Origin of the sequence: Polyangium sp. 6x1 (assembly GCF_029946515.1) — a bacterium.
In the GTDB taxonomy this organism is placed as follows: Bacteria; Myxococcota_A; Polyangia; order Polyangiales; family Polyangiaceae; genus Polyangium.
In genome coordinates, this window is the sequence record NZ_JARZHH010000038.1 from 57,672 (window position 1) to 107,655 (window position 49,984).

At 70.1% G+C, this 49,984-nt stretch carries 33 protein-coding genes (1 of these 33 running past the window's edge); 13 read left to right on the forward strand and 20 right to left on the reverse strand.

Going from position 1 to position 49,984, the window contains the following annotated elements; genetic code table 11:
- From QHF85_RS30265 to QHF85_RS30295, 7 genes are all read right to left on the reverse strand, one after another.
- Window positions 1–916: the 5' end (the start) of a serine/threonine-protein kinase gene (locus tag QHF85_RS30265; RefSeq protein ID WP_281330834.1), read on the reverse strand. 1,796 nt of this gene lie to the left of the window's left edge; 916 of the gene's 2,712 nt are visible here — the first part of the coding sequence; its start codon is at window positions 914–916; its stop codon lies off the left edge, out of view.
- 52 nt (window positions 917–968) lie between these two features.
- Complete coding sequence (locus QHF85_RS30270) at window positions 969–1,766, reverse strand: SAM-dependent methyltransferase (RefSeq protein WP_281330835.1); 798 nt, start codon at window positions 1,764–1,766, stop codon at window positions 969–971.
- A gap of 22 nt (window positions 1,767–1,788) precedes the next feature.
- Window positions 1,789–4,728, reverse strand: a complete 2,940-nt coding sequence (locus QHF85_RS30275; protein ID WP_281330836.1) for a serine/threonine-protein kinase — start codon at window positions 4,726–4,728, stop codon at window positions 1,789–1,791.
- 173 nt (window positions 4,729–4,901) lie between these two features.
- Entirely contained in the window at window positions 4,902–5,126 is a 225-nt protein-coding gene (locus QHF85_RS30280; protein ID WP_281330837.1) for a hypothetical protein, read from the reverse strand.
- 178 nt (window positions 5,127–5,304) lie between these two features.
- Window positions 5,305–7,056 carry a methylmalonyl-CoA mutase family protein gene (locus tag QHF85_RS30285; protein ID WP_281330838.1) on the reverse strand — a complete coding sequence of 584 codons (1,752 nt, stop codon included), beginning with the start codon at window positions 7,054–7,056 and terminating at the stop codon, window positions 5,305–5,307.
- Window positions 7,057–7,121: 65 nt separating this feature from the next.
- Window positions 7,122–7,616 carry a hypothetical protein gene (locus QHF85_RS30290; protein WP_281330839.1) on the reverse strand — a complete coding sequence of 165 codons (495 nt, stop codon included), beginning with the start codon at window positions 7,614–7,616 and terminating at the stop codon, window positions 7,122–7,124.
- 14 nt (window positions 7,617–7,630) lie between these two features.
- Window positions 7,631–9,523, reverse strand: a complete 1,893-nt coding sequence (locus tag QHF85_RS30295) for an OmpA family protein (RefSeq protein ID WP_281330840.1) — start codon at window positions 9,521–9,523, stop codon at window positions 7,631–7,633.
- Between the two features lie 152 nt (window positions 9,524–9,675).
- On the opposite strand from QHF85_RS30295, the gene QHF85_RS30300 reads away from it, so the two are divergent.
- The 3 genes from QHF85_RS30300 to QHF85_RS30310 all read left to right on the forward strand — a co-directional run bounded on the left by QHF85_RS30300 (window position 9,676) and on the right by QHF85_RS30310 (window position 14,126).
- Window positions 9,676–11,088, forward strand: coding sequence for a hypothetical protein (locus QHF85_RS30300; RefSeq protein ID WP_281330841.1), 1,413 nt, complete (start codon window positions 9,676–9,678; stop codon window positions 11,086–11,088).
- 207 nt (window positions 11,089–11,295) lie between these two features.
- On the forward strand, window positions 11,296–12,885 hold the full coding sequence (locus tag QHF85_RS30305) for a zinc-ribbon domain-containing protein (protein WP_281330842.1): 1,590 nt from the start codon (window positions 11,296–11,298) through the stop codon (window positions 12,883–12,885).
- Between the two features lie 47 nt (window positions 12,886–12,932).
- On the forward strand, window positions 12,933–14,126 hold the full coding sequence (locus QHF85_RS30310; RefSeq protein WP_281330843.1) for a DUF4384 domain-containing protein: 1,194 nt from the start codon (window positions 12,933–12,935) through the stop codon (window positions 14,124–14,126).
- On the opposite strand, the gene QHF85_RS30315 is transcribed toward QHF85_RS30310, so the two are convergent.
- From QHF85_RS30315 to QHF85_RS30335, 5 genes are read right to left on the reverse strand one after another with little or no spacing between them, the layout of a single operon-like run.
- A complete protein-coding gene (locus QHF85_RS30315) occupies window positions 14,116–17,496 on the reverse strand; it encodes an AAA family ATPase (protein ID WP_281330844.1) in 3,381 nt (1,126 codons plus the stop codon). The genes QHF85_RS30310 and QHF85_RS30315 overlap by 11 nt on opposite strands.
- A 52-nt stretch (window positions 17,497–17,548) precedes the next feature.
- Window positions 17,549–18,706: a UDP-N-acetylmuramate dehydrogenase gene (locus QHF85_RS30320; protein ID WP_281330845.1), complete on the reverse strand. Its 1,158-nt coding sequence runs from the start codon at window positions 18,704–18,706 to the stop codon at window positions 17,549–17,551.
- Window position 18,707: 1 nt separating this feature from the next.
- The gene (locus tag QHF85_RS30325; RefSeq protein ID WP_281330846.1) at window positions 18,708–22,502 is read right to left on the reverse strand and encodes a hypothetical protein; all 3,795 of its coding nucleotides are present in this window, start codon (window positions 22,500–22,502) and stop codon (window positions 18,708–18,710) included.
- A 53-nt stretch (window positions 22,503–22,555) separates the two neighbouring features.
- Window positions 22,556–22,870 (reverse strand): DUF962 domain-containing protein, encoded by a 315-nt coding sequence (locus QHF85_RS30330; protein WP_136970144.1) that lies wholly within the window; start codon window positions 22,868–22,870, stop codon window positions 22,556–22,558.
- 16 nt (window positions 22,871–22,886) lie between these two features.
- Window positions 22,887–24,509, reverse strand: a complete 1,623-nt coding sequence (locus QHF85_RS30335; protein ID WP_281330847.1) for a hypothetical protein — start codon at window positions 24,507–24,509, stop codon at window positions 22,887–22,889.
- 138 nt (window positions 24,510–24,647) lie between these two features.
- Between QHF85_RS30335 and QHF85_RS30340 the strand changes: the two genes are divergently transcribed.
- Complete coding sequence (locus QHF85_RS30340; protein ID WP_281330848.1) at window positions 24,648–25,745, forward strand: YCF48-related protein; 1,098 nt, start codon at window positions 24,648–24,650, stop codon at window positions 25,743–25,745.
- A 21-nt stretch (window positions 25,746–25,766) separates the two neighbouring features.
- Here the strand turns inward: QHF85_RS30340 and QHF85_RS30345 are convergent, their stop codons facing one another.
- From QHF85_RS30345 to QHF85_RS30365, 5 genes are all read right to left on the reverse strand, one after another.
- Window positions 25,767–26,456 carry a Uma2 family endonuclease gene (locus QHF85_RS30345; RefSeq protein WP_281330849.1) on the reverse strand — a complete coding sequence of 230 codons (690 nt, stop codon included), beginning with the start codon at window positions 26,454–26,456 and terminating at the stop codon, window positions 25,767–25,769.
- A gap of 76 nt (window positions 26,457–26,532) precedes the next feature.
- Entirely contained in the window at window positions 26,533–27,294 is a 762-nt protein-coding gene (locus tag QHF85_RS30350) for a hypothetical protein (RefSeq protein WP_281330850.1), read from the reverse strand.
- Between the two features lie 368 nt (window positions 27,295–27,662).
- On the reverse strand, window positions 27,663–30,374 hold the full coding sequence (locus QHF85_RS30355) for an ATP-binding protein (RefSeq protein WP_281330851.1): 2,712 nt from the start codon (window positions 30,372–30,374) through the stop codon (window positions 27,663–27,665).
- 259 nt (window positions 30,375–30,633) lie between these two features.
- Window positions 30,634–33,246, reverse strand: coding sequence for a CehA/McbA family metallohydrolase (locus QHF85_RS30360; protein WP_281330852.1), 2,613 nt, complete (start codon window positions 33,244–33,246; stop codon window positions 30,634–30,636).
- A gap of 212 nt (window positions 33,247–33,458) precedes the next feature.
- A complete protein-coding gene (locus tag QHF85_RS30365) occupies window positions 33,459–37,574 on the reverse strand; it encodes a transglutaminase domain-containing protein (RefSeq protein ID WP_281330853.1) in 4,116 nt (1,371 codons plus the stop codon).
- Window positions 37,575–37,668: 94 nt separating this feature from the next.
- On the opposite strand from QHF85_RS30365, the gene QHF85_RS30370 reads away from it, so the two are divergent.
- The 3 genes from QHF85_RS30370 to QHF85_RS30380 all read left to right on the forward strand — a co-directional run bounded on the left by QHF85_RS30370 (window position 37,669) and on the right by QHF85_RS30380 (window position 40,701).
- The gene (locus QHF85_RS30370) at window positions 37,669–38,154 is read left to right on the forward strand and encodes a hypothetical protein (protein WP_281330854.1); all 486 of its coding nucleotides are present in this window, start codon (window positions 37,669–37,671) and stop codon (window positions 38,152–38,154) included.
- 179 nt (window positions 38,155–38,333) lie between these two features.
- Window positions 38,334–38,756, forward strand: a complete 423-nt coding sequence (locus QHF85_RS30375; RefSeq protein WP_281330855.1) for a hemerythrin domain-containing protein — start codon at window positions 38,334–38,336, stop codon at window positions 38,754–38,756.
- A 52-nt stretch (window positions 38,757–38,808) separates the two neighbouring features.
- Window positions 38,809–40,701, forward strand: a complete 1,893-nt coding sequence (locus tag QHF85_RS30380) for a serine/threonine protein kinase (protein ID WP_281330856.1) — start codon at window positions 38,809–38,811, stop codon at window positions 40,699–40,701.
- A gap of 87 nt (window positions 40,702–40,788) precedes the next feature.
- Here QHF85_RS30380 and dnaK read toward each other — a convergent pair whose 3' ends face one another.
- The gene (gene dnaK, locus QHF85_RS30385; RefSeq protein WP_281330857.1) at window positions 40,789–42,693 is read right to left on the reverse strand and encodes a molecular chaperone DnaK; all 1,905 of its coding nucleotides are present in this window, start codon (window positions 42,691–42,693) and stop codon (window positions 40,789–40,791) included.
- A gap of 330 nt (window positions 42,694–43,023) precedes the next feature.
- Between dnaK and rpmE the strand changes: the two genes are divergently transcribed.
- The 6 genes from rpmE (at window position 43,024) to QHF85_RS30415 (ending at window position 47,024) form a co-directional block, all read left to right on the forward strand.
- Window positions 43,024–43,236 (forward strand): 50S ribosomal protein L31, encoded by a 213-nt coding sequence (rpmE, locus tag QHF85_RS30390; protein WP_281330858.1) that lies wholly within the window; start codon window positions 43,024–43,026, stop codon window positions 43,234–43,236.
- Window positions 43,237–43,338: 102 nt separating this feature from the next.
- A complete protein-coding gene (locus QHF85_RS30395; RefSeq protein WP_281330859.1) occupies window positions 43,339–44,457 on the forward strand; it encodes a DUF1385 domain-containing protein in 1,119 nt (372 codons plus the stop codon).
- 16 nt (window positions 44,458–44,473) lie between these two features.
- Window positions 44,474–45,565, forward strand: a complete 1,092-nt coding sequence (prfA, locus tag QHF85_RS30400; protein ID WP_281330860.1) for a peptide chain release factor 1 — start codon at window positions 44,474–44,476, stop codon at window positions 45,563–45,565.
- Window positions 45,562–46,155 carry a hypothetical protein gene (locus tag QHF85_RS30405; protein WP_281330861.1) on the forward strand — a complete coding sequence of 198 codons (594 nt, stop codon included), beginning with the start codon at window positions 45,562–45,564 and terminating at the stop codon, window positions 46,153–46,155. Before prfA ends, QHF85_RS30405 begins: the two co-directional genes overlap by 4 nt.
- 30 nt (window positions 46,156–46,185) lie before the next feature.
- The gene (locus QHF85_RS30410) at window positions 46,186–46,524 is read left to right on the forward strand and encodes a histidine triad nucleotide-binding protein (RefSeq protein WP_281330862.1); all 339 of its coding nucleotides are present in this window, start codon (window positions 46,186–46,188) and stop codon (window positions 46,522–46,524) included.
- Window positions 46,525–46,541: 17 nt separating this feature from the next.
- Window positions 46,542–47,024: a dirigent protein gene (locus QHF85_RS30415; protein WP_281330863.1), complete on the forward strand. Its 483-nt coding sequence runs from the start codon at window positions 46,542–46,544 to the stop codon at window positions 47,022–47,024.
- Window positions 47,025–47,037: 13 nt separating this feature from the next.
- Here QHF85_RS30415 and QHF85_RS30420 read toward each other — a convergent pair whose 3' ends face one another.
- Complete coding sequence (locus QHF85_RS30420) at window positions 47,038–49,074, reverse strand: FAD-binding protein (RefSeq protein ID WP_281330864.1); 2,037 nt, start codon at window positions 49,072–49,074, stop codon at window positions 47,038–47,040.
- On the reverse strand, window positions 49,071–49,984 hold a 914-nt coding region (locus QHF85_RS30425; protein WP_281330865.1), incomplete at its 5' end, for a class I SAM-dependent methyltransferase. The genes QHF85_RS30420 and QHF85_RS30425, both read right to left, overlap by 4 nt.

The following is a 49,984-nucleotide window of genomic DNA, read 5'->3' on the forward strand; positions in this document are numbered from 1 at the left end:
GCGGCGCCTCTGCGGAGGGACGCGCGGCGCTGCTGCCGGGCACGTCCCCTTTTCGCAGGAGCCTCGCGAGCGGCGTGGCGAAGGGCGCGAGCGCCGCGACGATGTCGTCCATCGAGGCGTGGCGATCGGCAGGCTCCTTGGCGAGCGCGCGGAAGACGACGGCCTCGACCTCGGGAGGCACGTCGTTCATCGGCGGCGGGTCGTCGCTCAGGATCGAGGCGATGAGGCTCACGGGTCCGCGATCCAGGCGGAACGGGAGCTTGCCCGTGAAGAGCTCGTACGCGGTGACGCCCCAGGCGAATTGATCGACCCGCGCGTCGATGGGCTCGCCCTTCACCTGCTCGGGCGCCATGTACGCGGGGGTGCCGACGAACGAGCCGTCCCCGGTGCGCGTGGCGAAATCGTCGTGCCCGTCGCCGAGCTGCTCGTCGCAGCGCCGTGCGATGCCGAAATCGAGGACCTTGATGGCGCCGTCCTCGCGGATCATCACGTTCTCGGGCTTGACGTCGCGGTGCACGAGGCCGGCGCGGTGCGCGACCGAGAGGACCTGCGCCACCGCGGAGAGCAAGGCGATCTTTTCGCCGAGCGGCGCGTCCACGTGCACGAGGTCGCGCAGGAGCTTGCCCTGCACGAGCTCCATCGCGATGAAAGGCGTGCCCTCGTGCTCGCCGACGTCGTAGACCGCGACGATGCCGGGATCATTCAAGGCCGCGGCGATCCGCGCCTCGCGGAGCATGCGGCGCACCTGCTTGCCCCAGCTCTCGCTCGCGCCCTGGGCGTCGCGGCGCAGCACCTTGAGCGCGACGCTGCGGCCGAGGCGCGTGTCCTCGACGCGGTAGACCTCGCCCATCCCGCCTTCGCCGAGGAGCGCTTCGACGATGTACCGATCGAACCTTTCTCCAGGCAAAAGGGGCATGGCGATGAGGGTAGCGCGAAGGTGGGTTACCAGGAAGGAGGCGAGCCGCGATTCAGCGCGCCATGGCCGCGAGGTCGATGCCGAGCCGCGCGCACGTCTCCTCGTCGAGCACGCCTATGCCGACCGGCGGCACGTAGAGCGTGGTCGCGGGCGTGAACGTGGCGTCGGCGAGATGGGCGAGCGGGATGCGCTCGATGCGCGGGGTGCAATTGATGAAGACGGCGGCCTCGTAGAGCGTGACCTCGTGGTCCACGGGGTAATGCTGGAGCAAACGCTCGACGAGCACGTGAATCCACTGGCCGCGGTTGCCGTCGGGGCGATACGTCGCGTCGCCGAACATGCCGACCTGCCAGAGGATCAAGGCCGACGTGTTGTCGACGGGCTTCTTGTACAGGACGAACCGCGTGGCCTCGTGGCTCTGGCAGCCCGGCGTCGCGGGGTCGACGTTGAGGTCCGCGAAGAGGCAATCCTCGGCGGAGATGGCCGGGAGCATCGTCGCCTCGTAGCCCTCGGCGCGCGCCCTGCGGATCGCCTCGTGCGTGGGGAACGCGAAGACGCCGGGGTGGCCGTACGCGGCGCAGCACGCGCGGTGGCCCTCGCGCACGGCGCCGAGGATCCGCTCGACCATCGCGTCGTACGCCTCCCTGCGCGAGCGGCCGAGCCGATAGAACCGGCCGAGCGACTCGGCGGCGGGGTGAATCTGCTTGATGACCTGCTCCCCGACGATGTCGGCGATCAGGTAAAACACCTTGGTGGAGGTCTTGAGCCTGGCAATGGTATCGCCCGTGAGCTGACCGACGGTCCGGATACCGGTCCCCACGACCACGAGCGAACCCTTTTCCTTGATCATCCTGCCCGACGCCTCCCGTGTTTCATTGGGCGCATTTCAATGCTTTCGCACGCGCCGCGGCGCTCTGGGCCGTGACCGAGCCTTTCACGCGCCCCCACCGGTCGAGGACGACTCGATATGCGGCGCACGCCCCCTCCTTGTCATTTCGCTCCTCGCGCACGACGCCGAGGCGGTAGGCCGCGACGGTGTGGAGCATGGGCTCGTCGAGCGCCGTGCAGGAGCGAAACGCGACGTCGAGGTGCGGCAGGGAGCGATCGAATTGACCGGCGAGGAAATGGATGCCGCCGAGGAGCATCTCCACCCGCGGCGCCATCAGGGCATAAAAAACCGAATCCTGGAGCGGCGGCTGCGTCGCGAGCGCGTCTTTCGCCTCGGCCTCCGTCCGCGCGGGCATGGCATACCCGACGAACCAGACGGACGCCTGCTTCATCTCGCCCGTGTCCTCGGAAAAACTCTTCGCCCACGCGTCGCGCGCCCCGGCGAACTGCGCGGCGTCGAGCGCGCCGCTCCGCCGCTTGGCGTCGAGGAAGGGGATCGTCGGATCCCACCAGGCCATCCGGACGACCGGCTGCGTCCACGCCGAGCGCTGCGTGAGGAATCGATCCGCGATCCCGGCGGCCCGTTTGTCCTGCCCCATCTCCTCGTAGAGCTGGACGAGCGCGAGCGCCGGGACGATGTGCTTCTCCTCCAGCGACTCGCCCGCGATGTCTTTTTCGAGCTCGCGCGCGACCCGCTCGGCCGCCTCGAAATCGCCGGAGATGATCGCGTGATGAATGCGCAGCCGACCGGCCTCTTCGATGCGCCCCTGCGCCTGGTACTTCTTCGCCGCCTGCTCGACGGCGGTGCTCACCGCGGGCCCCGATTGCTTGCCGGCGTAGAGGGCCACGGCGAGCTCGCCCTGGGCGATCGCCGAATTGGGGTCCTTCGTGATCCAGCGCCGCACGTCGGCCTCGATGAGGTCGCACTGGCCGAGGTACTTGCGCGCGCGGACCCGCTCGCGCAGGCAATCCACCGCCGCCGGCACGAGGTCGACGCAACGGTCGAGCGCCGCCAGCGCTTCCTGCTCCCGGCCGACCCGGAACAGCGAAAAGGACTGGACCTGATAACAGTCGGCGTACTTGGGATCGAGCTCGAGGCAACGGTCGGCCAAAGCGAGCAGCTTCGAGGGCTCCGCGCGTGGCGCCAGGGCCATTTGCAGGTCGACGAACTCCGCGTCGCCGGGATACCGCCGCGAGGCCGCCTCCATTCGCTTGATCGCCTCGTCCACGTCCGGCGGATCCCGCTGCAGGAGGGGCTCGAGCGCGTCGAGCAGCACCTCGTCGCGCTCCGTCATCGTGCTGCGGAGCTGCATGGCGCGCTGAAACGCCATTCGCGTGCTGGCCGTGTCCGAGCGGAATCGATCGATCAGCGCCAGGCGCAAATAGGCAGCCCCGAATCCGCCGTCGACCTTCGCGGCGCGCTCGAAGGCGCCACGCGCGATCTCCCAGGACGCGTCCCGCAAGGCCTGCAAGCCCTCGCGAAATGCCGCGATCGCCTCGGGGTTCGACGAACCCGAAATGGGCAGCTCCGTGATCGGCGTGGGCGCGGGCGCGGGCGCGCTCGTCGGGGGCACCGGCGGGGTCGCGACTTTCTTCCGGTACCAGAAGGTCCCCCAGACCGCCGCGGCCACGACCCAGATCGCGCCGAGGCCGAGCACGGACCCGCGCGACCACCGACGCCCTTGCTTCGGCGGGGGCGCCGGCGCCAGGGCCGGCGATTCGAGCGTGGTCATCGCGGCCGTCGTCGTTTTTCCCGCATGGCCGGCCATCTCCACGCGCACGACCGGCGTCGCGGGCGGCGGCGTGATGCGCGCACTTTTGTCGAGGTCCGGCGAGCGCATCGTATGCGTGGCCGGCGCGGCGCGCGGGGGCGGCGGGGGGGACTCCGACTTCGTCGCGATCGCGACGCTCGCCATCGTGCTCCGGATCGGCAAGACGCGCGCGTTCGGCGCCACGTCCTCGGGCGCCAGGGTCTCCGGCTCCGTCGAGTCGGACCCGGGGATCAAAGCATCGTGCAGGCCACCCGCGTTCTCGGCCGCGACGTAGGGCGCGAGCGCGTCGACCACGAGGTCCATCGAGGAGAAGCGATCGACTTTGCGCTTCGCGATCGTGCGCTTGAGGACGCGCTCGATCACCGCGGGCACGAGGCCTTCGAGCGACGGGGGCTCCTCGTGCAGGATGGCCGAGAGCAGCTTGATGCCTTCGAGGTTCGCGCCGAAGGGCACGCGGCCCGTGATGAGCTCGTAGGCGAGCACGCCCCAGCCGAATTGATCGGTCCGCGCGTCGACGGGATCGCCCGTGAGCTGCTCGGGCGCCATGTACGCCGGGGTGCCGACCATGACACCTTCGCTCGTGACCGTATCGGCGCCGCGCAGCGACCCGACCTTGCCGAGCTCCGCGCCGCGCTGCGTGGAGGCGGCCTCGTCGGCGTCGAGGTGCACGCGCCGCGCGATGCCGAAGTCGAGGACCTTGATGGCGCCGTCCTCACGCAGCATCACGTTTTCGGGCTTCACGTCGCGGTGGACGAGGCCGGCGCGGTGGGCGGCGGAGAGGGCGCGGGCCACGTCGAGAAGCCACCCGAGGCGCGTGGAGATCGAGGCGCCGCCGCCGATCAAGCGCCGGAGCGACAGGCCCTCGATGAGCTCCATCGCGAGGTAAGGCAGGCCCTCGGCCTCGCCGATGTCGTAGATGGCGACGGTGTTCGGGTGGTTCAACGCAGCGGCGGCGCGGGCCTCGCGCAGCATGCGGACGAGGGCGCGTTGCCAGCCCTCGGGATCGGCCGCGGCATCTTTGCGCAGCACCTTCAGCGCAACACGACGCTGCAGGCGGACGTCGCGCGCCTGATACACCTCGCCCATGCCCCCCTCGCCGAGGAGCGCTTCGATCACATACCGGTCGAAGGTGTCGCCCGGGCGCAGGCGCATGGCGTCATGCTACCGCGGTGCGAGCGCGTTCGCTAAGAACATGCTACGCGGCAAATTTTAGACAGGCAGCAGCCCGCGCAGGCTCACCCGCGGGTCGACGACCCCCCCTCCTTGGTATGCGAAGGCCCGTCGTCCCCGCGCGGCGCGTCACGCCACGCGAGGACGAGCCATCATCACTGGATGAGCATCGGGCAGTTCCACGGCGCCGAGGCGGGCCCGCCCCGCTCGGTGCACAACCAATCCGACATCAACGCGGCGTCACCGCTATGAACCACCAGGCGCTCTTCTTCGCCGAGGTTCACCTTCTTCATCAGCGCGTCGGGATCCTCGAGGAACGCAGCCAGACGGGACGGATCGAGGGCCATATCGGCCAAAAACCGACCAAGAGAAGCTTCCATGGGGGCTCCTACGTGTCGTGCGGCTCTGAATCGACGATGACTCCATCGCCCAATTCGAGTGGGACGACAGGCCGGCAGTGCTTTCAGTTTACGTAGGAATGCTCGCGCCAAGCAAGCATTTTCTATGTGGCGGGATCTTGCTGGGTTGGCGCAGGGCGCGCCGCGCCCCCGGGGCGGATCAGAACTCGGCGGGATCGGAGTGCGTGCCCATCACCTCGCGCAGGACGTCGCAGATTTCCTGCTCGGTGCAGTAGGCCTTCGCCGCGGCAATGATCGGAGGCATGAGGTTCGACGTGCCCCGCGCGGCCTCGCGCACGGCCGCGAGCGCCTCGCGCACGGCCGAAGCGTCGCGGTTCGCCTTCACCTTGGCGAGGTTCTCGCATTGCGTGCGCTGCACCGCCTCGTCGATCCGGAGGAGCGGGATGTTCTTCTCCTCCGACGCGACGTACTTGTTCACGCCGACGACCACGCGCTGTTCGTCCTCGATCTCGCGCTGGAAGCGATAGGCCGAGGCCGCGATCTCGCGCTGCGGATAGCCCTTCTCCACGGCCGCGACCATGCCGCCCATCTCGTCGATGCGGCGGATGTAGTCGAGCGCCTCGGCCTCGAGCTTGTCGGTCATCCATTCCACGTGATAGCTGCCGCCGAGCGGGTCGATCGTGTTCGCGACGCCGCTTTCCTCCGCGATGATCTGCTGCGTGCGGAGCGCGATCGTGACCGACTCCTCCGTGGGCAGCGCGTACGTCTCGTCGAGCGAGTTCGTGTGCAGCGATTGCGTGCCCCCGAGGACGGCCGCGAGCGCCTGCAGCGCGACGCGCACGACGTTGTTGTACGGCTGCTGCGCCGTGAGCGAGACGCCGGCCGTCTGCGCGTGCGTGCGGAGCTTCAAGCTCTCGGCCTTGCGCGCGCCGTACCGCTCGCGCATGAAGCGCGCCCACATGCGCCGCGCCGCGCGGAACTTCGCGATCTCCTCGAAGAAGTCGTTATGGACGTCGAAGAAGAAGGAGAGGCGCGGGGCGAAGTCGTCGACGTCGAGTCCACGCGCGATGCCGCTCTCCACGTACGCGAGGCCGTCCGCGATCGTGAAGGCGAGCTCCTGGGCGGCCGTCGCCCCGGCTTCGCGGATGTGGTAGCCGCTGATCGAGACCGTGTTCCAGCGCGGGACCTCGCGCGCGCAGAACTCGATCATGTCCGTCACGATGCGCATCGCCGGCCGCGGCCCGACGACCCACGCGTGCTGCGCGATGAACTCCTTCAGGCAGTCGTTCTGCACCGTGCCGCCGATCTTGTCGCGCGGGATGCCCCGTTTGTCGGCGAGCGCGATGTAGAAGGCGAGCAGCACGACGGCCGGCCCGTTGATGGTCATCGAGGTCGTGACCTTGTCGAGCGGGATCCCGTCGAAGAGGACCTCCATGTCGCGCAGCGTGTCGACCGCGACGCCGCACATGCCGACCTCGCCGAGCGAGCGGGGCGAGTCGGAGTCGTATCCCATCAAGGTCGGGAAATCGAAGGCGGTCGACAGGCCCGTCTGGCCCTCGGCGAGCAGATATTTGAAGCGCTGGTTCGTCTGCTCGGGCGTGCCGAAGCCGGCGAACATGCGCATCGTCCAGAGCTTGCCGCGATACATCGTCGGCTGGACGCCGCGCGTGAACGGGTACTCGCCCGGCAGGCCGAGGTCGGCCTTGTAGTGGATGCGTTTGTCGACCGGCGTGGCGACGTCGAGGACCTCGAGGCCGCTCCAGGTGGTGAACTTTTGCAGGCGCGGGCGCACCTTGCGTTCGGCCTCTGCGACGGGGCCGATGCGCCAAGCCGCGACCGCCGTGCGGAGCGCGCGCAAGCCCTCGTCGTCGAGCCCCAGGCTCTCCCCACCGCCGCCGTTCGTGAAGCGCCGCTCGTCGGAGTCGAGCGTGCGTGCGTCGTCGTGTGCCATCGATCGCGAACCTCGCGGGCGCAAATGTAGCGCGCGAAAGCCCGGCTTGTCTTCTTCCTGCGGCGCTACATGCAGCCGGTCGGCTTGAACACGTCGGAGGCGACGGTCGTGGCGCCGACGTCGAGGCTATCCTGGATGGTCGTCGCGATCCGGATGCCCGCGGGCAGGCAAAGCGCGTCCTGCGTCTCCTGCGGGATCGTCTTGTCCCAGTGGTCGAAGAGAAGGTCGATCGTGACCTCGCTGTCCGGCTGCACCGTGACGGGGAACTCTTTGTTGGAGATGAGCGACAGGCCCGACACGACGGACTGCTGGTTCGGCGCGTCGGTGATCGCGACAGCGCCGATCTGCACGGTGCTCGGCCCACTCGCGCGTGGTCCGAGCGCGAGCGTGAGCTTGAACGAGCCGGTCACCGTGCCACCGAGCACGCCGGGCTCGACGTCGGCGGTCGGCGCCTCGATGCGCGGCTCCACGAAGACGACGTCCTCGTTCTCGCCGATGCAGCCCACGAGGATCGAGGAGAGCGCGAGGACGAGGGCAGGAAGGACGCGGGGGTTCATCATGACGAGACGATAAATCAGGGCGCCGGCGAGGAGATGCCCTTCGATCGCGCCTTCTCGCAGCCGAGCTCGACGCCCGTGGGCCCCGCGTCGGTGCGGACGATCTTGAACTCGACGCGGCGGTTTTTCTCCCAGGCGACGGCGTTGCTCGCCGGGTCGACCGGGCAGTACGGGCCGTAGCCCAGGGCGCGCAGGCGGCTCGCGTCGACGCCGCGCTCGATGAGCGCCTTCACGACGGACTCGGCGCGCGCCTGCGTGAGCTTCACGTTGGCGAACTCGGCGCCGCGCACGTCGGCGTGTCCTTGCACTTCGAGGAGCTTCAAGCTCGGGTTGCCCTTCAGCGTGGCGGCGACCGCGTCCACGATCGGGAACGACTGCGCGAGGATCTCGGCGCTGCCCGTCTTGAAGAGGATCTTGTCCAGGATGAGGACGTTGTTGTCCTGCACGATGACGCTGCCCTTGTCGGGGCAGCCGTCCTCGTCGTCCTTGCCGTTGTACGTCTCCGGTTCGTCCGGGCACTTGTCGGTCGCGTCGGGCTTGCCGTCGGCGTCGTTGTCCTCCTCGGGGCAGCCGTCGTCGTCCTTGAAGTTGTCCTTGTCCTCCGGCGTGTTGATGCACTTGTCGCGCACGTCGGGGATGCCGTCCTCGTCGTTGTCGTCTTCGGGGCAGCCGTCCGTGTCCTGGAAGCCGTCCTTGTCCTCGGGTTTGTCCGGGCATTGGTCCTCGGCGTCGAGGATCCCGTCGCCGTCGCGATCGCCGCTCCGGACCTGGATGGGCTCGTCGACCGGATCGTCCTCGGGGCAGCCGTCGGTGTCCTCGTCGCCGTCGCGGTCCTCGGGTTCGTCCGGGCACTGGTCGACGTCGTCGGGGATGCCGTCCTTGTCGCGGTCCTCTTCGAACGGCTCGAAGACGAACGCGAGCATGCCGCGCTGCGAGGCGGACTGAAAGCCGGGCAGGTAGCCGACGCCGCCCGCGAGCGAGAGGTACGAGTTTTTCTGGATGAAGACCTTGAAGCCGCCGAGGACCTCGGCGCTCAGGCGTTGCTTCGCGTCGGAATTGCCGCCGAGGAGGTAGCTCGCGTAGGTCTCGGCCGTGATGTCGAACTTGTCGCCGATGCGGACGCTCGCCGCGAAGCCGCCGGTGCCGAGGTTTCCGTACTGGAAGACGCCCGATTTGAGCTGCGCGAGCCCGTCCTTCCCGAGGCCGAACGTGGCGTTCTCCCCGGTGTGGCCGCGGTAGCCGCCGTTCAGGCCGAGGCGCACGACGTTCGTCTTGCCGAACTGCTTCTCGACGATGAGCTGGGGCCAGTAGAAGAAGCCGGGATCGGCGGCGAAGTTGCTTTGCCCGCCGATGCCGAGGCCGCCTTGCACGAGCAGGGCGAGGCCGATGGGGCCGTCGGGCGAGAGGAGGCGGAGCTTTCCGTGGACCGCGATGTGGCCGAGGGCCTGCGCGGTGAGGCCGTCGTCGTCGTAGTTGCCGGCGGCGCCCGGGCCGATGTCGGTGACGCTCGTGCCGTAGTTGAGGACGACGGGCGCCGAGAGGCCGAGGACGAGCCGATCGGCGATGCCGTAGTTGAAGCTCAGCGTGCCCTGCAAGGCGTGGTCGACGAGGTAGTCGGCGCCGTGGCCGGGCGCGAGCGCGAGGAGGTTCCGGCCGTAGTCGAGGACGAGGCCGAAGCTGATGGCCCCACCGGGCAGGACACTCGCGCCGTTGACCGCGAAGAAGCCGCGCGAATCGACCGCGGGCCGGAAGAGGTGCAGGTCGGCGCCCTCGCCGTTCGACGCCGGGATGCGATCGGTGCCGGTGGTCTGCGCGAGCGCGGGCGCGGCGGGTGCGAGGAGCGCGGAGAGCGCCACGAGCGTCGCGACAGGGCGGCGACGCAGGCCGGAGAGCAAGCCAAGGGTCGTCATGAGTCGGACCTCGTCAGGCGAATCGTGGAGCCGCGATTTCGCGGAAACCTGAAAAACTCGTATCACCGGCCCAAAACAACTGCAAAAGGATCGCAAGGATCTCGCAGACCTCTCCGTCCACGTTCTCCGTCGATCTGCTACGGTGCTCGGCCGTGCGCTGCCCTCGCTTCTTCGCACGTCGATCGCTCGCAGCCGTCGCGGGCGCGATGACGATGGCCTGCACGGCGAGCGCGAGCGCCCAAGGCAAACCCACCCTGAGCGGGTCGTGGTCGGCGAGCGGCGTGTCGGAGAGCTGGTCGTTCGACAACTGGGTCGATGCGTGCGGGCCGAAGCCACGCGGCCAGGGCGGAGGCGGCGGGTCGGTGCAGATCCGCGAGCAAGGCGGAGAGCTGTCGATCGTGGGCGCGGGGCGCGCCTGGAGCACGGCCGAGTGCTGGGAGCAGGGGCCAGGGCTCGGACGCGTGAGCCACTCGCAGTCGGGCGGCGGGCGGTTCTGGCGGACGCGGTGCAGCGCCTCGAACGAGAAAGAGCGCGTCACCGTCACGACGACGGTGTCGGCGACGGACACGTCGATCGCGATGCAGGAGACGTCGGAGCACAAGGTCACGGCCGAAGGCGTGACGTGCACGGCGACGGCGAGCCGGTCGCGATCGTTCGGGCTCGTGAAGCGCGACGGCGAAGAAGCCGCGCCGAGCGCATCGGCGAGCGCGTCCGCGAGCGCAGCTCCTTCGAGCCCACCCCCGAGCCCATCCGCGAGCGCCGCCGCGAGCGCCGCGGCCGCACCGAAGGCGCCGCCGAAGGTGTGCAAGGTGGCGGGAGATCCGGCGCGCCTCGAGGTGTACCCGGCGAGGAAGACGCTGCGGCCGGGGGATCGTTTTTCCTTCCGAACCGTGGTCACGGACAGCGAAGGCTGCGCGGCCTGGGTCAAGCCGACGTGGGCCGTGACGCCCGGGCCCTTCGCGGCGAAGGTGACCGTCGACGGGAGCGGGACCGTCACGGTGGCCGAAGGCGCCGAGGAGGGGCAGGTCGAGCTCGTGGCGACGGTGTCCGGCAAGGGCGCGGCCGTCGCCGTGGAGATCACGAGCCCGACGAAGTACGACGCGCTCCTCTCGGCAGGCACGCTCGATCCGCAGGGGCCCGAGCAGGGCGCGGTCGCCGTGATCGCCACGGGCGCGGTGGGCGGACGCAAGGGCGTGGCGGACGACGTGGGCCGCGAGCGGAAGCAGACGTTCGTGGCGATCGTGATCGGCCTCGCCTTCGCCCTCGGCTTCGCGGGGCTCGTGCTGATGCGGCGCGGGCGGAGGCCGGCGGAGGCGGACCCGGAGACGGAAGCCGAGCCGAACGAGGAAACGCAGGCGGAAGGGGAAGCCGAGGCAGACGCGGAGGCCGAGGCAGACGCGGAAGCCGAGGCGGAGGCGGCGGAGGCAGTGGCCCCGGCACGATCCTCCCCTACCCCCGCGCGGGCGCCGGCCGGGAAGGTCTGCCCGACGTGCGGGGAGCGCTACGGCGCCGAGGCGCAGTTCTGTGGGGCAGACGGCACGACGCTCGTGCCGCTGAACCGCTGAACTGCTGACGCCTGGTCGGGTAGATCCGGCAGACTTGCTCGCACGTCGGAACGAGCATCTGTAGGTAGCTTGATCGTCTTCGTGCGAAACCGTTATGCTTTGTGACGGCGTACGGAGAGCCGGTAACGACCGGACCGCAGGTCCTCGGCGAGAGAGCAAGACGATCGTTCGTGCACGTGCGCGAGACCCGGAAGGGCAGCTTTCCCCATGAAGATTACGTGTCAGTCGTGCCAGGCGAAGTACACGATCGCCGACGAAAAAGTCGTCGGTAAGACCGTCAAGATCAAGTGCAAGAAGTGCGGCTCGGCCATCGTGGTCAACGCGAACGAAGCCGCGCACGATGCACACGGCCAAGGTGGCTACGAAGAAGACGACGACGGGGCGACCCGCGTCTTCGGCAATGATCCGAGCGCAGCCGCAGCAGGCGGCGGCGGCGGCGACGAGTGGACGGTCAACGTCGCCGACGACGACCAACGCACGATGTCGACCGCCGCGATCGCGGCCGCCTACGCGTCGGGCACGGTCACGAACGACACGTACGTCTGGAAGGACGGCATGTCGGACTGGCTGCCGGTGTCGCAGGTCGCGGAGCTCATGTCGGCCGTGGGCCGCAGCAGCGGCGTAGCGGCCGCGCCGCCGCCCGCAGACGACATGAACGCGACGCTGATGATGCCCGAAGGCGCGGGCGCCGCGCCCGCCGCGCGCAACCAGGCGGCGGCGCGAAAGACGGGCGGTCGTCAGGATCTCTTCGGTTCGTCGAAGGGCGAGCCGGAGCCCGCGGGCAGCGTGCCGCCTGCCGCGGGGCCGAAGGGCAACCAGGTCGGCGAGCGCAACGAGAACTCGGTGCTCTTCTCGCTCTCGGCGCTCACCGCGGCCGAGAAGGCCGCCGCGAAGGACGAGCCGAAGAAGAAGGACAGCCGCGGCGGGCTCGACGACATCATGAACCTCGGCGGCGGCGGACTCGGCGGTCCGATGCTCGCGCCGCCTCCGCTCATGGCGCCCGTCGTGGAGCCGCCTCCGCAGCCGATGATGGCCTCGATGCCCGGCATGATGACGGGCACGCAGATCCCGCTGACGGGCACGCAGCTCCCGCTGACGGGCACGCAGGTGCCGCAGGTCGTGATGGTGCAGGTGCCCGAGCAGAAGAAGAGCTCGGCGGGCCTCATCGTCGGCATCGCGCTCGGCGTGGTGGTCGCAGGCGCGGCCGCGTTCTTCCTGCTGAAGGGGCAGCCGCAGAACACGACGACGACGGAGAACACGGTGACGAGCGCGGCGCCCACGACGTCCGCCGCGCCCACGGGGCCCACCCCGACGCCCACGGACACGATCGCGGCGGCGCCTTCGACGACGACGAGCGCGGCGCCGACCACCGACACGACGAAGGCCGGTTCGAGCGGCGGCGGTCCTGTCGTGGGCTCGGGCGGCACGGGCCCGAAGCCCAACAACACCGCAGCGCCGACGGCGACGACGGCGGCGCCGACGACGACGGCTGCGCCCACGGCCGAGCCCCCGCCCGCGGAAGGCGGCAAGGAGTTCAACCGCGGCGCGGCCTCGTCTGCGCTCGGCTCTGCGGCCGGCGCGGCGAAGAGCTGCAAGACGGCGGACGGCCCGACGGGCACGGGCAAGGTGAAGGTGACGTTCGCGCCGAGCGGCAACGTGACCTCGGCGCAGGTGCAAGGCCCGCCCTTCGCGGGCACCTCCGTCGGCGGCTGCGTGGCCGGCGTCTTCCGCGGCGCGCGCGTCCCGCCCTTCGACGGCGCGCCCGTCAGCGTCACGAAGTCCTTCACGATCAATTGACGGCCCAGGGCTCGCAAACGCGGGCCCTTCCCCGTACCCTCGGCGCCATGTCCCAACGCCGAAGCTTCGTGCACATCGGCCTCGGTGCGCTCGCCGTGGCCGGCATCGCCCTCCTCAGCGCGTCGTGTGTCGTGAAGTCTCCAGGCAGCGTCGCCTGCGGCGAGGAGCAGCGTCCGACCATCGACTGTTCGAGCGAGACGGCGACGGGCGACATCGGCGTCCTGAACCTGGCCTCGGACAGCGCGACGTTCGAGGACGTGGCGATCCGCCGCATCTCCGCGGAGACCGAGAAGTACGTCGCGGCGCACACGCGGCTCTGCCGGGACTACAACGCGTGCGCGATCGACAAGGCGAAGTACGACGAGGAGAAGAAGGCGCTGCTGAAGCTCCTCACCCCGGTCAGCGCGATGATCGCGGCGGTGAAACAGGCGTCCTCGGAGGAGGAGCGACAAGCCGCGCTCGACGCGCTCTACCAGCACACGGTGCCGGAGGCGGAGCGCAAGGAAGAGCTGACGCTCACGCTGTCGATGGAGGCGGAGCTGCCGGAGAGCGCGGGCGGCGGCGTGCGCACGGTGAAGCCGGACGAGCCGCTGCCGACGAACACGCGCGTGTTCTTCAAGGTCGACGTCAAGCCGCGGGCGTACGTCTACATCTTCCAGAACAACGCGAGCAGCGGCCTCACGGTGCTCTTCCCGGACGAGCGGATCGGCACGAAGAACCCGCTCGACGGCAGCCACGAGGCGCGCATCCCGAACGGCGACCTCAGGTTCCGTTTGAACGAGAAGGACCTCGGCTTCGAGGACATCTACATCGCGGCGTCGCGCACGCCGCTGCAGAACCTGGACGAGGCGCTCGCGCGCGTGCGTGACGGGAAGGTCACGCGCATCAAGGACGACAAGCTGCTCGACGGGATGAAGCACCTGCCGGTCGAGCATGTGGCCGGGAAGAAGGACTCGAAGTGCCGCGACGTCGGGCTCGAGCGGTGCCCGCGCATCCGCGGGCTCGAGCTCGACCTCGGCGGTGCGTCGGGCAGCAAGCCGGGGTTCAAGCCCGCGTCGTTCGTCGCGCGCACCGAGCCTGGAGACGGGCTCATCATGAAGGTGTTCTCGTTCGAGCACACGAACGAGGGCGGGGCCTACAAGGATGCAGCGGCGAAATACGCGCGGCTTCCGGCGCCGAAGACGCGTGGCGGGCTGCTCATCGAGCGTGCGCGCACGCGAGGTGGCCTGCTCATCGAGTGACCGGGGCGCCGTCCGGCGTGCCCGCCTCGACGAGACGCCGCGCCTCCTCGAGCAAGCGCCGCGTAGGCGCCCGGAGCGATGCTCCCCGGTCCTCGACGCGACGCACCACGTCCCCGAGCCTGGCCATCACGGCAGCGGGCTCGTTCGTCGCGGTACGCGCGAAGTGAAGCGCTGACCAGATCTCGGCGCGAACCACGAAATCCGCGTCGCCGGTCGCCTCTGCGCGAGAGCGGGCCAGATCGGCGTCCTCGATCGACGATGGGTCGCCGAGCCGTGAGCGGATCTCGGCGCGACGAAGGAGCGATACGATCGCGTGGTAGTCATGCCCGCCTGCGAGGGCGAGCGCGATGGCCTCGTCCGCAGACGCCCGCGCGCCCTCGAGATCGCCGGTCTGGAGCATGGCATCCGCGCAGAGCGACTGCGCGGCCGAGAGCACGACGTGATCACCGGCCGCCCGCGCCGTCTCCGCGGCGAGCTTCCCGGCGATGGCCGCTTGTGTCGGATTGCCCGCGCGGAGGAGCGTCGCCGTGAGGTTGGTGAGGACCTCGCGGTGCAGCGTCCCGAACTTGAAGGTCCTCGCTCGCTCCGCGATACTTTCGAAGAGCGCGATCGCAGCTGAGAACTGGCCTGCGTTCGCGTGCGCGATGGCGAGGTAGCTGTCGGCGTCGAGCTCGGCCCAGGGCGAGTGGAGCTCCCGCGCCGCCGCGCGCGCCATCTCGACGGCCCGAACGAGCCGCCCCTGATCGCTGGGATCGACCTCGATGATCAGGTCGAGCCGCATCGCGAGCGCGCGGTACTGCAGGTCGAGCGACGCGTCCCTCACGAGCGCGATCGCCTCTTCGGCCAGCACGAGCCCGCGTCGCCCGCGCACGAGGCGCGCCACGGCGAGCCGCGTCTCGACGCGGAGCACGAGGTCGCCGTGCGCGTCCGCGTCCGCGACGAGCGAAGGATCGTGATCGGACGGTAGATGCCGGAGCGTCGCGGCGATCGCGAGCGTGAGCACGCGTGCTTCCAGCCGCACGCCCATGTCCGCGACGCCATCGAGGTGGATCTTCTCCAGTCGATCTTTCGCCTCGGCTGCGCGACCCGCGCGGAAGAGCGCATCGACCACGCGCAGCTCCGCGCGCGCGCGCTCGGCCCCCTTCGCCATCTGCGCGAGTTTCTCCGCGAGCTCCATCGCCCGTTCGAACTCGCCGCCCGCGAGCGCCTTCGCCACGGCCTTGCCGAACCAGCGCGCGGCCTCCTCGCGCTCGCCGAGCGTCTCGTGGCCCGCCGCGAGGAACGCCGCGTTCTCCTCGGCCACCTCGCTCCGCCCCACGGCTTCGAGCAGGCTCCGGTGGACACGCCGGAACCACGGCTTCTGCCGCACGTCGTCGAGCGCCGCTTGCCGCACGATCTCCTGCGCGAACCCGTGCTCCTGTCGCTCGCCGCGCACGATGAGCAAACCCGACTCCACAAGCAATTCGAGCGCCTGCTCCACGCTCCGCGCGCTCGTCCCTGCGCCCTCCACCGCCGCGACGAGCTGCTCCACCGGCAAACCCGAGCCGTAGAGCGCGACGCACGCGAGCACGTGCTGCGCGGCCCGCTCGCCGTCCGATCCCGGATCGAAGAACGAGTCGAGCCGCGCGCGCAAAAGATCCCGCACGCCCGGCACCGAGGCGCGCAGGATCGACTCGTCGCGCGGCCGCCACGCGGCTTCACGCCAGACGAGCGAACCCGTCTCGTTCCACACGAGGAGCGGCTGCACGAGGAAAAACGGCACGCCGCCCGCGCCATCGACCACGACACGCTCGATGTCCTTCGCGATCGGAGCGACGTTCTGCACGAGCGCGGAGGCGTCCTTCGCGGAGAGCGCGTCGAGCATGACGCGCGTCGCGCCCGCGCCGTTGCCCTGCTCGACGCGCCCCACGAAGCGCCGGAGCGCGACGCTCGGGTTCGGCTCGTCCCGCACGGTCACGATCACGAAGAGCCGCCCGCGTCCCTTGCGGATCGCTCGATCCGTCAGCATGCGCAAGAGCCCCTGCGTGTGCTCGTCCGCCCACTGCGCGTCGTCCATGTCGAGCACCGTGGGCTCCTCGAGGCTCGCCTCCACGAGCGCCTCCTCGATCGCCTCGATCGACGCCTCCAGCGCGGCGCGCGTCATCGCGGCCTCGACCGACAGAGCGCGCGCGATCGCGTCGCGCATGCGCTCGAGCCCCTTCATGCCCTCGATCGCGGTGCGCAGCGCGCGGAGCGGCGTCGTGCGCTCGACCGAGCAACGCGCGTCGATCACGCGCCCGAAGCCGTATGCCGCGGCCGCCGCGACGATCTCGTCCGCGACGCGCGTCCTGCCCACGCCGAACGATCCCGTCACGAGCGCGACGCGCACGCTGCCCGAAGCGGCCTCCTCCGCGGCGCGCACGAGCGCCTTCACCGCCGCTTCCCGGCCGACGAGCCGTGGCCTGTCCGTCAGCTCCTGCGGCGCGTTCTTGTCCTCGCCCACGAGCTTGCGAATCGCGCGGTCGATCGGCTGGTGCTCGCGGTGCTCGCCGATCTCCGGATCGGTACAGCGCCACGGCTTGCCCGGCGCGTGCGGGCCGTCCGCGAAGAGCAGCCGCTTGTCGACGAGCGGCAGGTACGGCGACACGGGCATCCACGTCCCGTCCTCGCGCACCACGTACGCGACGCCCGCCTCGACACCCGCGGGAAGCGCGCCCTTCGTCTTGCGCCAAACCCCGCCCCGGAGCGGCGTGCCCATGCGCGCCTCGTACGTCGGCGGATCGAGCGACACCACGCACCGGAGCGAGAGCGACAGGAGCGCCTCGGTGTTTTCGAGCAGCGCCATCAGCTTCTCCAGCGCGTTGTCGCCGGAGCCGCCGCGATGGATGAAATCGTTACGAGCAGAAACGAGCTCGGTCAGCGGGCGTTGTGAAGTGAACGCGAGCATCTGCGCCAGCGTTGGATCGTGGGACTTGAGCGCGTTGCCGACGGTGCGCGTGAGCTCGCACCACATCCCGTCCGAGATCCGCGCCGCGCGCGCGAGCGCCTCCGCCAGCGGCCTCGGCGCGGCCGCGCCGCCGAGCTTCGCCACGAGCGCCGCGAGCCCGACCGAGAATCCATAACGAACGATGCCGATCCCGAGCTCGAAGAGCCGCTTGCGCACGCCGGTCGCGTCCCCCTCGGCCCGCGCGATCTCCACGCCGACCGCGAGCGTGGCGACGGGCTCGGGCATCGCCGCGATACGCCCCGCGAGCTCGTCGAGCATGTCCTCGTCGAGCGGCTTCGGTGGCCGCAGGCTGCGGAAGGAGCGTCGATCCGCGTCCTCCTCGTCGGCGGGGCGATCGTCGCGCGCCTCGTCCGGTGCCTTGCCTTCATCCAGGGGTTCGACCACGGCGAGATCGTAGCGCGTAACCGCCTTCGCGGCGGCAGAACACGCCGTAAAATCAGGTCGTTGGGTGCCCCACGAGGTCCTCGACCTCCTCGGGACGGAAGCCGAGCATCACGGGCTCGGGCACGAGCCGCACGCCGAAGCGCGTGAGCACGCCGTCGCGGATGCGGCGCGCGAAACGAAGGATGTCCTCGGCCGTCGCGCCGCCGCGGTTGACGATCGCCAAAGCGTGACGCGTCGACAGGCCGACCGGGCCGTCGCCCGTGCCCTTCTTGAACCCAGCGCGCTCGATGAGCCACGCAGCAGGAATCTTCACGCGACCCGGGCCCGCGACGAACCGCGGGAGCGTCTCGCCAGGCTCGAGCACGTTCGCCGCCTCGATGCGCGCGCGGGCCTCGGCGAAGGCCGCCTCGTCGAGCGTCGGGTTCACGAAAAACGAGCCGGCGCTGCGCGCGTTCTCGTCGCCCGCCTCGACGAGCATCGACTTGCGGCGACGCAGCTCCAGCACGGCTTTGCGCACGTCCACGAGCGAGGGCGAAGGCGCGGCGCCCGCGTCGCGCATGTACCGATCGAGCTCCGCATACCGCACGGCCGCCGAGCCGCCGCGCTGAAGGGAGAACGTCACGCCGACGATCACGAACCTGCCGCTCGCCCGGCGCTTGAAGACGCTGTCGCGGTAGCCGAAGCGGCAGCCGAGCCGATCGATGCCCACCGTCGCGCCGCTGCGCCGATCGATGCCGTAGACGAACGTGATCACGTCGCCCGCCTCTTGGCCGTAGGCGCCGATGTTCTGGATCGGCGCGGCGCCCACGTCGCCCGGGATGCCCGAGAGGCACTCGAGCCCGGCCCAACCTTGCTCCACGGTCATCGCGACGAGCGCGTCCCACGGCTCGCCCGCGCCCGCGCTCAACGTGACCCGATCGCCCTCGATCGCGTGGTTCACGCCGGAGACCGCGACCCGCAAGACGAGGCCGTCGACGCCGCGATCCGCGACGAGCACGTTCGAGCCGCCGCCGAGCACGGTGACGTCGAGGCGCTGGCTGCGCGCCCACTTGAGCGTCTCGTGCACGGCCTCCTCGGTGCGCGCCTCGACGTAACGCGCGGCCGGGCCGCCGACGCCGAGCGTGGTCCGCGGCGCGAGCGGTACGTCGAAGAGCATGCCCTCCGGCGCGCGCGGCGGCACTTCGGGCGGCGGGGGACGAAGGGTCCGCATGCTAGGGCGACACCTTCACGCGCGTGCCGGCCAAAAAGCCGTCGTCCACGGCGCGCACGCGCTCGACGAAGCTGTCGTACTCGTTCGCCGACACCGTCCCCGTCGGCAGATCGAGCAGGAACGCCTCCTCGATCACGCCCTCCTTGTACGTGCCCTCGCGCGACGCGGAGAAGCCGGCCGCCGCGATCTTCACCGACGACGGCGCGCGCGCGATCGTGGCGCCCCTGGGCAGCTCGATGCGACGACGGACGCGATACTGGAGCGGCCTGTCGATGGTGAGAGCGCTCTCGCGGCCCGCGCGCGACGCGTAAAACGAAGCGAGCGTGCTCGAGAAGCCACGCGCGAGGTGCATGGGCTCGAGGCCCGGCAAGAGCCACGTCTTGCCGTCGCGGGTCTCGGGCTGCGAGTAGCCGAAGATCGCGATCTTCGCGCGCACCGACACCTCCCACGAGCCCTCGCTCGATCCGAGCTCGACGTCCTCGACGTCGGCCCAGGGCACCCACGTGAGCACCACGTTGCGCAGCATCTCGCGCCGATCCGTGCCGACGACCGTGTCGAGCGAGTCCGCGAGCGACTGCGCCTCGCGCCCGTGCAGCGCGATCGAGAAGCTGCCGCGCGCGACGCCCGACGCGTCGAGCGCGAGCCGGATCTCGATCTCGTCGCCCTTCTCGCTCGCGTCGCCCTGCACCGTGACGAGGCTGCCGTCGGGCAGGATCGCGTTCCTGCCGCGCAGCTCCGGGCTCACGCGGCCCGGAGGCAAGGGCGGGCCGTCCACGTCCGCGTCGATCCAGAGCTCACCCTCGGGCAAACGCGCGACGACGAGCGGATACCGGAAGCGGCCCACGTGCGGCGGGAAATCGGCCGCGCCGCTGAACGGCTCGGTCTCGGCGATCGCGAGGCGCGCGTCCACGCCGAGCTCGCGCAGCGCGCGCCACACGACGAGCGCGCGGCTGCCCTGACCAAGCTCGAGCACCGTGCGCGCCGTCGTCTGCTGCGGGCCCGTGCCGTACATCGCCGACACGTCCGACAGCTCGCCGCCGCCGGGCACCTTCACGCGCTTGCCGACAGCGGTGACCACGCGCTCGACGAGCGCGCGCGAGGGCGCCGTGACGGTCCCCGCGGCCTCGCGGGCGAACCGCGCGACGTACGGATCCTTGTCTTCGAGCGCGCGGACGTGATCGTCGAGCAAGCGCCCGAGGTTCGCCCACGTCTGCGTGCCGAAGCTGATCGTCACCGACTGTTCGAGCCGCGGCACGCCGTCCTCGATGCGCCGAGGCTCCTTGTTCTCGATGCGCCAGACGCGGATCTCGTCGCCCTTGTCCGTACGAACCTGGGGCTTGCCGAGCAAGGGATGCGACCAGAGGCCGAGCGCGAGCGAGGCCGGGCGGCGCAGCTCGATCTCCGCCTCGCGCACGCCGGTGCGGGCCGGCAGGAGGTCGGGCCCGTCGAGCACGATCTGCCCGCCCGCGTCCGGCACCACGAACCCTTCGAGGATCTGCTCGACGTAGTCGCCCTTCTCGAGCTCCGAGAGATCGCTGTGGCTCTGCGCGGCCATCGCGACCTGATCGGGCTCGACCACGCGGCCGTCGCGCTTGTGGATGCGGCGCCGGAGCAAGCGCTGCGCGGCGTTCGCCTCGATCGCGGGCCCGTACGAGACCGCGCCCTCCGCGACGTCCGTCGTGCCCGACACGCGCCGCAGATCGTAGACGAGGTACCGGAGCACGCCGCCCGCATCGAGGGCGTATCGCTCGACGTGCCGGAGCACCGCCGTGCCCGCGCCGGGCATGACGTTCGCCGCGCGATCCGCCGCCACGAGGCGCGCGCCTTCGGCCTCCAGCTCGCGCGCTTGATCCGGTTCGAGCGCGAGGATCCGGCGCAGGATCGGGATCGCGTACGGCGCGTCGGCCGCGACGCGTTGATCCCGTTCGAGGCGCGGACGCACGAGGTCCGATCGGTTCTTGCCGGCGGCGAAGCCGAGCGCGTCGAGCAGCCGCCTGCGCGCCGGCGGCGCCGCGTCGTAGGCCGCGATCGCCGCGTCGAGATCTCCCGCGAGCACGTGGAGCCCGACCTCCGTGTCGCGGAACGCGTCCGCCGCCGAGCGCAGGCGCCGCACGCGGCCGAGCTCTTCCAGCGCCGCGCGTGTGTCGCCGCGCTGCTGATGCGCGTACATGCACGCGAGCTCCGCGCGGCTCGTCCCTCCCGTACAAGCGGCCTTCACCGCGTCGGCGCCCACGCGCCCGTGCAGGTACGTGTCGACCCGCGCGAGCAGCGGCGATCCCGGCACGGCCGTCTCCAGCGCGCGGTACGCCTCCTCCGCGACGTCGAGCATCTCCCCACGCTTCGCGGCCGCCGCCACGTACGTGAGCGTCATCGGATCCGTCACGGCCTTCTCCGCCGCGGGTTTGTCCGCGGCTTGCCCCGGCGCCGGCGGACGCACGCCGAGCTCGCCGAGCGCGTCCGTGAGCCCCTCGACCGCGCGCCTGCGCTCCGTCAGCGCCGCGCGCGTCACGAGCGCCTCCCAGGCCTTCGGCCAGCCCGCGAGCGTCTTCTCCGTGTAGGCGCGCAGCCGCTCGATTTGCTTCGAATCCGGAAGATCCCCGGCCTTCGCCGTCGCGCGCGCGGCCAGCAAGAACGCGCGCGGGCTGCTCGTCTCCGGCAGACCTCGCTCTTCCAGGAGATGCTCGGCCACGCGCGCCTCCCCGAGCCCGAGCAGCGCGGCCGTCGTGAGCGCGAGCGTCGCGTCCCCGGGCCTCGCCGCCGCGATCTCGATCGGCGTCGCGCCCGAGGCCTTGCCGACCGTCGCCACGTCGCCCGCCTTTGGCGCGCGCAGCGGCAAGGGCAGGCCGTCGTCGCCCCACACGTCGAGCTCGATCTGATCGCCGTCGCTCATCTGCCCGACCCGCACGACCACGCGCGCGCGCCCCGCGGGGAGCGAGACGCTGCCGAGCCGCGTCACGGCCTCGTCGCCGGCCTCGAAGCCGCGGCGCAGCACGCGCGTCCCGGCCACGTCGACGACCGCCGCCGACCTCGACGCGAGCGACAGATAGATCTTCTGCTCACGCGGGTTCTCGATGTCGACCACGAGCGCGCGCACGCCGGGCAGCGAGAACGTCGCGTTCACGTCGAGCGCGCACGCGTCCGCGCGCACCACGTGCGGCGTCACCTCGGCGAAGAACGGCCGCGCGCCCGGGTACGTCGCCCCAAACGCGCCCGTCGGCGTGACCTGCGAGGGCTCGGCCAGGCCTCGAAGCGCGGCGAAATCGAGCGGCGCGACGAGCGCCGCTTCCCGCGCGCATCCGCGCCGCTCGCCCCACACCATCGCCGCCTGCTCTTGCCCCACGTACATCGCGAGCTCGTGCAGCGCCGTCGCCAGCATCCCGCGCATCACCGGCAGCACGCCTGGATCGTCGCCTTGCGCGAGCCGCTCGCCGGCCGCCGTCCACGCGCCGCGCAGCCGCTCCACGACGACGGGCATCACGTCGCGCGAGCGAAACGCGACGGCCTGCTCTCCGGGCAACCCGAGCGCCTCGACCTCCCGGAACGAAAGCGCGTCGAGCGACGCGACGACCGTGGCGAGCGCCTCGGGATCACGGCCGTTCGCGACGGCGCGATCGATCGCGTCGAGGTACTTCGCGGACGCGAGCGGATCGGCCGCCTCGGCGTCGAGCGCCTCGACGAACGACTCCGCGAGCTTGGCGGACGGCGGAGCCTGCGGCGCGACGGGCGTCGGGCCAAGACAAGCGGCGACGAGGAGCGCCGCGGAGACGAGCCCGAGGCGGGCAGAATGAAGGCGCATCGGCGGATCCATGCTGCCTCATCCACGCGCGCTTGGCACGCGCGGCGAGGTCGTCATGCCGCCGGCGATTCTTCGTACACGCGCACGCCGTACTTCTCCATGCACCAGAGCAGCCCGATGACCAGGCTCCGCTTGTCGTCCACGAACGAAGGTTTTTTTCCTTCGAATGCGTGCCCCACGAACTGGAAACCCCAGCCGACGGTGAACATTGCCCCCGCGAGCGGGAGGCCGACGAGCGTCGCGCCCACGGGGAAGCTCAGCGCGATGAGGGGGATGCCCACCTTGTGGCAAGCCTGGTTGCGCGGATCCTGGTGATCGTCCTGGTATTTGTGGAGGAGCCGGGTCCACTCGGCGTTCAGGGAAATCATGGTCAGGGCGCGGAGACTACCACGTCCGCCCCGCGCGCTGCCCCCTCCGTGACCCCGGGCCGTACTTCCGCGCCGGCGTCCCCGAAGGCGGCTCCACCCCCGCGAGGAGCTGCGTCGCCTCCTCGCTCATCGCCGCGCCCTCGGACGCCTCGCCGCTCGTCGTGAGCGCGTCCCCGAGCCGCCAGAGCGAGTCGGCGAGCTGGTAGCGCACCTCCGCGTTCTTCCCGCTCGCGGCGTAGAGCTTCCGATCGATCGCCACAGCCTCGCGATACGCCGCGACCGCCCCGATCACGTCGCTCGCATGCACGCACGCGTCGGCCAGCCGCTTCAGCGAATACGAGACCTCGCCGAGCGCCTCCGGCCCGTCCCCCATCGCCGCGAGGACCCGGCGCCTGAGGAGCAAGCACTCCGAGAACGCGACGGCCGCGTCCGCCGGCTTGCTCGCCGCGAGCCGCGCGTCGCCGATCCGCTCGAGCGCGTCCGACAGCTCGAACAGAGCGTCCGGCCCCTCGTCGCCCTGCCGCATCGCCCGGATCGCCCCGAGCGCGAGCTCCTCGAAGCGCGTCGCCGCCACGTGCTCGCGCCGCTCCCGCGCGACCCGCGCCGCCAGGCAATACCAGGCCGGCGGCACCTGCCCCGGCATCCGCGCCCCGTACATCGCGATCGCCTTCTGCGCGTGCACCGCGGCGCGCGACAGATCCTCGTTCTCCGCCTCGATCTCCGCGAGCACCGCGAAGACACGCGCCTCGTCGAGCGCGTCGCCGCGCACGCGGAGCAGCGTCGCCGCCTCGTCGGCCGCGTCCTTCGCGTCCTGCAGCCGGCCCTGCTGCAAGAACCCTTCGGCCGCGTCGACGAGCGCGTGCGCGCGGGCCACCTCGGCGCGCGGCGGCGGAGGCGGCGGCGTCGGCCTCGAGCCCATCGACGCCGCCGACAGCGACACCGCGGGCATCGACGGCGTCGACGCGCGCGCCGAGTTCTCGGCTTGCCAGACCTTGAGCCGCTCCGGGTTCTGCGAGATCGCCACGAGATCGTCGGGGTCGACGGACGCCGCGCGCATCGAGCTCGTCGACGGCCGCGACCCGCGCACCGGCGGCGGCGTGCTCGGACGCACGGCGCCTGCGCTCCGCGGCGTGATCAGGAAGGACATCGCCTTCACCTGCCAGAGATCGGGCGCGGCCTTCGACACGGGATCCACGACGCCCGGCGGCGCGGCGAGCACGATGCCTCCGAGCAGGACGCCGCGCAGCTCCTCGAACAGCGCCTCGATCTCGATCACCGTCTGCTCCCAGGCGCGCGTCCACGGCGTCTCGAGGGCGCCGGGCGCCTCGGCGTGGAGCGCCTCGATCCAGACGAGCGACGCGCTCGCCAGGCTTCGATCTTCGAGCAGCCGCGTGGGCAAACCGAGAAGCTCCTCCGGCGTGCTCGGCACGAGCGTCACCATCGCGTGACCCTCGCCGGTCACCTGCCGCTCGACCCGCTCGCGCAGCGTGCGCAGCTCTGCCGGCACGGGGGAGAACAGGAAGCCGACCCAGAACCCGATGACGTTGTCGACGCGGTCGCGGAGGTACTCCCACGCCACTTCGCCACGGATCGCCGGTGCTTTCGGCGGCGGCCCTTCTCCCTGTCCCCAGCCTGCCATCGGTTCGTGACCGCGTGGCCGCCCATCGAGCGGCCTTTCGGCTCCCGCGGAACCTTATCACCATCGGGGCCGCGTGGGCCTCTCGCGCACGCGAACCTTTACGCCCTCGCCCACCTTGGCCTACCCTACGAACACCTCATGGCGCGCCGAGTCACACGATTTCTTTCTTCCGTCCCGTACGCGGGGCTCGCGTTCGTCCTCCTCGCCTCTGCGTGCGGCGGACAGCAAACGCAGACCACGACGAAACCCCCGACGAATACGAAAACCGAGGTCACGGAGCCCGAGGACGACGGCCCTGCGCTCGGCCCGCTGACGCTCACCCTGCCCGACGCCGCGGGCTCGGCGTGGGTGGGGCAGCGCGGCAACTACGTCGACACGCTGAGCGGCATCTGGGGCCTCGACAAGCTCGTGATCGCCGTCGGCGGCGGCGGAACGATCCTGCGCAGCGAGGACGCCGGCATCAACTGGACGCGGCAGGCCTCGCCGAAGGACGCGTGGCTGCGCTGCGTCTGGGGCAGCGGCCCGGACGACATCTACGTCGTGGGCGGCAATGCGATCATGCACTCGACGGACGGCGGCATCACGTGGTCGCCGCAAAAGGTCCCCATCACGGGCACGTTTTTCATGGCCGTCTGGGGCAGCGGCCGGGACGACGTGTACGTCGTGGGCGGGGACGGAAACATCCTGAACACGACGGACGGCGGCAAGACGTGGAAGCAAGACACGAGCGGCGTGGTCGGCACGCTGTACGACGTCTGGGGCAGCGGCGCGGACGACATTTACGTCGTGGGGCAGGCGAGCAAGGACGGCGCGCCGATCGTGTTGCAATCGAAGATCGGCGGACACCTCTGGTCGAAGCTGCCGGTCGACACGCTCGACTCGCCGCTGCGGCAGATCGACGGCGCGAGCGTCGATTACCTGTACGCGGTGAGCGCGAAGGGCACGGTGTACGAATCGAACGACCGCGCGGCGACGTGGAAATCGATCGGGAGCTTCGACGGCGACGAGCTTCTCGGCATCCGGGTGGTGGGCAAGGGCGACCTCTACGTGGTCGGCCGCAACCAGCAGTTCCAGCACACGACCGACGGCGGCAAGACCTGGAAAGACGAGCTCAACTGGCCCCACGGCGCGGCCGCAATCCAGGGCATCTGGGGCAAGGGCAAAACCGAGCTTTTCCTGGTCGGCGAAGGGACGCTCGAAGCTGGGCAGAAGGGGAGTCTGGTTCGGCGGAGGTAACGAATCCTTGGGGCGCGCGCCCTAGCGCCGCAGCCGCTCGAGCTCGGCGCGCATTTGCGCGAGCTCCCCTTCGAGCGCCTCACGCGCCGCGCGCTCGGCTTCGCCTTCGGTGGGGAACAACGTCTCCCCTTCCGCCCCGGTGGCAAGCCTGAGCCGCATGGCGCTCCCTTCCCCCACGGCGCGCAAAAAGCATTCGAGCTCGGCGCTCCACACCCGATCGGCGTTCGTCGCCTCGACGACCACGAGCCTGCCCGTCTCGTCGCGGCGATGCACCCGAAACCGCGTCCGCCCCGAGGCCACGTCCACGTACGGATCGAAGACCACGAGCTCGCGCGTCCCGAGCTCGTCGTACCGCTGCGGCGCGTGCACGACGTCCTTCAGGTCATTCTCCTCGGCCATGATCTCGACGGCGAAGCTCGGCGCAGCGCCCGCCTCCCAGAGCTTCCAGCACCGCGGCGCCAGGTCCGGATCGATCCCGGGCATGACGTACACGTCGGGCGCAGCGACGGCCTTGGGGTTGCCTTTGAGCCAGTAGATGAACTGATCGGCGCCGACGAAGGCCCGAACGCCCTGCGTGGCAAGGAACCGCGCGAGCAAGGGCCGCAAGAGCTCGGCAATGCGACGCATCAACGGGCTCTCGCCCAGGTCGCCCGGGTAATCGACGAGGTCGTCCGGATCATCGAGGCCGTGCCGTTGCGCCGTGCTTGCCATGACGGCCGAAGTCTAGCGCGTGCAGCGGCGTGGAGGGAGGGATGGTCAAGAAAAACGTTTTACGAGGAACGATCCGTCAGCCGTTCGTGGCGCTCACGGGAGCGGCTTCGCCGGCAGGAGCCGCACGCTTTCGCGGCCGCTCTTTCCATTGCGCGAGCGGCGCGAGCAACCTCTCCGCGAGCGCCGCCGTCGCCGGCTCGCTCTCCCGCACGTACGCCGCCACGCGCAGCACGTAGCTCCGCAACACATCGAGCGCCGTGGCCTGGGCTTTCCCCACGCCGGGCAGCTCCGACACGGGCCGGGCCTTCGTGATCCCGAGGGCCTCGCCGTAGGCCTCGTGCGCGAGCGTGAGCTCGTCGAGGAAGGGCTTGCCGCCGAGTTTTTCGATGACCGCGCCGAGGGCCTTGTCCTTGATGATCCGCATCCGGATCTCGGCCTCCTGCCATTCGTCGGCCGCGCGGAGAGTGAGGAAACCGAGGCCCTGACCAAAAAGCGCCTCGTACACGAGCTCGGCGTCGGCCGCCTCGGGGTGCCTCTCCGGGGGCAATCGCTTGAACGAGAGCAGCCAATCCGAGAGCGCGCCGAACGCATTGTCTTCGATGCGATCGGCCGAGCGGACGACGGGCGGCATGTCGCCCTCTCCCGCGGTGCGCTTGCCGAGCTCGACCTGGAGGGCCTCGTGCGCTTCGCCGAGGTCGTTCCGATCGGCAGCAAGCGAAGCCGGGAGCATCTTTTCACGCGCAGCGGCTTCGAGGAGCTCGGCCATGAGCCGGGCCGTGGAGAGGGCCGTCATGCGAGGCAATGCGACGAGCTTTGCAGGCGAGAAGGAGCGGGCCATGAGAATCCTCCTCCCAGGGCAACCCCGGGGGACGTGGTGAGTGAGGCGCGCGTAGGACGGTCGCGACGGAAAATTCTTTCCGTCGGATTCGTGCGAGGGGTTGAGCTTGCGCTGGCGATGGCGGGTGGGGCTGCCCGGAGGGGTGCGCGGAAGGCAACGGCTTGCGTTTTGGCGACCGGGTGGGGGTAGGGCGACCGATGGCGGGAGTGGTTTCGGCTGCGGGGAGGGGTTCCGGAGGTGCAAGGCGTTGCGGTGGGGGAACCCCGGAGGGGTTCGGGAAGCGCTAGGCGTTGCGGTGGGGGAACCCCGGGGGGGTTGGGCAGGTGAAGGCGTTGTGGTTGCGGTCGTGGGAGAATCCTCGCACGCGGTCACCCCGGGGAATCCAGCGCCCCCGCGGCCGGCAGCGACATGCGGACCGTCGTCCCCACGCCGAGCTCGCTCGTCACGTGAATGCGTCCGCCGTGGTCCATGACGAACCTTTGCGTGAGCGGGAGCCCGAGGCCCGTCCCCTGCCCTGGCGGCTTCGTGGTGAAGAACGGATCGAAAATGCGCCCGAGGTCCTCCGGCGCAATGCCACACCCGGTGTCGCGCACCTCGATCTCCACGCCGGGGGCGGCGTCATCCCCCGGGTCGAGCGCCCGCGCAACGACGGAGACGGCTCCGCCCTCCGACACGGCATCCAGCGCATTGCCGACCACATTCAACAAGGCCGCGTCGAGCTGCGCCAGGTTCACGAGCACCGCCTTGGGTGCCTCGGGATCCTGCGACACCTCGAGCCGAACCTCGCGCGCGCGCGCCTGAGGCGCCGTGAATTCGAGCACGCGGTCGAGCGCCGCCCGCACGTCGCAAAGCTCGCGCCCCATCGGATTGCTGCGCGAGTAATCGAGCAGCGTATGCACGAGGCGCGAGCAGCGCGTCGCCTGCGCCTCGATGGTGAGCATCGTCTTGCGAACGGCCGCCTCGTCGAGGCTCGGCCCCTTCGTCCCGCCGAGCCGGCGGAGCAAGAGCTGGGCATTCATCAGGATGACCGCCAGAGGATTGTTGATCTCGTGCGAGAGGCCCGCGAGCATGGTGCCCACGGCCGCCATCTTCCCCGCCTGCACGAGCTCCTCCTGCGTCTCCGAGAGCCTCTGCAACGTCCTCTCGAGCTCGCGGTTTTTCTCGGCCAGCTCGACGTGCGCGCGATGCAATCGCTCGGCCGCGCGCACCCGCGCCACGAGCTCCGCCGGATCGAACGGCTTGCTCAGGTAATCGTCCGCGCCGACGTCGAGGCCCATGGCGGCCGAGGCGGCCCCTGCCCTGGCCGTCAGCAAGATGATGGGAATGTCGCGCGCCTCCGGGTCTTGCTTCAGCCGACGGACGAGCTCGAACCCGTCCATCTCGGGCATCATCACGTCCGATACGATGACCTCGGGCCGCCGCGCCCGCACGGCGTCGAGCGCCGCCCGGCCGTTCGTCACGAGCTCGACGTCGTATTCGGCGGAGAGAATATCCAGCAAATACGAACCCATGTCCGGGTTGTCCTCGGCGACGAGCACGCGTGGGCCGTGCTTGCTCGTCGCCCCGCGCGCGCCGGCCGTCGTGCGCGCCTCGAAATGACCCGCGCGGTGCCCGGGTAGCCGCGCGTCGACGGAATCGGGCGCAGGCCGCGGCGCGGCGAGGCGATCCGCGACGCACGGGAGCCGCACGAAGAAACGCGCGCCCATGGAGGCCTCGCTTTCCACGAAGACCCGGCCGCCCATGAGCTCCGCGAGCTCTTTGACGAGCGAGAGCCCGATCCCCGTCCCTTCGTGCTTGCGCGTCGCCGACGTGTCGATCTGCTGGAATCGCTGAAACAGGAGGTGTTGCTTGTCCGCCGGAATGCCCGGCCCCGTATCCTCGACCGCGAGCTCGAGCTCGTCGCCCACCTTCCGCAGGCGCACGACGATGCGCCCCCCGGGCGGCGTGAACTTCAGGGCATTGCCGAGCAGGTTCAGCACGATCTTCTCGAATTTGCGACGATCGAGCGGGACCGGCTCTCCGGCCGAAGCCTCGAGCGATAGCTCGATCCCGCCGCGCCCGGCCGACGGGCGGGCGTCGCCGACGATATCGGCGCAGAGCTCGGCCGCGTCGACGGACTCCCAGTCGACCGTGGACTTTCCTGCCTCGATTTTCTGATGATCGAGGATGTCGTCGACGAGGCGATGGAGCCTGCGCGCATTGCGCTGCACGCGCACGAGGTCCTCGCGCACGCTCGGCGAGAGCAGCTCGCGCTCGCTTCCCTCCTTGGAGAGCAGCGAGGCGAGCGGGCCGAGGATCAGCGCGAGCGGCGTGCGCAGCTCGTGGCTCATGACCGTGAGGAACTGGCCCTTGGCGCGGGCCGCGTCGTCGGCCCTCTCCTTGGCGTTCTGGAGGTCGAGCTCCATCTGCTTGCGCTCGGTGATGTCCGCGTAAATGCCGAGCAGCCCGGCCACTTCGCCCCGCTCGTCGCGGATCGGGACCTTGCTCGTGAGCAGCACGCGCGGCGAGCCGTCCGAGCGGAGCATGGGTTCCTCGATATCGAGGATCGGCGTGCCGCTCGCCATGACCTCGCGGTCGCTCTTGACGAACGCGTCCGCGTCTTCGCGCCTCCAGACGTCGTAATCGGTCTTTCCGACGAGGTTCTCCAGGGACTTCGTCCCCGAATCGTTCAAAAAGTTCTGGTTGCCCCCCAGAAACCGGCCCTGGCGATCTTTCCAAAAAATGGCGTGCGGTACGTTCGCGATGACGTACTTGAGCACCGCTTGCTGCTGCTCGAGCGCGTCCTCTGCGCGCTTGCGCGCGGTGATGTCCGTGGCGACGCCGAGCACGCCCGAGCTCTTGGTCTCCGCAATTCGGAGTGGCATGAAATGAACCTCGTACCAGGCCCCATGAAACTCCCCGGCCGCGCGCACGCTCTCTCCGGCGAGGGCTCGCCGCGCGCTGTCGGTGATCCACGGGTAGTCCTGATACACGCGGAAAATCGACTGGCCAACCTCACCATGCTGGCGGAGCCTCGCCCCTTCGAGCCCGCGCCCCTCCTGGAGCGTGAAGATGCCTCGTGGGTCGAGAGTAAAGAGCACGATCGGTGCGTGGGCAAGCACAGTCCGCAAGTGTGACTGGGATTCGGCCGCCGCGCGAGGCCCTGACGCAGGCGCCCCGCGCCTTTGCCAGGCGGGCCGCCGCCTTTTCAGCCTGGCCGCGCGGTGACGACTTCGGGGCATGGTGCAGCATCAGTATAAGGCGCCGCCCTCCCGCGTGGGGACGAGCGGCTCCCGATACGATCGCATTCGCGTCCCCCCCACCCGGGCCCGCCAGCCGGGTTTGAACGCCGAGGCCGCTTCAGGGCGTCAAGAAGAACGGATTCGACGCCGCGAACGGCCTCCGTCCCGGGTGCAGCGGGGCGAGGTCCCCGTCGCCCTTCGCGTGGAACATCACCCAGTTCCTCGGACGCGACGGATCCAGCGTCACCGTCACTTGATTGGTGAATTTCTTCGACGGGCCAGCCCAGCCATCCACCGGCACGAGGGGCTCCGTCGACACCGTCTTTCCATTCACGATCGTCTCCAGCATGGTCGCGGAAACCCAGCTCGCCGACTCGATCGTGAGCGTGAACGTCGCCATCCCGCCCGCGCCGGTCTTCACCATCTCTCCGGGTTTTTCCCCGTTCGGGCCCGCCGCCGTCATGAACAGGCCGCCGCTGATCGTCGCCCCGCCGCTCTTGATCGCGTCACGCACGAGGATCTTCGTCAGCTTCGTCGGATCGTCGTGCCCGAACGCCAGGCACGTCCGCGGATACCCCACCGGGCTCGTCCGCAAATGGTGGCTGTCGGAGCTGCCCACGGCCCACACCGTCATCCCCGCCTCGAGCAGCGCGAACCAGTCCGCGACCGACTCGCCCCGGTTCTTCTCGAAATCGGAGTCGTTGAAGACCTCGATCGCGTCGAAATCGTCGCTCCAGAACCCGTCGCGCCCCTTGCCCGTCTTCCGATCGAGCGCCGCGGCGCTGAAATAAGCGCCGAACCCGCCGTCACTCGGGTGGTTCACGATGAGCACGGGGTTATCGGGCAGCGCCCGCACGAGCGCGAAGACGTCCTTCGGGTCCTTTCCGATCCAGTCGACCGCCCCGCGGTTCGCCTTCTGCGGGTCCGGCGTCATCGGCACGACCCCGAAATGGCCCCACGTGAACGTCGTCAGCTCCTCCGACGCCATGCCGAACGCCCATTGCGTCAGGCCCATGTCCTGGATCAACGGCTGGAAATCCGCGACCCACTCGTGCTCGCTCGACACCGGGATGTCGAGCCCGTCCGCGATCGCGCCCCGCACCTTGTGCTCGATCCGATCATTCGAGTCCGCCGAGAACTGCGAATGGATGTGAAAATCGGCGCACATCACGCCCGACGTGTCGACCGAATGCGCGAGGTCCGCCGGGACCTCCAGCGTCTGGCCCGCCGCGACCGTCACGTCCGTGCTGAGGAGCTCCCATTCATAGCCACGCGACACGATCACCGTGTGCTCGCCCGGCGGCACCGACACCGTCGCATTGCCATCCATCGCGAAGACCTGGTGCAATCGCCCGTTCGCCTCGTCGGGCACGCCGAACGCCTCGGGCGCCGCGGCGAGCGCGTCCTTCGGGACGATCTGCACGCGCACCGGCAGCGCCGCGCCCGTCGCCGAATCCTTCGCGACCACGTGAATGGTTCCATTCGGATCGAGCGGGATCGTCGCCGTCGTCTCGTCCGCGGAGACCCCGAAGCCCGCGTGCGGCGCATAACCTTGCTTTTGCGGCACGAGCGTCACCGGAGCGCCCGGCGGCACGTGCACCACGAACGAGCCCTCCGAATCCGTCCGCGTCCGGCTCAGATACTCGCCCTCCGCGCTCGTCGCGTGCAGCCACGCGCCCGCGACCCCGGTGCCTTGGGCGTCCTCGACCTTGCCCTTGATCTCGCGCCACGGCGCCTCGCCGGAGGCACGCCGCACCGCCTCGCGCAGGCCGTCGTAATCGGGTCCGCCTGCGATGATCTCCGCCCGATCGACCGTCTCCGCCGAGCAAGCGTCGACGACGAAGCCCGGACCATAAAAGAGCGAAAATCCGCTGACCGTCAGGCCGTACGCGAGCTCGTGGCCCGGGATGCGGAACGCGAATCCGAAATCGCCGCCGTCGAAGCCCGCCCACGCGACGCGCCCCGAGGGCTCCTCGAAGCCCGACTCCGGCGTCACGAGCTGCGCGTTCGAATAATGAAAGAAGCCGAGGAGCTCGTCCGGATCCGGTCGGTCCACGCCGAAATCGACGGGCTCATTCGATTTGTTGACCACGCCCATGCGCATGGTGACGCGCTCCTCCCCCGGCCGGAGCACGTAATCGTAGGCCGCTTCGAGCTCGTACGTGCGCGGGAACAGATACGAGAGCGGCCCCTGCATGAACGGGATTTTCGAGAGCTTGCCCGCGACCCGCACGACGGCCTCGCCGCCGTCCGAGCCGTCCTTCAGCACCGTGACGCTCGTCGGATCGATCATCTCGACCGAGAGCCCGGTCAGCGTCTCGGTGTACTTCGAGACGCCCGTGGGCTTGCCGTCGGCGTTCGCCTTGTCGATCGAGAGGATCTCGCCGCCGAAGCGCGCATACCCGTCGGAGAAATCTTTGTCCTCGATGAACACGACGATCTTGTCGTTCGCGAGGACGAAATCACCGGGCTCGATCTGCTGCCGGCCATGCCCGGGCTGCGCGATGCCCGAGAGATCGGTGACCTTGCCGGCGCGCGCCTGCCCCGCCGCCTTGGCGCCGAATGGGTCCTTGTGCCCGTTCGGGTCGCCGACCTCGAACTTCAAGGCCGAGCAGTCGGTGGCCCCGGGCGGCTCTTCATCGGTGCCGCTACACGCGGCGACGAGCGGCACCTGAACGAGGACGCAGAGCAGGGCACGAAAGGAAGGCGCGGCAAGCGAAGGACAACGCATGAGACCTCCTCGCGAGGCGGAGATGCCCGACCTCAATGGATATCTCTTACGTTTCGATGACGACCTTGTGAAGCCCCCAAGGCGGCGCGGGCCGATCGTTTGGGATCAAAAGGAAGAGAAGGGCTCCTCGAGGAACGCGATCTCCTCGTCGGTCGAGGCGCCCCCGAGGATCGCGAGGACGCTCGTGACGTCGTCCTCGCGCCCGTCGCCGCTCATCGCGCGGCCTTCTCCGCGGTCTTCTGCGGCGCCGTCTTGCGCGGGTCTCCGGGCACGAGCCGCACGAGCCGGTGCATCAGCCCATCGACCCGCTGGAGCCACGCGCGCCACTTCGTGTACTTGTCGACCGGGATCGTCGACAGGTCGAACACGAGCGTGCGCTTCACGACGACCGCGCCGCCCTCGCCCGGGGAAAACTCGATCTTCGCGCGTCCGAACTCGCCGCCCGCCTCCTCGCCGCCCGGCGGCAGCTCCGCGAAGACGTAGCCCTCGGGCGGTACGATCGTGATCGCGCGCGTCTCGTGTCGCGGCGCGAGGAACGGCGGAAGCACCACCGGCATCGTGCGCGACGAGAGCGGCGCGAGCTGCGACGTGAGCGTCACCGTGTCGCTCACCGGCACGACGAGCTCGCTCCCTTCCCGCCGCGCGATGCCCTGGCTCGTCGCCTCGTACGAGAGCTTCGCCGCGCCGCCGGGCAGCGCGCCGTCGAAGCCAACCTCGCCCTTGAGCTCCACGCCGGGCACCCACTTGCCCGTCAGGTACGTCTCGGCCCATTGCTTGCGCGCGTCGGGCTCGACGAGGTTCGTGCGCAGCTCGAAGGCCGCGTCGCCCACGTGCCGCTCGTTCGCGGTGAGCTTGCCGCGGCCGCTGCCGTCGAGCTCGATCCGCCACTCGGCGTCGATGCCGTGATCGTCGGGCGAGCTCGCGGGCGTCTCGATCATCTTCGCGGGGCCGTCGTCGATGAAGAACGCGAGCGTGCGCGCATCCATCGCCGGCAGCGGTCCGAGGCGGCTCTGCGGGCTCGTCGCGTCGAGCCACATCGCCGGCGCGCCGTCCTTCGCGGGCAGGTACGCGATGCCGTGATCGAACATCGGCACCGCGACCTTCTCGCTGCGGAGCAACATCGACTGCCCCGTGTAGCGCGTCTGCACGAGCACCTCGGTCGCCTCGATGCCGATCGCCTTGAGCAGCGTGATGAGCAGCATCGCCTTGTCGTCGCAGTCGCCTTGCTTGCGCGCGAGCGAGATCTGCGGACGGTTCGGCAGCCACGCCTCGCCCGAGACGTAGTTCACGTAGCGGATCGAGTCGGCGACGTAGTCGAAGACCGCGCGGATCTTCTCGTCGCGCGTCTTCTTGCCCTTCGTGAGCTCGGCCGCGAGCTCCTTGATGCGCTCGTCGGGCGTGGAAAAACCCTCGACGGCGCTCTTGTACCAGGTGCGGAAATCGCCCCAGCCCGCGAACGTCGAGCCCACCACGACGGGCACCGTCTCCGCGATCGGCGGCGCGAGCGGCTCGTCGCGCACGTTCGTCGGGTTGTCCCAGACGAAGCGCTGGATCACGCGATCGCCGACGGTCTTCGTCTCCGCTCGATCGGCCTTGCCGTTGATCACGTCGACGGCGAGCGGCGAGGCCGCGGGCGAGTCGACGATGACCTCGTTGAACAGGATCGGCCGCGTATCCATCGAGCCCACGTAGTCGATGAAGTAGAACGGCGCGTCGCCGCGCCGGCCCACGGGATCACGCGTCCACGAGCGCACGGCGATCTCCACGACGTCGCCCGACGAGAGCTTCGGCCAGCGCACGTACGCGCCGCGCCCGCCGCCGCCTTGCTCCTCGGGCAGCGCGATCGAGCCGTCCTTGCGATGCACGCGCGCGAAGAGCAGCTCGGTGCGATCGCCCTCGGCCGGGATGTCCGACTCGTAGAGGTCCATCTCCGTGCGCGGCTCGACCACGATCTCGCGCGCGTAATGCATGAGCTGCGAGACGCGCCGATCCGGGTGGTACGTCACGACGCGCGTCCAGTGGAGCTGCCTGTCGAAGACCTCGCCCTTCTTCGCCGGGTTCGCCTTCGCCCGCGCGAGGAAGACGCTCGGCTGCACGATCGCCTGCTCGTCGGGCATCGTCGTCTTGCCCTGCGGCGTGCGCGTGCGGAGCGCGATCTCCGCCTTGCGTTGCTGATCCGTGGGTTCGAGCGCGAGCGCCCGCGCGAGCGCCTCGGTCACGCGCTCCGCCGGCTCCGACGGCGGTTTGCCCTGACGCACCTCGTCCGCGAGCACCGCTTTGCGCGCCGCCGCGAGCCCGTCGAACGCCGACGCCTTGTTCGGCGAGAGGAGCGTCGCCACGTAAAACACCTCGCGCGCCCAGGCGTTTCTGCCCGCATCGAGCAATTGCTGCCCGATCGCCACGAGCTCGTCGGCCGATCGCTGGTGCGCGAGGCTCTCGGCCGCGGCCCGTTCGAGCTCCGCGCCGCCTTGCACGCGGAACGCCGAGACGTAGCGGCTGTCCCGCGCGCCCGCGCGTTGCTCCACGAGCTTGCGCGCCGCGACCAGCGCCGTCTGCGGATCGGCGCGCGTCACCGAGGAAAGCTCGGCCCACACGGCCGTCGGCGCGCGCCCGCGCTCCTCGCCCGTCATCGCCATGAGCTCGTCGCGATGCGCCCGGTACGCGCCCTGCGCGCCCATCTGCGAGCGTCCTGCGATCTTGAGCAGGCGCGCCTCGAGGTCGGTCGCGGTGGAGAGCGGCGCCTCGCGGACACGCGCGAGCGCCCAGTCGGGGTAGCGCGCCGCGAGCGACGATTCGAAGAGCCGGCGCTGCGCGAACGCCGCCGTCGCCTCGTCGTTCGCCGCCTTGCCGCGCTCGAACGCGAGGTTCAACCGCTCGCTCCGCTCCGCGCCGAACGGCGAGACGTACCCCGCGAGCGCGAACACGTCGGGCGGCGTCTCCTTCGCGCGCAACGCCGCTTCGAGCAGCCCCGGCGCGCGCGGCGAACGCGCGTCCTCCGCGCCCCCGAGCGTCCGCAGGATCGCCGCCCGCAGCGCTGCATCCGGGCTCGGATTCGCGCCCACGTCGAGCCCCGCCTCGAGCTGCGTCTTGACCCGCGTCACGCCCTTCGGCGGCTTGATCTCGGCCGCGACACGCGCCTCCTTCGCCGGATCTGCCTTCTCCGCCTTGCCCGGCTTCTTCTCCGCGGCCGCGGGCAGCACCACGCTCGCGATGTCCGAGGACGACGACACCGTCACCGGCGCGCCCGCTTCATCCGTGAACCGCAAACGCACGCGCCCCTCGTCCGAGGTCGCGCCCGAGCAAACCTTCACCGCGACGAGGTGCGGGCCCGGCGCGGGCTCGATCCGCGCCGCCATTCGATCCAGCACGAGCCGCGGATGCACCTCCTCGCTCATCGCGACATCGGCGCCGTCCCAGAGCAGCCGCACCTTGCCCGTCGACGCCACGTGCACGAGCACGGGCTTCTGCGCCTGGCCCGCGGGCGGGTTCGGGAAGACGACCTTCGACGCGAGATACGTGCAGCTCTCGGCGCGCGGATGCACGTAGAGGTCGAGCGGAACACCACGCCACGTCGACGACTGCGGCAGGATGCGCCGCCACGCGACGTCGTAAACGCCCCACGAATACCGCGCCGACGTGTCGTTGAGCTTCTGCCCCGGCGCCTCCGGGCCTTCCTTGTCGCGGATCCCTTCGCCCTTGTCCTGGAACGGACCGAGGATCGCCATCGACCGCACGAGCCCGCTCGTGTCGGGCGCGACATCGTACGTGATCGTCTTCGATCCGGCCCACGCAGCCCCCGTGGGGCTCGGCGAGAGCCACGCCGCGAGCGCCCGCGCGTCCCCCGCGACCGGCGACTTCGTCGCGGCCACCGCGCGCAGCCCTCCGCGCACCTTCCCGAGCGTCGCGCGCTCGTCGAGCGTCGTCGCCACGAGCAGCCCCGCGAGCGCGTCCGGCCCGCCTGCCGTCGCGCGCTGGAGCGCGAGATCCACCATCGGATCCGGCTGCGCCGCGGTCCACCGCGAGGGCGGCTTCGGAAGCGGTTGCGCCGCCGCGGCCTTGTCCTTCACGGGGTCCGGCTTCGCAGGCGCCTTGTCCTTCGCGGGCGCCTTGTCCTTCGAGGTTTGTCCCTTCCCCGCCGCGCCCGGTGCGCCCGCGACGGGCTTCTTCGCCCCGCCTGGATCGGCCTTTTTCCCGGGCGATTGCGCGAGCGCCGTGCCCGAGACGAGCCCCAGCGTGATCACCCACGCGATGCCCCTTCGCCACGACGCCCCGGCGCGCAGACGTCGTGTTCCCTCGCCGATGGCCTGCGCGATCGAAGACCTTTCCATGGGTACCTCGATGCATAGCGCGGTGGCTCCGAGGGAGCGAGCCCCTCCACCCGGTTCTTGGCCCTCCTCGCCGCGCGCCTCTAGCCTCCCGCGCATGCGCCGCGTCTCTCGTTTGATCGCCGCCCTCGCGCTCGCCTTGACCGCATCGCTCGCGCCTGCTTCGAGCGCGTTCGCGCGTGGCAAGGCCACGGTCGAGTGGACCCGCGTCGACGCCCCGGAAGGAAAAGACGGCGACCGGATCGCCCGCACCCTGCGGAACCTCCTCAAAGAGGCCAGCCGCAAGGCTGATTTCGGCAAATCCGGCAAGGTCGCGCTCCGCGCCAAGATCACCGAGTACGTCGTCGAGAAGAAGGGCGACGTCCTGCGCATCCGCTGCACGGTCATCGGCCGCGTCGAGGGCGGGGCCAGCGCGAAGAGCCGGATCTCCTTCGGCGGTGATCCGAACGACCCGAAGGCCCTCGAAAAGCAAGTCCTCACGATGGTCGCGCACGGCGTCACGAGCCGCCTGGCCGCGATCGCCCGCTCCCGCGCCGAAGCGGAGGAAAAGAAGAAAAATGCGGCCCGTGAGGCCGAGGACTAGAAGAGCGCCGCGTTGTTCGGCGCTCTGCGAGATTGCGCAGCAAGCTCGCCTCTAGGGGGTGAATCGGCCGGGCTTCGCCTGGCCGAGAGGGGGACGCGAGGCGTCCCCCTCGGGACACGACCGCTTTCGGATTCGCCTCTCGACCCTCGCGGCAAATTGATTTAGTCCAGGGAGTCGACATGGAATACGACCGCATGCTCCGCACGCTCTTCGAGGAAGAAGACCGCGCGCGCGAGATGGCGAGCAAGCTGATGAAGGCCTCCCAGGAGTCGCGCGATGCGGCCTCCGCGGAGCGCCAGAGCCTCGTCGCCTTCCTCAAGGGCCCGATGGAGCGGCACATGGCGTACGAGGAGCGCGCCGTCTTCCCGCAGCTCGAGCGTCGCGGCCTCGGCGCCGAAGTGGGAGTCGCCCTGCGCCACCACGCGATGATCCGCGAGGACGCCGAGAAGCTCGCCGCCGCCCGGCCCGGTGACGACGTGAGCCAGCTCATCTTCGACGTGGCGCGCCGCATGCTGCACCACACGAATTTCGAGGGAGATTACATCTACCCCGAGCTCACCTACGAAGCTTGGCGTGATCTCATGAAGGAGACCGCGGGTTGAACGCCGCGCTCTCGACATCTGCCCCGGGCGCCACGTACTCTGTGGGTTCCTGATGAGCCTCGAGGCAGGCCGCGTCCTCAGCACCCGCTACCGGCTGGTCCGACCTCTCGGGCAGGGCTCGCAAGGTGCCGTGTGGATCGCGGATCACCTCGCGCTGAACACGGAAGTCGCGGTCAAGCTCATCGACCCCGAGCTCGCCAAGCGCGAGGACGCGGTCGAGCGCTTCAAGCGCGAAGCCACCGCCGCCGCGCAGCTCCGCTCCGCCCACGTCGTCCAGATCCTCGATCACGGCATCGACGAAGGGCAGCCCTTCATCGTGATGGAGCTGCTCGACGGCGAAGACCTGTTCGAGCGGCTCAACAAACGCGGCCGGCTCTCGCTGCGCGAGACGTCGAAGGTCATCACGCAGGTCTGCCGCGCCCTCGCGCGCGCGCACGCCGCCGGCATCGTGCACCGCGATCTCAAGCCCGAGAACGTCTTCCTCTGCAACAACGAGGACGACGAGGTCGTGAAGGTGCTCGACTTCGGCGTCGCGAAGGTGACCGACCCGGCGAAGGCGACGATGCAGCGGACCAACGTCGGTACGCTCATCGGCACGCCGCACTACATGAGCCCCGAGCAGGTCAAGGGCATCTCCGAGATCGATTATCGCACCGATCTCTGGGCGATCGGCGTCATCGCCTACCAGTGCGTCGTCGGCGAGCTGCCCTTCGACAGCGAGGGCGTCGGCGATCTGCTCATCAAGATCTCGGTCGCCGAGCCGCCCGTGCCCTCGAAGGTCTGGAAAGGCGTTCCGCCCCAGTTCGACACGTGGTTCGCGAAGGCCTGCGACAAGGACCCGAACAAACGCTTCCAGAGCGCGCGTGAGCTCGCCGAGGCCCTCGCCCGCGTCGTCGCGTCCGTGCCCGAAGCGATGCGCGGCGAGCTGCCGCCGCGGCCCGCGTCGATCCGTCCGCCGCCCGTCGCGCCCACGTCGTCGCCCGGCACGCCCGCGCCGACGAGCGCGAAGCCGAAGAGCACCAAAGCGCCAGCGCTGCCCCCGCGCGCCACCGCGTCGCCGGCCAAACCGCCGCCGCGCGCCGAGCGCGCCAAGACGGAGCACCTCGACCCGGCCGACCTCGAAGTCCTCGCCGACGCGACGACACGCGGCCCCGTCTCCGAGGACATCGACGATTTCGAGTTCGACTTCGACGACGAGCCGCCGGTCGTCGTCTCCACGGCGCCTCCGCCCGTCGTCGCGAGAGTGCCCGCCACGGCGACGCCCGCGCCCGCGCCGAAGGTCGCGTCCGGCGTGCGCGCGCCCGCCGCGCAGCCCCCGCAAGCGACGCCGCTTCCCGCCGCGCAACCCGCGCAACGCGTGAGCGCGACGCCGCCGCTCGCGCCGTCCTCGAACCCCTTCCTCTCCGACCTCGGCGCGCCCGTCCTGCCGGCGGGTCTGCTCGACGCACCCGCGGCACGGCCCTCGGCCCCGGCGCCGGAGCCCGTGCAGGCGAGGGTCCCGCGGCACACCACGGCGCCCGGCGTGGACAGCGGCGACCGGATCTCGGCGCCGCCCGAGATCGACGGCGCGCGCCGCAAGCGCGTGCTCGCGTTCGTCGGCGTGGCGTTCGTCCTGGCCGCGGGCGGCATCGCGTACGTCGTGGTCCAGTCGAACATGGTGCCGCCCGGCCCGACGCCGGCTGCGTCGGCGCCGCCTCCGCCCGAGCCCATCGAGCCGCCGGCCGTGGTGGCCGTCCCCTCGCCCACGGCGAGCTTCGGCAGCCCGCTGCCGACCACGAAAAAGGGTACGGGCAAGGCGGGGCCGACCACGAAGAAGACGACGACCCCCGCGAACTCGTCGTCCAAGACGCCCCCGACGGCGACCGCGAAGGAGCCGGATCCGCCGCCCGAGGACGGCACGATCGTGATCCCGGATCCGCCGAGCGACGTACCTCCGGCGCCTTGACGATCGAAACGAAAAACCCCGCGAGCGCGGGGTTTTTCGATCACGGACGCCCCGACGTGATGCCCGGGGCGTCCTTGTGTTTACGGATCAGGAGCCTTCTTCGAACTCCGCGTCGATGACGCCGTCCTTGCCCTTGCCACCCGCGGGCGGGGGCGGCGCGCCGCCTTCGCCGGGCGGCGGACCGGCCTGCGGACCGGCCTTCTCGTACATCACGCTCGCGATGCGGTGCATCTCCTTCTCGAGCTTCTCGAGCGAAGCCGTCACCGCCGCGTCGTCCTGCTTCTCGATCGCCTGACGCGCCTCGGTCACGATGCCGTTCAGCGCGGACACGTCGCTCTCGGGCAGCTTGTCCTTGTTCTCGGAGACCGTCTTCTCGATCTGGTAGCAGAGGTTGTCGAGCTTGTTGCGCCGCTCGATCTCCTCGCGACGACGCTTGTCCTCGGCCTCGTGCTCGGAGGCCTCGCGGACCATGCGCTGAATCTCGTCCTCCTTGAGGCCGCCGGAGGCCGTGATCGTGATGCGCTGATCCTTGCCCGTCGCCATGTCCTTCGCGTGCACGCTGAGGATGCCGTTCGCGTCGATGTCGAACGTCACCTCGATCTTCGGCACGCCGCGCGGCGCCGGCATGATGCCTTCCAGGTGGAAGCGGCCGAGCGTGCGGTTGTACCGCGCCTCGGTGCGCTCGCCTTGCAGCACGTGCACCTCGACCGAGGGCTGGCTGTCGGTCGCCGTCGAGAACGTCTCCTTCTTCTGCGTCGGGATCGTCGTGTTGCGCGAGATCATCACCGTCATCACGCCGCCGAGCGTCTCGACGCCGAGCGAGAGCGGCGTGACGTCGAGCAGCACGAGGTCCTTCACGTCGCCGGAGAGCACGCCCGCCTGCACCGCGGCGCCGACGGCCACGACCTCGTCCGGGTTCACGCCCTTGTGCGGCTCTTTGCCGAAGAACTTCTTCACCGTCTCCTGCACGAGCGGGATGCGGGTCGAGCCGCCGACGAGCACGACCTCGTCGATCTGCTGCGGCGTCTTCTTCGCGTCCGAGAGCGCCTTGCGCACGGGCTCCATCGTCCGCTCGATGAGCGGCCGGATCATCTGCTCGAGCTTCGCGCGGCTCAGCTGCTTCTGCAGGTGCTTCGGGCCCGACGCGTCGGCCGTGAGGAACGGCAGGTTGATCGTCGTCTCCTGCACGTTCGACAGCTCGATCTTCGCCTGCTCGGCCGCGTCCTTCAGGCGCTGCACGACCATCTTGTCGTTCGCGACGTCGATGCCCGTGTCCTTCTTGAACTCGGCGATCAGCCAATCCATCACGAGGTGGTCGACGTCGTCGCCGCCGAGGTGCGTGTCACCGTTCGTCGAGATGACCTGCACGACGTTGTCGCCGACCTCGAGGATCGAGATGTCGAACGTGCCGCCGCCGAAGTCGTAGACCGCGATGACCTCGTCGCTCTTCTTGTCGAGGCCGTACGCGAGCGCGGCCGCGGTCGGCTCGTTGACGATGCGCTTGACCTCGAGGCCCGCGATGCGGCCGGCGTCCTTCGTCGCCTGGCGCTGCGCGTCGTTGAAGTACGCGGGGACGGTGATGACCGCGTCGGTCACCTTCTCGCCGAGGTAGTCCTCTGCTGCCTTCTTCAGCTTCTGCAGGACCTTCGCCGAGATCTCCGGCGGCGAGTGCTGCTTGCCGCGCAGCTCGATGACGGCGTCGCCGTTCTTGCCCTTCACGACCTTGTACGGGACGCGCTTGATCTCCTCGCTCACCTCTTCGGCGCGGCGGCCGACGAAACGCTTGGCCGAGTAGATCGTGTTGAGCGGGTTCGTGACGGCCTGGCGCTTCGCGATCTGCCCGACCAGCACTTCGCCCTTGTCGTCGAACGCGACGACCGACGGCGTGATCCGTGAGCCCTCCTCGTTGACGATGACCTTGGGCTCCTTGCCCTCCATCACCGCGACAACGCTGTTCGTCGTGCCGAGATCGATGCCGATGATCTTGCCCATGGGAACCTTTTCCTCCGAGACGGTCGCGCACGGAATTCGGCGCGTGCGAGGCAGAGCGGCCAGGGAGAGCCTGCCTGGAAAACGCTACGTAAATGAGCCGGAAAGCTTCGAAATCCTTCTTGTTTTTCGAGTCGCTCCGGCTTCGCGGGTCGCTTCGCGGTCGAAAGTAACCACACGCCCCCTCACGTCAACGGAAGCGCTGGCAGAACCCGGAAAAATCCATGCCCGGGTCGGGCCGTCCCGGAAGAACCTGCCGGTCCGTGACGACCGTCCCTTGCGATCTCCGGGATGTGCGTGCTAAGAGGCTCGGCCCTTCTCGGAGGAAGCGCCATGAAGCAAGGCATCCACCCCAACTACGTCATGTCGACGATCAACTGCGCCTGCGGCTCGGTCGTCGTTACCCAATCGACCCGCGGCAGCTTCACGACCGACATCTGCTCCGCGTGCCACCCGTTCTACACGGGCAAGGCGAAGGTCATGGACGTCGCCGGCCGCGTCGACCGCTTCCGCAAGAAGTACGCGCAGACGCAAAAGGCGACCTGATCCAGCGCGGAATATCCTTTTCCGCCTATCTCCCCCCGCGGGGCGCCCGCTCTGCGGGGGGGCGCCTCCCACTCGGGTACTTCCCGCGCTAGAGTCTTCCCGATGAGCCAGGAAGTCGCGCGCCCGTACATCGGCGGGCAAGCCGTGATCGAGGGGGTCATGATGCGATCCCCTCGCTCGCTTTCCATCGTGTGCCGAAGACGCTCGGGCGAGCTCGTGGTCCGTGAAAGGGCCGCGCCCACGCTCGCGCAAGGTCCGCGCACCTGGCCGCTCGTGCGCGGCATCGTCACCGTCGTCGAATCGTTGAAGCTCGGCTCGCAAGCCCTGCGCTGGTCGGCCGATCTCTTCGAGCAAGACTTGGATGACGACGACAAGCCGGCGTCGAAGAAAAAGCCGCCGACCGCGAGCAACGTGCTCACGGCGCTCTCGCTGCCGATCCTCTCGCTCGTCACCTCGGGCGGAGAGGCGGCCCCGTCCACGGGGAGCAAGGGCGCGGGCGGGTTCGGGTTCATCTCGATCCTGTTCGCCGTGGGCCTGTTCGTCGCGGCGCCGCAGGCCGGCGCCGAGGGCATCAACAAGCTCCTGAAGCTCGACCTCGACGTCGGCTCGCCCGGCTTCCAGGCGCTCACGGGCGCGGCGAAGCTCCTCATCGTCGTCGGCTACATGCTGCTCATCCGGCAGGTCGCCGAGATTCGCCGCGTGTTCCAGTACCACGGCGCCGAACACAAGGCGATTTCGACCTACGAGGCCCACGAGGAGCTCACGGTCGAGAACGCGGCCAAGAAGACCACGCTCCACGCGCGCTGCGGCACCACGTTCCTCGTGATGGTCGCGCTCGTGTCGATCCTCGTCTTCTCGGCGATCGGCGCGTTCCTCCCGACGATCCCCGGCGGACGGCTCGCGCAGAGCGTGGGCTTCTTCTTCATGAAGCTGCCCTTCCTGCCGTTCATCGCGGCCATCACCTACGAGCTGCAGCGCTTCTTCGCGCGCTTCTGCACGGTGGGCCCGCTCCAGGTGCTGCTCTGGCCGGGCTTCCTCGTCCAGAAGATCACGACCGCGGAGCCCGAGCCCGCGCAGCTCGAGGTGGCGCTCGCGTCGCTCCGCGCGACGCTCTGGCGCGAAGCCGCGACCACGAGCGCGCCCGCCGAGGTGCCCGACCGCGTCTTCCCCGATTACGGCCGACTCCTCGCGGATCCGGGCTACGTTTCCGCGCGCGTCTGAACTCGGACCTCAAGCCATGTTGCCGATCGCGAAGCTCGAAGCCGTGGCGCGGCGCTTCCGGGAGCTCGAGCACTTGCTCTGCTCGCCGGAGGTGCTCGCCGATCACGCCAAGCTGCAGAAGCTCAACAAGGAGCGCACGGACCTCGAGCCCGTCGTGGCGCAGTTCGCGCGTCTGAACGACGTCGAGCGTCGCATCGCGGAGGACCGCGAGGTGCTCGCCGATCCCGAGCTCGGCGAGCTCGCGCGTGCGGAGCTGCCCGAGCTCGAAGCCGAGCGCGAGACGATCGCGGGCGAGCTGGAATTGCTCCTCCTGCCGAAGGATCCGAACGACGCGAAAAACACGATCGTCGAGATCCGCAGCGGCGAGGGCGGCGAGGAGGCCGCGCTCTTCGCGGCCGACGTCTTCCGCATGATCGTCCGGTACGCGGAGACGAAGCGCTGGAAGGTCGAGATCCTCAGCGTGAGCGAGGCTTCGGCGGGCGGGTACAAAGAGGTGATCGCGCTCGTCACGGGCCAGGACGTCTACTCGAACCTGCGTTACGAGGGCGGCGTGCACCGCGTGCAGCGCGTGCCCGCGACCGAGGCGCAGGGCCGGATCCACACGTCGACGTCGACGGTCGCCGTGCTGCCCGAGGCCGACGACGTCGACGTGCAGATCGACGACAAGGACCTCGACATCTCGATCGCGGCTTCCGGCGGCCCCGGCGGACAGGGCGTGAACACGACGAACAGCGCCGTGCAGATCCGCCACATCCCGACGGGCATCATCGTGAAGTGCCAGGACGAGCGCTCGCAGCTCAAGAACAAGGCGAAGGCGCTCAAGGTGCTGAAGAGCCGCCTGCTCGACATCGAGCGCAAGCGCCAGGAAGAGGCGCTCTCTGCCGAGCGCCGCACGATGGTCGGATCGGCCGAGCGATCGCAGAAGATCCGCACCTACAACTACCCGCAGAACCGCGTCACCGATCACCGCATCGGCCTCACGATGCACAAGCTCGACCGCATCATGGACGGTGACCTCGACGAGCTCATCGCCGCGCTGCGCACGCATCGCCAGGCCGAGCTCCTGAAGAAGGGCGGCTCGGAGGATCGCCCCCCCGAGAGCGAATGATCACGCGGCCCGATCTCGAGGCGCTGCTCGTCGCGCTCGTGCTCGTCCCGGGGACGTACTCGCGCAACCGCTTCTTCGCGCTCTACACCGACCTTGAGGCGGCCCGCGTTCGTCGCCGCGCCAAGCTCCTCCGCAGCGTCGTCGCCGAGGTCACGCAGAGCGACCCCGCGCGCCGCGGGCACATCGTCGCGATCGACGAACGCGATGACGGCGGCGCGACGTTCACGTACGTCGTCCCCTCGCTGAACCTGCGCCGCACGACGACGCTCTCGGAGCTCGAGCTCTCGATCGTGCGCTACGCCCTCGCGTGCCGCGCGGGCGCGATCGCGAAGGCGACGCCGCCGGACGAGAAAGCGTTCGCGCCGCTCGGCGAGGACGATCCGGTGCGCGCGCGCATCGAGGACACGCTGCGCAAGCTCGCGCCCGATCTCGCCGCGCTCACGTCGAGCGGCGCGCTCGCCGCGGACGAGGCCTGTGACCTCGACGAACCGTGTGATCCGGACGAACGGGACGACACTTCGGCGTCCGGCGTGCCATCCCCCGCGCCTTCCGGTCTTTCTTCTTTACCCGAGGGGGCGACCGAGCGATAACGCGAGCTTCGTGCATCCGGGGAGGACGAGATGTGCATCTTCTGCAAGGTCGCGAAGCGAGAGATCCCGGCGAGGATCGTGTTCGAGGACGATGACCTCGTCGCGTTCCACGACATCAACCCCGTGGCGCCGATCCACGTCCTCGTGATCCCCAAGCAGCACATCTCGGGGATCGGCGAGGTGACCGCCGATCAGGCCGAGGTGCTCGGCAAGCTGCTCGTCGCGGCGCGGCGCGTGGCCGAGGACGCGGGGCTTATGCCGTCGGGTTTCCGCGTGGTCATCAACCACGGCCAGCACGCGGGACAGACCGTGCATCACATCCACGTGCACGTGCTCGGGGGCAGGCCGCTCGCGTGGCCGCCGGGCTGATCGAAGCGAGGGACACGATGCGTTTCGCTTTTTCGATGGTTTGCTTGGTCGCGTCGACCGCGCTCGTGGGCTGCGGCGACGAGGGCGATGGCCAGCCGGCTCCGGACTTCGTCAGGCGGACGATCGAGCTCGTCGAGCACGCCGACAACGAGACGGTCACGCACGCCGACGCGACGATGATGGATACGGTCGGCGACATCCTCACGTTCGCGAATCCGGTCTTCGACAAGGCGAATGCGAACCAGGTCGGCACCGACCAGGGGTATTGCGTGCGCACCGAGGTCGGGAAGTCCTGGGAGTGCGAATGGACGGTGTTCCTCTCGGAGGGCCAGATCTCGGTCGCCGGGCCGTTCTTCGACGCCGAGGAGTCCGAGCTCGCGATCACGGGCGGCACGGGCATCTACGCGCAGGCGAGCGGCGAGATGCGCCTCGGCTTCCGCGATACGCCGGCGCCGAAGGTCGAATACAATTTCGTCTACGACGTGATCGTCCCTTATTGAGGGACGTCCCTCGTCAATCGATGCGCGCGGCGGCCTCGGCCATTCGGTCGATCCAGGCCGCCTCGGACTCGCCGAGCGGCGGATTGCGCTCGAGGCGCGCTTCGAGCGGGCGCGGCCGCGTGAGCGGATCGCGGGAATGCGCTCGCAAATGCGCCGAGCGAATCACGCCGGCGCGGCCGTTCATGCCAAAGAAGAGCGCGAAGAGGTCGGGGCCGACGGCGCGGCGCGGAGAGGGGCGCACCTCGAATTCGGCGCCGGAGCGGAGGCGCGCGGTGAAGCCGGCGACGAGGTGATCGGCCGGATCGAGCCACGGATCGGGCGCGCCGGGGGCACCGCGGGAGAGCCACGCGTCGACGGTCGTCGTGGCGAGGTCGGGCGCGCCCTCGCCGAGCCCGAGCGTGAGGGCCGACCGCGCGAGGAACGTCTCGATTTCGGCGAGCGTGGCCGCGCCGCTCGCGTGGACGAGGAGCGAGGCGCGGTCGAGCGTGGGGCTCTCGGGCGGCGGCGGGACGGGGCGGCGCTCGGGCGGGTCGCGCGGCAGGAGGTTGCCGGGGTTCATGATGCCGCGCGGATCGAGGACATGCCGCAGGGCGTGCACGACGTCGATGCCGCGGCCGAGCTCGGCCCCGAGGCGCGGCGCCTTGCTGCGCCCCACGCCGTGGTGATGCGAGAGCGTGCCGCCCGCGCCGATCGCCGCGTCGAGCGCGGTGCGCCAGGTCCAGTCGTAGACGGATTCCATTGCCGCGGGCGTCGGCGCGCTGCCGGCGAACGTGAAATAGATGCTGCAACCGTCGGGATACGCGTGGGAGAGGTGCGCCATGACAAACACGCTCTTGCCGAGCGCCTCGCGCACCGCGCGATAAAGCTCGCCGAGGCGCGACCACGGGGCCGCGACCTCCATCGTGTCGCTGAAGGCGCCGGCCATGAAGACCGGCGATTGCCGATAACTCACGCTGTACCGATGCGAGAGCCAATGCCGCGCCGGCCCCTCGCCGAGGTCGCGCGCGCCGCTCGCGAGCGCGATTTGCTTCGCCCGTGCGAAATCCGCCTCGCTCTCTGCGGCTTGCCCCTCGAAGACCAGGATCAACGTCGCGCCGCCGAGCCAATCCGACGGCGCCGCGTCGACGATTCGATTGAGCACGCCCGGGCGGCGCAGGATCCGCCGCAAGACGGCCGCGCCAAACCCGGCGCCCTCGCCCCGCTCTTCGAGCGTCTTTTTCGGCCCCGCGTGCTTGCGCCGGCGCACCGAGCCGAGCCGGGCGATGAACGAATCGAACACGTCGTAAAGGCGCGCGACCGCGGGTCGGATCCCGCTCTGGAACATCTCTCGCATCGCCTCCCAGCCCGCCTCGACCGTGGGGAACGAGAACGCGCCGAACGCGCGCGCCGCGGGCGCCGGATGGAGCCGCAGTCGCGCGGAGGTGACCACGCCGAGCACGCCCTCGCTGCCGATGATCAGCGGCGTCGCGTCGGGCCCGTGGAGGCGGCGATCGAATCGAACGATCTCGCCCTCGCCGACCACACATTCGAGCGAGGCGACCATGTCCTCGATCTTGCCGTAGAGCCCGGAGCATTGCCCCGCGCTGCGGGCGGCGACCCAGCCGCCGACGGTCGAGCAGAGAATGGACGAAGGAAAGTGCCCGAGCGTATGGCCCGCGGCATTGAGATCCTCTTCCAGCCGGATCCCGAGCGCGCCCGCCTCGACGTCGAGCACGCCCGCCTCCGCGTCGAGGCGTCGAACGCGGTCGAGGCGCTTCAGATCGAGGACGACCGTACGTTCGTCCGGTAAAACGCCGCCACACACGCCCGAGCCCGCGCCGAACGGGACGAGCGGGATGCCTTCCTTCGCGCAGAAGCGGACGACGGAGGCGACGTCCTCCGTGTTGTTTGGCCAGACAACCACGCCGGGCCGGTGGTCGGCGATGCGGCCGTCGGAGACGGCGAGGTGGTGGCGCGGCCAGAGGTCGCGCGCGTAGGCGATGCGATCGACGGGCGAGGCCGAGACCGTGAGGTTCGGCAGGGCCTGACCGAGCGCCGCTTCGAGGTTCACTTGCGCTCGGCCACGATGACGAGCCGCGGCGACTCCGAGCCGAAGAAGACGCCCGGATGCGCGGTGTGGCCCGTGACCTCGACGACCTTGAAATCGGCGTCGTGCATCATCTTGCCGATCTCGTGGAGGGCGTAGAGGCGGATCGAATACTCGATTTCGCGGGCGCGGCCGTCGTCGAACATGGCCGTGCGCTTGACCTTGAGGCGGCTCGTGAAGAAATCGACCTGCATCTCATCCATGCACACGCAGCCGTCGCCCTCGAACCAGACGAGGCTCGGCTGGCGAGGCGCCACGTAATCACGGTTGATGATGTCGAGCACGAGGATACCGCCCACGCGCAAGGCGCGGTGCATCCGCCGCAGGACGTCGAGGTTCTTCTCGTCGTCGAAATATCCGAAGCTCGTCGACCAGCAATACAGGCCGTCGAAGACCTGGTCGAACGCCATCTCCCGCATGTCGCCCTGCAGGAAATTGAGCTTTTGCGCGCGCCCCTGCGCCTCGTCGGCCGCGAGCGCGAGCATGTTGAGCGAGAGGTCGTAGCCGACGACGCCATAGCCGCGGCTCGCGAGCTCGACGGCGTGCTGGCCCGTGCCACACGCGAGGTCGAGGATCGTCGCGCCCTTCTCCAGGCCGAGGCACGATTCGATGAAATCGGCCTCGCGACGGATCACCTTCGCGTCGGTACGATCCATCGTGCGGATCATGTCGTCGTCGAAGAGGTCCTCCCACCAGGGGCGCGGACGCCGGCGGCTCGGCTCGGGCAGGCTGACCGGCTTGGACGGCGCCGAGGCCGCCGGCGGCGGGGTCGCCTGCGCGGACGCCGGCGGCGGCGGCGGGGCCTTGGGCGGCGGGAGCGAGGTCGACGCGGTCGGCACGACGCCAGGGTCGGGGACCGTCGGCGCCTGACGCC

Excerpts from the sequence above, each read along its gene's own strand:
- rpmE (WP_281330858.1), top strand. The coding sequence starts at position 43,024 with ATGAAGCAAGGCATCCACCCCAACTACGTCATGTCGACGATCAACTGC.
- QHF85_RS30310 (WP_281330843.1), top strand. The coding sequence starts at position 12,933 with ATGTCCCAACGCCGAAGCTTCGTGCACATCGGCCTCGGTGCGCTCGCC.
- QHF85_RS30405 (WP_281330861.1), top strand. The coding sequence starts at position 45,562 with ATGATCACGCGGCCCGATCTCGAGGCGCTGCTCGTCGCGCTCGTGCTC.
- QHF85_RS30305 (WP_281330842.1), top strand. The coding sequence starts at position 11,296 with ATGAAGATTACGTGTCAGTCGTGCCAGGCGAAGTACACGATCGCCGAC.
- QHF85_RS30345 (WP_281330849.1), bottom strand. The coding sequence starts at position 26,456 with ATGGCAAGCACGGCGCAACGGCACGGCCTCGATGATCCGGACGACCTC.
- QHF85_RS30380 (WP_281330856.1), top strand. The coding sequence starts at position 38,809 with ATGAGCCTCGAGGCAGGCCGCGTCCTCAGCACCCGCTACCGGCTGGTC.
- QHF85_RS30365 (WP_281330853.1), bottom strand. The coding sequence starts at position 37,574 with ATGGAAAGGTCTTCGATCGCGCAGGCCATCGGCGAGGGAACACGACGT.
- QHF85_RS30320 (WP_281330845.1), bottom strand. The coding sequence starts at position 18,706 with ATGCGGACCCTTCGTCCCCCGCCGCCCGAAGTGCCGCCGCGCGCGCCG.
- prfA (WP_281330860.1), top strand. The coding sequence starts at position 44,474 with ATGTTGCCGATCGCGAAGCTCGAAGCCGTGGCGCGGCGCTTCCGGGAG.
- QHF85_RS30275 (WP_281330836.1), bottom strand. The coding sequence starts at position 4,728 with ATGCGCCTGCGCCCGGGCGACACCTTCGACCGGTATGTGATCGAAGCG.
- QHF85_RS30290 (WP_281330839.1), bottom strand. The coding sequence starts at position 7,616 with ATGATGAACCCCCGCGTCCTTCCTGCCCTCGTCCTCGCGCTCTCCTCG.
- dnaK (WP_281330857.1), bottom strand. The coding sequence starts at position 42,693 with ATGGGCAAGATCATCGGCATCGATCTCGGCACGACGAACAGCGTTGTC.
- QHF85_RS30285 (WP_281330838.1), bottom strand. The coding sequence starts at position 7,056 with ATGGCACACGACGACGCACGCACGCTCGACTCCGACGAGCGGCGCTTC.
- QHF85_RS30415 (WP_281330863.1), top strand. The coding sequence starts at position 46,542 with ATGCGTTTCGCTTTTTCGATGGTTTGCTTGGTCGCGTCGACCGCGCTC.
- QHF85_RS30325 (WP_281330846.1), bottom strand. The coding sequence starts at position 22,502 with ATGCGCCTTCATTCTGCCCGCCTCGGGCTCGTCTCCGCGGCGCTCCTC.
- QHF85_RS30410 (WP_281330862.1), top strand. The coding sequence starts at position 46,186 with ATGTGCATCTTCTGCAAGGTCGCGAAGCGAGAGATCCCGGCGAGGATC.
- QHF85_RS30370 (WP_281330854.1), top strand. The coding sequence starts at position 37,669 with ATGCGCCGCGTCTCTCGTTTGATCGCCGCCCTCGCGCTCGCCTTGACC.
- QHF85_RS30340 (WP_281330848.1), top strand. The coding sequence starts at position 24,648 with ATGGCGCGCCGAGTCACACGATTTCTTTCTTCCGTCCCGTACGCGGGG.
- QHF85_RS30395 (WP_281330859.1), top strand. The coding sequence starts at position 43,339 with ATGAGCCAGGAAGTCGCGCGCCCGTACATCGGCGGGCAAGCCGTGATC.
- QHF85_RS30295 (WP_281330840.1), bottom strand. The coding sequence starts at position 9,523 with ATGACGACCCTTGGCTTGCTCTCCGGCCTGCGTCGCCGCCCTGTCGCG.
- QHF85_RS30330 (WP_136970144.1), bottom strand. The coding sequence starts at position 22,870 with ATGATTTCCCTGAACGCCGAGTGGACCCGGCTCCTCCACAAATACCAG.
- QHF85_RS30350 (WP_281330850.1), bottom strand. The coding sequence starts at position 27,294 with ATGGCCCGCTCCTTCTCGCCTGCAAAGCTCGTCGCATTGCCTCGCATG.
- QHF85_RS30280 (WP_281330837.1), bottom strand. The coding sequence starts at position 5,126 with ATGGAAGCTTCTCTTGGTCGGTTTTTGGCCGATATGGCCCTCGATCCG.
- QHF85_RS30335 (WP_281330847.1), bottom strand. The coding sequence starts at position 24,509 with ATGGCAGGCTGGGGACAGGGAGAAGGGCCGCCGCCGAAAGCACCGGCG.
- QHF85_RS30375 (WP_281330855.1), top strand. The coding sequence starts at position 38,334 with ATGGAATACGACCGCATGCTCCGCACGCTCTTCGAGGAAGAAGACCGC.
- QHF85_RS30270 (WP_281330835.1), bottom strand. The coding sequence starts at position 1,766 with ATGATCAAGGAAAAGGGTTCGCTCGTGGTCGTGGGGACCGGTATCCGG.
- QHF85_RS30360 (WP_281330852.1), bottom strand. The coding sequence starts at position 33,246 with ATGCGTTGTCCTTCGCTTGCCGCGCCTTCCTTTCGTGCCCTGCTCTGC.